Source organism: Rathayibacter sp. PhB179 (genome assembly GCF_004345345.1).
GTDB lineage: Bacteria > Actinomycetota > Actinomycetes > Actinomycetales > Microbacteriaceae > Rathayibacter > Rathayibacter festucae.
This window is the reverse complement of the sequence record NZ_SLVD01000011.1, coordinates 1-55,628: the sequence shown is the minus strand read 5'-3', so window position 1 is coordinate 55,628 and position 55,628 is coordinate 1. Positions and strand designations below refer to the sequence as shown.

Genomic DNA, 55,628 nt, shown 5'->3' with positions numbered 1-55,628 from the left:
GATCAGGCGAGGATGAACCTCATCGCCGCCGGCCACTCCCAGGGCTGGACCGATGCGTTCGCGCAGCTCATCGCCGACGCCTACGCGGCCACCCGAGGAGAGGCTCCGGAAGGCCTCCCCACGGTGCACGACGGACTGCGCTCCGTCCGCGTCGACGACGCCGTCCTCCGCTCCTCGCGCAGTGCAGCCTGGACCGCCATCGGAGCGGACGCCCCGCAGCACGAGGCGATCGCGGAGGCGCCGGTGGCGGTTCGCCCGCGGGCCTCCGGCGAGGGCACCGAGTCGGTGCAGCACACCGTCGCGTTCTCGCTCGTCCACGCCCCGGGCTCGCCCGAGGAGGATTTCTTCCTCGTCGACGCCCGCCGCATCCTCGCCGCGATCCCCGGCGTGCAGGACTTCACCGTCGCTAGGCAGGTCAGCCCGAAGAGCGACCTGACCTGGCACTTCTCGATGCTGTTCGCCGACCGCGCCGCCTATGCGGCGTACAACGAGCACCCCAACCACGTCGCCTTCGTCCGGGACCACTGGGCGACCGAGGTCGTCGACTTCCAGGAGCTTGACTTCGAGCGCCGCTATGCGCATGACGGCTAAGCATCAGCTGCCGTGCTTTCTCTCGGCCCGATCGGAGTGCAGCGCTGCGAGCCGCGCAGTATCGCTCGTTAAAGCTTAACTGACATAATCTCGATTATGGTATAATGGCACGCGTCAGCACGGCCACTCGGTCTTGTCAGCAGGCACCGAGCTCGTCACCGCGGTTGGCACCTTCGGCGTCAGCACCATCGTCAACGTGACCGCCACCGAGAACGAGAATGGGGAAGGGGTGGTCATGGATCTGACGATCGACAGCGCCGCTCTCGCGCGGGGTCGTTACGCGCCGTGACGTCTGCAGCACTCTTCGATTGAGACTGCGGGTGGATTGAGCGACGAGACGCGGCCTCTCTCGAGCGCGGAAAGCACTACTGCTTTCCATCTCAGGCGGGGTGAGAAACCTGCTCGCCATCGCGAGGGATCGGTTGCGCGCGCGTAGATCTCAGTGCTGCCACAGCGAGATCGTGGTCCTCGCGGATGGATCCGACCAGTCCCGAGACAGCGATCGCGCCGACGACGTTCCCGTCGACGACCAGGGGTATCGCTCCGCCGGCGACCGCGTACTCGAGCGGGTCGAGCCAGCCCGGCAGCTGGCCGGCCAGCTCCTGGCGCAATACGAATTCCAGACTCGGCACTTCATGCCGCAGTGCCGTGTTGATCTTGCGTCGCACCCAGTCGTCGTGCTCAGCCGTCGTCCCGGCGAAGGAGAGATGGAATACGCACTGTAGTCCGCGCGTCACTCGGACGGTGATGGCAAGACCCTCTCGCTCGGCGATCGAAGCAGCTGCTTCTCCGAGGCGTCGAGCGTCGTCGTGATCGAAGCGCGACAGGGTCCGGAGGGGCAGCTCCGATCGGATCTCGTCCAGTAGGTCAGCGGTGCTCATGATCTTCCTCATCCGTCAGTTCGCGGAGGCGGATGTTCCGCCACCGGCATGCCGCGCCGGGCCCCCACCTGTCATCGCCCAGGCCCGGGTCGTTGTCGTGCACCTCGAAGGCGATGTGCCCGGCGGGGCCCAGCAGGCCCCACACGGCGTCCGGATCGTATCCGGGATGATGCATCGTCGCGGTGTCGAGGGAGGCGACCAGATGCCCGTTAATCCAGCTCGTGACGACGGGGCGCTCGCCCACGCATCGGATGCGTAGGGTGTTCCAGTCGTCGAAGCGCCAGGACCGGAGGAAGGGCGCGATCGAGGAGGAGCGGGAGAGCAGAGCGCGCTTCTCCGGAGTAACCGGTTCCCGCGACTGCGCCGGGTCGTCCTCTCTGAGCCCGATCGGGGTACCGGCGGCGTCGCGCTCGACGTCGACCGCGAAGGGGACGCCGTGGAAGCCGCCGATACCGTTGCCGTAGAAGCCTCCGATCGAGCCGCCCGGGCGGTGGTCGACCAGCACCTGCAGCCCCTCCCAGGAGTCCCGCTGCCGTCGGATCATCACACCGGTGTCCGCGGGCCAGTCGGGTCGCATCTCGAGTTCGAGCTCGAAGTCGCCGAACGAGCTCTCGCTGACGAGGTATCCGCCCCATCCAGGAGTGGTCGGGTCTTGGCGGCCGACGATGGCGCCGTCCTCGACGCTCCACACGGCGGGATGCTCCGCCGCGCGCTCGTTGTAGTCAGCAGGGAATCCCGGGATCGCCTCGAGTACCGTCGGTCCGCCTGGACGGACAGTGCCGTAGCTGCGCGGTGCGGCGAACCAGCCGTCAAGGCTGCTCCCGTCGAACAGCGGCATCCACCCGGTCACGACGCGGCAGCCTTGCCGCGAGGGCGTGCCACCCCGGCGGCGAGGTGGATCGCGTCCATCACGCGCATGGTGGCGATGAAATCGGCCGGACCGGTGTCAGGCTCCTCGCGGGACTCGACCGCCTGCACGACGGCGTCCAGTTCGTGGTCATAGGTCTCGCGCCCACCCACGGTGAGGCGATCGGATCGGCCGTCGCGCTCGAGGCTCACACTGTGTCCGAGGTGCGGGAGCACGAGGTTGTCGACGTCCAGACGTCCCCGGGTTCCGATCACCGACAGTGGCGCGGCGAACGCGCTCCCTGCCGCCATGCTCGCGTGCAGACGCACCTCGACGCCGCCGGGCAGTTCCAGCTCGGCGTCGATGGTCTCGTCGGCCCCCAGGGGCCCCGCGATGTGCGAGGCCGAGACGACGCTCGGCTCCCCACCGCCGATCGTGCGGATCCAGTGCACGGGGTAGCAACCGAGATCCATCAACGCCCCGCCGCCGAGCTCCGGCACATGCCGGAGCGAGGACGGCGAGAACGGGTTGTCGGCGGTGAATGCTGCCCTGATCGAGACCAGGTCGCCGATCGCACCCGACTGCACGAGATCGAGCATCCGCCCGGTCAGCGGGTGGTAGTGGTCGTGGAAGGCCTCGATCACGAGGCGACCGGTGCGTGCAGCCACCGCCGCGACCTGCTCCGCCTCGTCCGCATCCATGGTGATCGGTTTCTCGCAGAGAACGTCCTTGCCTGCCTCCATCGCCGCGATCGACCAGTGCGCGTGCTCGGATGGCGGGAGCGCGATGTAGACGAGGTCGACCTCGTCGAGGTCGAGCAAGCTCTGATAGCCCTGGAGCGCGGTCGGGATGTCGTTCTCGGTCGCAAAACGCTCGGCTGACGCGCCGTTGCGAGCCGCGATCGCCTCCACCGTGACATCGTCGCGGCGTCGAGCCGGGTTCACGAGGGCCTGCGGGGCGATGCCGGCCGCGCCGAGCAGCCCGATGCGGATCATGCGTCGTCCACGGGGTAGTCGACGTAGGCGAACGCGCGACTGTCCGGTGACCAGCTGTTGACGTTCATGGTTCCCTGCCCGCCGAACACGTGCACGAGATCGGCGGCATCCTCCCCGGCCGGACCGCAGACACGGATGATGCAGTCGAGGTCGGCCGGATGTCCGAGCGTGCCCGACGGGAAGCTGATGAACGCGATCCTGCTCCCATCGGGGGCGACGTGCGGGAACCAGTTGACCCGCTCGTCGGAGGTGAGCTGCTCGGCGCCGGACCCGTCCGTCCTCATGCGGTAGAGCTGTGCGTGACCAGGACCCGTGTCGGCGCGCTCCGAATTGAAGTAGAGCCACTCCCCGTCGTTGGAGTACTCGGCGCCGTCGTCAGGGAAGCCGTCCCTCGTGATCGCCACGTCCTCACCGCCCGCCGCGGGGATCGTCCAGATGTCTCCTGCACCCCACTCTCCGTCGACCCCGCGCTCGATTCCGATGTAGGCGAGGGTCGCACCGTCGGGACTCACACCATGGAGGAAGTGAAGCCGTCCGTCGTCGTTCGTGATGCGCGTCGGTGCGCCTCCGAGAAGGGGAGCCCTGTAAATATGCCAGTCGTTCGCCGAGATGAAGACGTGCTCTCCATCAGGGTCGAGCACGTGGTCGTTGTTCAGCTCGGGCAGAGAGCCGAAATCGATCCGCTGCGGACTCGACTCCGCAGTCAGCGAGAGACGGAACAGGTGCCCGTTCCCGTTAATGATCAGAGCGGAACCGTCCAGGCTCCAGTTGGGAGCCTCGTAGAGCACCGAATCCGACTCGTGGACGATGCGGTCCTCTCCGGTGGTGATGTCGATGATGTGGATGCGGGAGCGCTGCCCTGCAGCGAGTTCGCGGGCCATGGAGTTCCTTCTCGAGGTTCGTCGTTCACTTGAGGGCGCCGGCGGAGAGGCCGCGCTCGAAAAGCTTCTGGAGGCAGAGGTAGGCGACTACCTCCGGGAGTGCGGTGATGACGGCCGAAGCGAGCACCTTCGTCTGGTCGTCGGTGAACTGGCCCTGGAAGAAGCTGGGGACCTGGGTCACCACCTGGAAGTCGGCGTCCTGCAGGAAGATCAGCGGCAGGAGGTAGGAGTTCCACGTGCTGATCAGAGTCAGCACCACGACGGCGGCAGCGATCGGCCTGGTCAGCGGAAGGATCACGTGCCAGAACGCTTGCATAGTCGTCGAGCCGTCGATGCGCGCAGCTTCGACGAGGGCATCGGGGATGCCATTGACGAAGGTGCGTGTGATCAGCACGGTGAACGGGATCTGCAGCGCAGCCAGTGGCAGGACGACGGCCCAGTAGGTGTTGTAGAGGTTGGTCGAGGTCGCCGTGACGAACAGCGGAGTGATCAGCACCACTTCGGGCAGGGTGAGGGCGGCGAGGAGCATCCAGAAGAAGAACTCCTTGCCGCGGATCTGCAGCTTCGAGAACCCGAAGGCGGCGAGCATCGTCGCGGCCCACACGATTGCGATGGTGAGAACGCAGATGATGACGCTGTTGCGGAAGAAGAGTGGCAGCTCGGGCAGCGCGAGCACGGCGAGGTAGTTGCCCCAGCCTTGCCCTGCAAGCGAGCCCTGCACCATCGCGACGAGGGGGAAGAGGAACGGGAGTGCGAGAACAGTGATCAGCAGCTGAAGGAGCAGCTTGCCGGGGAGGGTGCGCGCTTCGAGCATCAGGAGTTCCTCTCCTTCTTGTCGCCGCCGCGGGCGCTGAGGATGATCGCCATCGCGAGGGCGAGGATCAGCAGAAGGACCGAGAGGGCCGCTGCGTAGCCGACGTCGCCCAGGGGCACGGCTTGGCGGTAGATGTATGTCCCGAGGAACTCGGTCGCGTAGTTCGGTCCGCCCAGGGTGACCAGGTAGGGGATGTCGAAGAGCTTGAGGGAGGCGATGGCGGTCAGCATCGCGAGGGCGACGACAGTGCCCTTGATGCCGGGGACGATGATGCTCCAGATCACGCGGATGTTGCCGGCGCCGTCGATCCGGGCGGCTTCGATGATCTCGGTGTCGATCTGACTCATGGCGGAGTAGTAGAGGATGAACGAGATGCCGGTCGACTGCCAGACCTGCATGATCATCAGGACTCCCAGGGCCGTGCTCGACTGGGCGAGCCATGGTTGAGCGAGGAATCCCAAGCCGACCGCCTGCAGCAGTTGATTGATCGGGCCTTCGCCGGCGAACATGATCCGGAAGACCGGAGCCATGATCGCGGGAGCGAGCACGACGGGGATGAAGATGACGACCTTGTAGAGCACGGCGAATCGGATCTTCGAGTGCAAGAGAACGGCGAAGAGGATCCCCAGGACCGTCTGCACAGCGAAGGTCACGACGAAGTAGACAGCGGTGTGCTGGATCGTCCCCCAGAAGATCGGATCGGCGAAAGCTCGGGCGAAGTTGTCCAGGCCAACGCTCTGCGGGTTGGGGCTGACCCCGTTCCAGTCGAGCGTCGCGACGTAGCCGTTGTAGCCGATGCAGAAGTAGATGATCCCGCCGGAGATGACCAGCGCAGGGAGGATCCAAGGAAGTCCCGACGCCCGCATCGCGGAACGGCGTGATCCGCGCCGCGCCGAGCGCGCGGTCGGAGCGGGTGGAGTGGTACCGACGAGATCGTCTGAGACGTCGCGAGCTTGCACTGACGCGTTCGTCACGGGGTCGCCCTACTGGCCGATCTTCGCGACGAGCGTGTCGATCGCATCGTCCGGTGAGACGCTGCCCTCGAGGACGGAGACAGCGGCCGAGTTCAGGGCCTCGAGCTGCTCCGGAGTCGATTCCGCGTTCCGCGGCTCGGTGATCGCGGCGACCTGGGAGTAGAGGTCCTTGATCGCCGGGATCTGCACGTCCGGGTTCACCAGACCGAGGTCGTCCCACTGCGGCTCCACCCCGACGAGACCGGGGATGAGGTCGACGGCATTCGCGATGGTCTGCGCACCCTCCTTCGTCGAGGTCAGCCACAGAGCGAAAGTGGTGGCGGCGGCGGTGTTCTTCGAACGGGCGTTCACGGCGAGTCCGTAGTCGACTTCGCCGAAGATGCCTGGGACGTCGCCGTTTCCGGCTACATCGGGGAACGGGACGGGCAGCTGCGTGAACGGCTTGGGGTCGCTCACGCCGGCGGCCGACATCGACGCCGAGGCGCTCTCGGCGCGGCTGTACTGCGCGTACCACGTCCCCATCTGAACCATCGCGGCGTTCTGCGAGAGGAACGCGTTGTTGGCATCCGGGTACTGGGTGAGCCCCACCACGTCCGCAGGGATGATGCCATCGGTCTGCATCTTCTTTAGGATCGTGAGGCCTTCCGCGAAGGCGGGATCGTCCCAGCCGACGTCGCCGCGAATGGCCTTCATCCACACCCCCGGCTCGACACTGGCGACGATGGTGCGCCAGGTCTCGACCGTGAACCCGTTCACACCGACCGCGCCCATCGCCATGCAGTCCTTCCCCACTGACTTCAGGGCCGCGCACACGTCGACCCATTCGTCATACGTCGTGGGGGCGGCGACTCCTGCCTCGTCGAGGAGATCCTGGTCAACCCAGAGCATCCCGGCGGCGACTCCGCCCATCGGAACAGCAGCGATCGAGTCGTCGTCCCGAGTGAACGAGTCCGGGGAGAAGGTGTACTGGTCGGCCCAACTTGCGCCGAACTCCTCCTCGAGTGCGGGGCGGAGATCGAAGGCGAAGTCGCCGTAGGTCGGGAACGACCCCGTGTCACCACCGGGCGCCATGTCGAAGACATCCGGGCCGGAGTTCGAGGTGAGGCCGGGACGGAGGGCGGAGTTGTAGTCGCCGTTCTCGAAGTTCTTGTAGGTCACTTCGATGTCCGGGTACACCTTGTTGAACTCGGCGATGTAGGCATCGCCGACGCTCGCGTCGGGCGTCCAGCCCCACCAGGTGATCGAGCCGGAGGTGGCGTCGCCGGAGGGGGCCGACGACGATCCGCTGGAGCAGCCGGCGAGGCCGACGGCGAGACCGATGACGGCGGTAGCAGCCGCCGTACGGGTGATGGTGCGAGCCAGAGTGCTGTGGAACCGCATTGTTCGATGTCTCCTCGTCGTTGAGTGCAGGGCCGCGTGGGAGCGGCTGGTTCGGAAAGCTAGCACGATTCGCTCAACTTGGGTACGGTACGTAAGAAAGAAATTCCGACCACACGAAGAGGTGACCCCATGGGGGACAACTACGGAGCGCTGCTCGACCTGATCCGTTCCGGAGGGTCCATCAGCCGCGTCGAGCTGGCGCTGCGATCTGGCTTGACCGAGGCGTCGGTGTCACGAATCGTCAAGCAGCTCCTCTCCGACGGGGTGATCGCCGAGACCGGCCGGGGAGCCTCAACGGGAGGCAAACGGCCGACTCTTCTACAGCTGGACAACGCCTCCCGGCACGCGATCGGCCTGTTCATCGCAGAGACTCGCGTGGAGTGCGTGCTCACGGATCTGGCGGGACAGGTGATCGCGTCCTCGACTTCGCCCGGAATGGCTCATCAGAGCCGGCCCGCGCTCGTGGCGCGAGCTGCTGAGGCTGTCGATCAACTGCTGACCGATGCACGAGTGGAGTCGGAGACGCTTCTCGGTATCGGTGTCGCCGTCTCCGGACGGCAGGCTTTCAGCGGATACGCGACCCGAGTGCATCCGTTCGACCTGGCGGAGTGGGAGTGGTCGTCCATCGAGCGAGACCTCCGCGAGGCGACCGGCCGCTCCATCTCCGTCGAGAACGACTCCACCTGCGCGGCGATCGGTGAGTTCTGGAGTAGCCGCGCACCCGCGGCGAAGGACTTCGGCGTCGTCAACATCTCGAACGGCATCGGCTTCGGGCTGGTCACAGGAGGCGACGTCTACCGCGGCGCAACGTCGAACGTGGGTGAAATCGGCCACATGGTTCTCGACGTCGACGGCCCCGAGTGCCCGTGCGGGAACCGCGGCTGCCTGGAGCGGCTGGCCGCACCTCCGCAGATCGTCGATAACGCACTCCAGAATTCCGGTCTTGTCGAACGCTTGGGACTGTCGGGGGACGGGGAGGACACCCTCGAGGACTACGACAGGATCGCGACGGCCGCGGTCGGCGGCGACGACGAGGCTCGAGACCTGCTCACGGCTGCGGCTCGTTACATCGGTATCGCGCTCGTCTCCCTCACGAACGTTCTGGACCTCGAGCGGATCGTTCTCACCGGGCCGGCGCTGGACATCGCGGGTCAGCTCGTCGTCGATGTCGTGGCGGCAGAACTCCAGAAGCGCGCCTACGTGCGCGATATCCACCCGACCGAGGTGCGGCTGGCCGACTCCGGACGGCACTCCTCGGCGATCGGCGCTGCAGCCCTCGTCATCCACGAGCGGCTCGGCGCAGTCCGCCGACCGAGAGAACTCGCGATCGTGGGCTGATCGCCACCCTCGACGCTCGTACTGAAGAAGCACCCGACGAAGGAGTCACGATGAACAACGCAGCGACAGGAACACGGCCGGACTCGACTCCGGGTGCCCCGGATTGGCTCCGGCCTGCTGGGCGCACGGGCTTGACGGTCTCGGCGATCGGTCTCGGAGGAGCACCCCTCGCCAGCATGCCGGAGGTACTCGGCTACTCCGTACCGGCTGACAGGGCCGTCGATCTCGTCGAGGCGGTGCTGCGCAGCCCGATCGCCGTGATCGACACGTCCAACGGATACAACGACGGTGAGAGCGAGCGCCGCATCGGCACCGCTCTCGACCGCGTCGGACGCGACCAGGACACTCTCGTCGTCACCAAGGTCGACGCATCCGGGCGCGACTACTCAGGCGAGCGGGTCCGCCGATCGGTGGAGGAGAGCAAGCAGAGACTGGGCATGGACCGGCTTCCGCTCGTGCACTTGCATGACCCGGAGTTCTTCGAGTTCGAGGAGCTGGCGGCCCCAGGAGGCGCCGTCGAGGCCCTTGTCGCACTGCGCGAGGAGGGCGTCATCGGCGCCATCGGGGTCGCCGGAGGACACGCCCCGACCATGCAGCGATACGTCGATCTGGGCGTCTTCGATGCGCTGCTGGTGCACAACCGACTCACACTGGTGGACCGCAGCGCGGAGGCGGTGATGCATGACGCGTCGTCACGAGGCATGGCGGTCTTCAACGCTGCAGTCCTCGGCGGCGGCCTGCTCGCGGCTCCCCGCTCGGGCATCGTCAGCTACGCCTACCGGCCCGCTTCTCCCGCAGTGCTCGCCGCCGTCGCGGCGATGGCGGACGTCTGCGACGACTACGGCGTCGCCTTGGGCGTTGTCGCCCTCCAGTACGCGCTCCGTGAGTCGCTGGTCGACTGCACTCTGGTCGGCATGAGCCGGCCCGAGCGGGTCGAGTGGACGCTCGACGCTCTCGCCCGCCCCGTGCCGGCCGAGATCTGGGCGCGCATCGAGGCGCTGCGCCCACCCTCGGAGCACTGGCTCGACGCCCGCGGCTGAGACACGCACTCGTCCGACAACCACTCGCCGCGAGCCCGCGGCCGGGATCCACCTCTCCGAAGGAGAACAGACATGCCCCACGCCCGCATCGACCTGCACAGCGGCTATCGTGACCGACTCCCCGAACTAAGTGCGGCGATCCTCGCCGGAATGGTACGGGGCTTCGACATGCCCGCAACCGACCTCTTCCAGACCTTCCGCCTCCACGAGCCCGGTGAACTCGTCTTCGGTCGGGCTCACCCCGAGCCTCCCCGCGAGGACATCGTCTTCATCGAGATCCTCGCCGGCGTCGGCTACGCCTCCTCCGCAGGGAAGCACGACGGCTTAGTCGCGATCGCCGACGAGCTGGAGGCGATCGGGATTCCCCGCCACGATCTGCTCCTGCACGTCATCGAGGTGCCCGCGGGGGACTGGTACTCCCCGGGATTCGCCGGTGTCGCGTGACGACTGTGCCCGCCGCGTGACGCCGAGCAGGCCGTCGCGGCAGACCGCTGCGAACCGGACAAACGGCGTTCCGGCCCCTTACCGGGCCCGCTTCGCCGTCATCGGAGCAGGCTGGCGCTCGACCGTGTACCTCGATCTCGCCCGAGCGCGACCGGACCTGTTCGAGGTGACGGCACTACTCGCCCGGCGCCCCGAGGAGGTCGGCAACTCGGCAGGTCGAGACATCGCCGTCGTCTCCGATCTCGACGCCCTGCTCGCGACGCGGCCGGAGTTCGTCGTCGTGTCGGTGCCCTGGGAGGTCACGCCAGCCTTCATCCGCGAGCTGGTCGCGCGCGGAGTGCCGGTCCTGGCAGAGACGCCACCCGCCCCCGATCTCGACAGTCTCCGAGCACTGTGGCGGGACGTCGGTACGAGTGGCCTGGTCGCCGTCGCGGAGCAGTACCCGCGCTACCCGCTCACCGCCACGATCGGAGCACTGGTGGCCGAGGGGACGATCGGCGAGCCGAGCTTCGTCCACGTCAGCTCGACACATGAGTACCACGCCGTCGCACTGATAAGAGGGCTGCTCGGCGCTGGTCGGGGACCCGTGCAGGTGACCGCCCAGAGCATGGTTGTTCCTCTGCTCGATCCTCTGGACGCGGCCGGCTGGACGGGCGTCGCCGAGCCGAGACCCGTGGTGCACACGCTCGCGAGCCTCGTCTTCGAGAACGGCACGCGCGGGCTGTACGACTTCACGGATAACCAGTGGTGGAACCCGCTGCGGCCCGACAGGCTGACGGTCCGTGGGTCACTCGGTGAGATCCACGACAACGTCGTGGTCAGGATGATCGGGCCGACCGCTCCCGTGATCTCCCGCCTCGAAAGAGGCATCTCCGGCCGCGGCCTCAACCTCGAGGGCGCCGACGCGACCACCGTTGCGTTCGACGGCCGGGTCCTGCACCGCAACCGCTTCGAGGGCGGAAGATTCTCGGACGACGAGCTGGCCGTGGCCGACCTCGTCGCCGATGCAGGGGAGTGGGTACGCGGAGAGGGGCCCCCGCCTTACTCCCTCGCTGAAGCGTGCCAGGACCACGCGGTCGCGCTCGCAATTCGCCGCGCCGCCGCCGAGGGCCCACTCGTCTCAGACCACGAGGCCTGGGCATGACTCACGACATCATGAAGAAGGGTTTCAGAATGACTTCCTCCACGGCCTCGACCGGGCTCTCGACCAACCGATATGCCGGCCGCACCGACCTGCAGACCGGTCAGGTGTCGCAGCTGATCATCGCCGATCTCGACAAGGGCACCGAGAAAGTCTTGCTCGAGCTCGACCGGATGATCGAGTCGCCAAACTGGACGCCTGACGGCCGATGGCTGGTCGTCAATGGGCAGGGCAGGCTGTATCGCCTGCCAGCAGATGGATCGGGGCCGCTGCAGGAGATCCCGATCGGCGCGGTCAGCGGGGTGAACAACGATCATGTCCTCTCGCCCGACGGGGAACGCGTCTACTTCAGTGCCGAGGGTCACCTCTACTGCGTCGACGTCAACGGAGGAGACGCCCGACGCGTCTCGAACGAGCACCCGACGGAGCAGCAGTACAGCTACTGGCTCCACGGCGTCTCACCGGATGAGAGCACACTCGCCTACGTCTCGGTCGAGCCGGAAGGCGACGAGCCGCGTGCTCGCCGCAATCTCGCGCTGATCCCGGCGGCGGGTGGGCCCGACGTGCAGCTCACTGAGGGAGTGAACGACTTCGACGGGCCCGAGTTCTCGCCGGACGGAACCTGGTTGTACTACAACTCCGAAGAGGCTGCCGAGGTGAAAGGGCACTCCCAGATCTTCCGCATGCGGCTGAACGGCACAGGGCGCGAGCAGCTCACCTTCGACGAGCGCGTGAACTGGTTCCCGCACCTGTCGCCCGATGGATCCCGCTTCATCTACATCAGCTATGCATCGGGCACCATCAGTCATCCCGCTGATGTAGAGGTGCAATTGCGCATTCTCCCGGCGGGGGGCGGCGATCCGATCACGGTCACCACGCTCTTCGGCGGCCAAGGGTCTCTCAATACGAACAGCTGGGCGCCGGACGGCCGACGTTTCGCCTTCGTCGCATACCCGTCCACGACTGCTCTCGACTTCTGAGTCGGACGGACGACACTCCGGCGGAACAGAACACCTTCGGGTGAGGCTGCTCGGCCGATGAGGAACCGAGTGCCCAGCCACAGCCGCGACATTCTTCGTCCCTCCCAGCACACCACCCTCCCGCTCCACGACCAAATTGGAAGCAGAAGAACTCATGTCTCAGCGTCAGCGTGTCGTCATCGTCGGAACCGGCATGATCGGCGCCGCGCATCTGCGTGCGGCCCGGGCTGCAGGAGCCGACGTGATCGGTGTCCTCGGATCCACCGCGTCTCGTTCAGCAGCCGTTGCTGCCGAATGGGGCGTCCCGCGTGCCTACTCCGACCTCGAACAGGTCATCACCGATCAACCCGATATCGTGCACATCTGCACTCCGAACGACACCCACGTGTCATACGGAGTGCGCATCGCTCGCGCGGGAATCCATCTGATCATCGAGAAGCCGATCGCAACGTCAGTTGAAGACGCCGAACAGCTGGTCGCCGCCGTCGAGGAAGCAGGAGTCGTCGGCGCGGTGCCGTTCGTCTACCGCTACCACCCGATGATTCGAGAGATCCGAGCACGCCGGCTCTCCGGCGGCCTCGGAAGCGTGCTCCTGGTGCACGGCAGCTACCAACAGGACTGGCTCGCGTCGCCACAGGCTTCCTCGTGGCGGGTGGATGCAGCGAAGGGCGGGCCGTCCCGCGCGTTCGCAGACATCGGCTCTCACTGGGCTGACCTCGCTGCGTTCGTCTCGGGCGAAGAGCTCACCGCCACGACAGCTTCCTTCGCGATCGCCTATCCATCGCGGCCGACTGGAACGGGCGAGTCCTTCGGAGGCACCCCGACGGGAACGCCCCTTGCCGAAGTCCACACCGAAGACGTCGCGGTTGCGACATTTCGGACGGAGAGAGGGATATTAGCCAACACTGTCATCTCGCAGGTCTCTGCCGGCCGCAAGAACCGTCTCTGGCTGGAGATCGACGGGTCGAAGGGATCTGCGGTATTCGATCAGGAGCATCCTGAATCCGCATGGTTCGGAGGCACCGATGGTTCGACCGTCCTTCACCGGGGGGAGGGGACGGTGTCGGCAGACCAGGCCAGAATGAACCTGATCGCCGCCGGGCACTCCCAAGGGTGGACGGACGCGTTCGCACAGCTCATCGCCGATGCTTACGCGAAAACCCGCGGAGAGAACCCGGAAGGCCTACCGACTGTGCATGACGGCCTACGATCAGTCCGCATCGTCGACGCCGTCCTTCGCTCCTCCAGAAGCAGCGCTTGGACGAACATTCGAACAGACGCTCCGTCTCTGGCGAGCAGATGACCCGACTAAGTGCTGTGAAGGCGATACCGCGGCTCAGCGCGCATCCCTCTTTCGCCTAGTGGGGATCAGGTCGCCGTGCACGTCGAGGACAGCGTGACCACGGCGAAGCGAGAACGAGAAGGGTCGACGCTTCGGTACGTCGTTGCCGGCGGCATCATCGGGTAAGCGATGCCTAATGCGGTGACGGCCGACGAGCATCGCGATCGAATTGAGCAGGAGAAGCACAGCTCCCAGTCCGGCGATCCAGGCGCCGAGCAGGGCGATGCCGCCGTCAGCGGTCGTCGTCGCGAAGGAGTGCGCGACGACGACGGACGAGGTGCAAGCGCCGACGTACTGAGCGGTGCGGTAGAGCCCGCTCGCCGATCCGGCAACGGTTGACGGCGCGGCCGCGTGCAGGATGAGCTGGTTGCCGAGGTTGTTGAATCCGTTCGGGATGCCGAGCAGCACGGCGACCCCCACGAGCAGGGAGACTGGGCTGGAGGCGTCGACGAAGAACAGCAAGATGACCCCGGCGGCGATCATGCCCGTGGTGCCCACGGCTAGGAGCGCACGCGGTCCGACCCGGCGTCCGAGCCTGGTCGCCACCAGCGTCGAGAGCACGCCAACCCCGAAGACGGGCAGCATCAGCAGGCCTGTCGCGGCGGGGTCCAGTCCGCGTGTTGACTCGAGCCACTGCGGGAGCCCGTAGAACACGCAGTAGAACGACGTGAAGGTCGCGATCGCGCGAAGGCAGGTCAGCGCGATCTGCGGATGCCGTCCCATCAGGCGCAGATCGACGAACGGCGATCCGGCGCGGAGCTCACGCCAGATCAGTGCGCCCACGAGGGGGACGACGGCGGCGAGAGCCGGCCACAGGGGTTCACTGGTGAGCGAGAGCAGGCCGGGCATGAGTGCGACGAGCGTAGCGACGAAGAGCAGGACGCCGAGCGGGTCGAGCGAACGGACCGTCGGCACGAAACCCTTATGAGGCGTCGGCTCGTCGGCGGGGACACCGCGCAGCACCCAGATCGCGGAGTTCAGGATGATCGGCAGGTTCACCCAGAAGATCCCCTGCCAGCCCGTCGCGGCGATGATGAGACCGCCGACAGTCGGCCCGAGGGCCGCCGTGGCCTGACCGCACAGGGCGATGATCCCGATCGCGCCGACCGGGTTGAGACCGGTGGTGGCGGCTCGGCGCCGGATGATCGCCATCGCCGCGGGGAACTGGATGGACGTGCCAAGACCCAGGACGACACGGTCGATCACCAGCCACTCGACGGAGGGCATGAACGGGCCGGCGACGGAGGCCGCGAGCACGATGACGAGGCCGGCGAGGTAGACCCGGCGCGGGCCGAAGAGGTCGGCGAGTCGGCCCCCCGCGGGGGCGCCGATGGCAGCGGCGATGTACAGGCCGCTGACGAGCCAGGGGATGGAGTCGTCCGAGCCGAACTGCAGCGCAATCGGGACGAGCGCGACAGCGATGATCGCCGAGTTGAGTCCCTGCAGCACGGTGCCGGAGCCCAGTGCCCAGGCGAGACGACGCGGTAAATCGCGAGGGGTCGCCGCGGCGGGAGGCCCCTCGATGTCGGTGCGGGTCACGTGAGTGCGGCGATCTCGCTCGGGGTCGCGAGCAGCACATCGGGATGCGCGGCGAGGCGAGCGAGTATCCGCTCGGCGACGTCGGCGAAGCACGCCTGTCCGAGCACCCAGCCGAACCAGCTCAGTCCGAGGTAGCGGGGACCGACGATCTCGGCGTCTCGAATGAGCTGGTCGAAGGTGTCCTCCAGCGCCCGCTCGTAGTCGGCGAACGGCAGACCGCGCGTGTACAGCGAGAACATGTCCTCGGTCTCCAGCGGATGCGGCAGCGCGACGAGGCCGGCGGCACCGCCCGAGAGCGCGACGGGACGCTCGTCGACGGGCCAGTCGCCGAACCACGAGAAGCCCGCCTCGCGCAGCAGCGTCGTCGTCTGCGGGCTCTGGCCGCGCTCCGGCCCGAACCAGCCGCTCGTGGAGCGGCCGGTCGCCGTCTCGACGGCCAATCGCGCATCCGCGATGTATCCGCGCTCGTCCACGACACCGCTTCCCAGAATGTCGTTCGCTGCCCGCCCGCGCACGACGATCTCCTGGGCGCGCTCGGCGGCGAGCCGTGCCAGGCCCGGCATCTCCCGCACACCGGCAGCGTCGAGCGCGACCGCGACCGGCACCCCGGTCTGCTGAGCGATGTCGAGCAGGCGCCAGATGCCGACGGTCAATCCGAAGTCCCACTGCGAGAGCCGAGCGACCTGGCCGTGCCGCGGTTCCGATGTCTCGCGCCCCACTCCGCCCTGCATCGTCGTGGGCTTCAGGACGCCGAAGGGCACGTCGTCCTGGTAGCTGGGCGCGTGCAGCAGCACGCTGACAGCGAGCTTCTCGCCCCCCGGGAGGGACCTGGCTCGATCACCGCTACGCGATCACCGCCGGGGCCGTCCCCCTCCGCGTGCGCGGCGTGGGCGTCGTGGCCGTCGCCACGGCCTCCGGGCTCTCGTCGCAGGAGGACCACGACCTGATCGTCGAGGGCATCCGCGCCCAGATCGCCGAGGAGGCGTCGTGATCGAGAGTCCTCCGCTGCCGCAGCTGCAGCCCGGCCAGCGAGACCGCATCCGCATCTGGGAACGCGCCACCGGAGAGGTCCGCACCGTCGCCGAGTCCCGCGCGCATCCGTACGAAGCCCCGAACTGGACCTCGGACGGCCGCCTGCTCGTCAACGCGCACGGACGCCTCTGGCTGCTGCCGGCCGACGGCTCCGACGAGCCGGTCGCGATCGAGGCACCCGGGCTCCCACCGGTCAACAACGACCACGTGCTCGCGCCCTCGGGCGACGTCGTCTACGCATCGGCGAACGACTGGCACATCTGGTCGGTGCCGATCGCGGGTGGCGAGCCGACCCGGCTGACCGAGGACGACGGCGCCCTGCACTTCCTGCACGGCGTGACGCCGGACGGCCTCCGCCTCGCCTACGTCCGTCTCGAGCCCGAGGGCGACGACTGGTGGGCGTCGGCGCGCATCCACACGATGTCCAGTAGCGGCGGCGGAGACCGGCGCATCACCACGCACCCCGGCCCGGCCGACGGCTGCGAGTGGACCCCGGATGGCGAGTGGATCCTCTTTAACACCGAGCAGTTCAGCGAGACCCCCGGCCACGCGCAGCTCGCCAGGATCCGCGAGAACGGCAGCGGCCTCGAGCAGCTGACCTTCGACGAGCGCGTCAACTGGTTCCCGCACATCGCCCCCACCGGCGACGTCGTCGCCTACCTCAGCTACCCGCCCGGAACCACGGGCCACCCCGGCGACCTCTCCGTGGAGCTCCGCCTCGTGCGGGTCGGCGCCTGGACCGAGCCGACCACGATCGTCGCGCTGCACGGCGGGCAGGGCACCGTCAACGTGCCCAGCTGGGCGCCGGACGGCTCCGCATTCGCCTTCGTCGACTACCCCCGCGACTGATCCGCAAGAGAAGGACATGAGTCACACACCTCGCATCGTCATCGTCGGCACGGGCATGATCGGCGCCGCGCATCTGCGCGCCGCCCGTCTCGCCAGTGCCGACGTCCTCGGCGTCCTCGGCTCGACCCCGCAGCGCTCCGCGGCCGTCGCCGCCGAGTGGGGCGTCCCGCGCGGATACGAGGACCTCGAAGAGGTTCTCGCCGACCGCCCCGACGTGGTGCACGTCTGTACCCCGAACGACACGCACGTCCCCTACGGCGTGCGGATCGCCGACGCCGGGATCCACCTCGTCATAGAGAAGCCGATCGCGATGTCGGTGGGTGAGGCGGAGCGGCTCGCCGAGGCCGTCGACGCGGCGGGGATCGTCGCCGCCGTGCCGTTCGTCTACCGCTACCACCCGATGATCCGCGAGATCCGAGCGCGACGACTGGCCGGTGAGCTCGGCGACCTGCTCCTCGTTCACGGCAGCTACCAGCAGGACTGGCTCGCCTCCCCGCGAGCCTCGTCGTGGCGCGTCGACGCCGCGAAGGGCGGCCCTTCTCGCGCCTTCGCCGACATCGGCTCGCACTGGGCCGACCTCGCCGCGTTCGTGTCGGGCGAAGAGCTGCTCGCGACGAGCGCGTCGATGTCCATCGCCTACCCCTCCCGGCCGGCAGAATCGGGAGCCTCGTTCGGCGGCGAGTCCAGCGGCTCGACCCTCGCCGACGTGACCACAGAGGACATCGCCATCGCGACGTTCCGCACCACGAGCGGCATCCTGGCGAACACCGTCATCTCGCAAGTCTCGGCCGGACGCAAGAACCGGCTCTGGCTCGAGATCGACGGCTCGGCCGGCTCCGCGGTCTTCGACCAGGAGCACCCCGAGTCCGCCTGGTTCGGCGGCACCTCCGGATCGACGATCCTCCACCGCGGCGAAGGCCGAGTCTCTCCCGACCAGGCCCGGATGAACCTCATCGCCGCCGGCCACTCCCAGGGCTGGACCGACGCGTTCGCGCAGCTCATCACCGACGCCTACGCCGCCGTCGCAGGAGACACTCCGGAGGGTCTCCCGACCGTCCGCGACGGTCTGCGCTCGGTCCGGGTCGTCGACGCCGTCCTCCGCTCCGCACGCACCGGGGAATGGACCGACATCGCCGGTTCTCAGCATTGAACAGCCCCTTCGCACCGGAATCGACGCCCGCGGACACCCGTCCACCTACTGCAGACAAGGAATCTGTTCCATGGCTCTTCCTACCGCCTCCCTCCAGCTGTCCACGCCGGCGACGGAGCTTTCCGAGCATCCGAACGGATCGCTCGAAAAGCAGGCCACGATCGGCCCGACGACCGTCATCGACCCCTACGTCCTGGTCGAGCGCCGGCTGAACCAGGTCGGCGTCGCGGAGATCGCCGACCGCCTCGACACGCTCGCAGAGGTCGCCGCGACCTTCGGCCTCACCGTCGACCACCACAACCACGCACAGGAGCTCCTCGCTTCCTTCGAGGGGGGCTACCGCTTCCTCAGCACAGACGGACGCACCGCATGAACGGGAATCAGCCGATTCAGGGGGGCGACGGCCCGATGCCGCCCACCATCCAGCACACGGTCGTCTTCAGGCTCGCGCACGCGCCTGGTTCGACCGAGGAAGCAGCCTTCCTCGCCGATGCCGTACGGATCCTGACCGGAATCCCGAGGGTGCAGGACTTCACCGTGAACCGGCAGGTGAGCTCGAAGAGCCCTCTCGCCTGGCAGTTCTCCATGGTATTCGCGGATCGCTCGGCCTACGCGGAGTACGACGCGCATCCTGACCACGCCGCGTTCGTGAGCGAGCGCTGGCTGAGTGAGGTCGCCGCGTTCCAGGAGTACGACTACGAGGCGTACTGATCAGCCGAAAAGGTCCCGCCTCTCCCTGCGAGCTGTGAAGGCTTGTAGGGGTCAGAGCACGGTGGCGCCGGCCGGGCGCTCACGCGCCACCCCGGAACCACCGACGTTGCGAACGGACGCCCGACGGCGAGTGGGTACTGTCCGATGATGAGCAGCCCGGGCGTGCTGACGGTCAACGGAGGAGTCAGCTGAAGGCGAAGCCGCCGAGCGTCATCGCACTCACCAGCTAGTCGGCGGGAGTCCTTCGCAGGTGACCTGCGAAGGACTCCCGCTGGTCGTCTCAGCGCAGAGATGCTCGTTCTGCGGAGACGAGTGCTTCCACACGGGCCCGCTCGGCACGGCCATAGGTCTCGCGGGTGATCAAAATGCCGAAGAGGCCGATCACCGACGCGACCATGTAGAGCAGCGAGGCACCGGGCCAGCCGAGCCAGCCCACGAGGACAGCCGCGAGTAGCGGCGCGAACCCGCCCAGCGCGGCAGCGATCTGGTAGCCCAGAGACGCGCCGGAGGTTCGGGTCGAGGTGCCGAACTGCTCTGTCAGAAGCGATCCCTGGGTGCCGGTCAGGGAGGCGTGGATGAAGCCGATCCCGAAGACGAAGACGGCGATGACGAGTGCGGGCTGGCCGTCATTGGTCAGCAGGTACATCGGGAAGGCGAACGCGATGGCGACGACGCAGGCGACGATGTAGACCGGACGGCGTCCGACCCGGTCCGTCAACGAGCCGGCGAGGAAGGTCGTGAAGATGGCGACGAGGCTCGCTGCGGTGATCGCGCCGAGGGCGGTCGGCCGGATGTCCGGGTATCGCTCGGTGAGGTAGTTCAGGAGATAGGTCGCCGTGGAGTAGTAGGCGAAGGACTCGACGATACGCAGGGCGATGACGCGCAGGATGCTCCGCCAGTCCCGCCGGAGGGTGGTGAGGAACGGATTCTTCTCGATCCGGCCGTCGGCCTTCGCATCCTCGAACTCGGGCGACTCGGAGAGCTTCGAGCGGACGACCAGGGCGACGACGACGAGGACAGCGCTGAGCAGGAAGGGGATGCGCCAGCGGAGGTCTCCCTCGAGATTGGCGCAGACGAGGAACATGCCGCTGGCCAGAGCGATGCCGAGCGGGTTGCCGGCCTGGGGGATGGCGGCGTACATGCCGCGGCGGTTCCACGGCGCGTGCTCGTAGGCCATGGTGATCGCACCGCCCCACTCGGCGCCGAACGCGAGACCCTGGATCATGCGGATGATTACCAGGAGGACGGGAGCGAGGACGCCGATCTGCGCGTACGTGGGGAGCAGGCCGATCAGGAACGTGGCGCCGCCCATCACGAGCATCGCGCCGACGAGCACGGGCTTCCGTCCGAAGCGGTCGGCGAGATAGCCCCCGACCGCTCCGCCGAGAGGTCGCATCAGGAATCCGACCGCGAGAGTGGCGAAGGAGAGCAGCGTGCCGATGAAGCGGTCGCTCTCGGGGAAGAACACCGCGCTGAAGTAGAGCGCTGAAGCGGTGCCGTAGGAGATGAAGTCGTAGTTCTCGACGCTCGTGCCGAGGGCGGCGGCGAGGGCCGTCTTGTTGCGGTCCTTCGAGCCGAGCACGGAGACGCGCGGGCTGGAGTCAGTGGTGGTCACAGAGGATCTCCTTTGATCGGTGGGAGTCAGACGGATGGGGAAGGGGAGGGGAGGAGCTCGTCGAGGGCGTTGAGCTTGCGCACGCGTCGACGCGTGTCCTCGTCGTCGTCGAAGGTCGCCGTGAGGAACGAGGCGACGATCTCGTCGATGAAGGCGGGCGGAACGAGCCACGCACCGAGGGCGATCACGTTGGCGTCGTCGTGCTCGACCGCTTGATGGGCGGAGTAGGACTCGTTGGCGAGTCCGCAGCGGATGCCCGGGATCTTGTTGGCGGCCATGATCGCGCCGGCACCGGTGCCGCAGACGAGCACGGCGCGGTCGGCGCTGCCGTCGAGCACCGGGGCGCACGTGGCCTGGGTGATGTCGGGGAAGTCGACCGGGCTCGTGCTGTCCGTTCCACGGTCGATCACGGTGTGGCCGAGTGCCTCGATGGCGGCGATGACCCGCGCTTTCACGGGGAAGCCTGCGTGGTCGGCTCCTACGGCGACTCTCATGCGTCGGTCCTTTCGGTGGTGGTGGCGAGCAGCTGCTCGACCTTGCGGAGGGCGGGGATGGAGGAGGACGCGCCGGCGCGCGTGACAGTGACGGCTCCAGCCGCAGCGGCCAGGAGCAGGCGCTCCTCGAGCGGAGCGGTCTGCGAGGCCGCGAGGTAGCCGACGACGGTGTCGCCGGCGGCGGTCGTGTCGACCGCGCGGACGCGAGGCGCCCGCACCCGGCCGGAGGCGTCAGCCGCGACGAAGACGGCGCCGTCCGAGCCGAGGGTGCACACCCCGGTCAGCCGGCCGCTCGGAGAGAGGGCGACAGCAGTCCGCCGGAGCAGCTCGAGAGGCGGATCGGGAAAGGAGGCAGTGTCGCGGTCGACGTCGAGTAGGGCGGCGATGCGGTCCAGCTCGTGGGCGTTGACGACGAGGACGTCGGCCTCGAGGACGAGCTCGTCGAGCGTAATCGGCGCAGGCGCGGCGTTCCAGATGACGGTGGCGCCGACCTCTCGGCCGCGGCGGGCGGCCGCGTGATTCGCTCCAGCGGGGACCTCGTTCTGCAGGACGAGCGCGTCGCCGGCGGAGAGCGCGGAGAGTCCGGCCACCACGGCGGTCTCCTCGACCAGCGCGTTCGCGCCGGAGAGGACGAGGATCGAGTTCTCGCCCTCGTCGTCCACCGCGATCACCGCACGTCCGGTCGTCGCCCCCGCCACGCGCCCGACATCGTCGGTGTCGACTCCGCGCTCGCGGAGAGATCGGAGAGCGGCGTCCGCGTCTGCATCGGCGCCGACCAGTCCCACCATGCGGGTCCGCGCTCCCGCCGCTGCCGCAGCGATGGCCTGGTTCGCTCCCTTGCCGCCGGCGGAGACCGAGGCGGATCGCACGATCGCCGTCTCGCCGGGCCTCGGCAGAGCGGCCAGACGGTACGTCGTGTCCGCGTTGATGCTGCCGACGACGACGACCTCAGCGGTGTCTCCTGCGCGCACTGTGCACTCCTTCGTGAAACGTTTCCATGGAAACGATTCCACGGATACGACGACACTTTTGCACGGATACAGGTGACTCCGCAAGCGCCGGTGGATCAGGCGCCGGAGCGGTCGAGGAGCTCGGGCTCGAAGAATCTCGACACAACGGGCTCGCCCGCGATGAGCGCGAGGACTCCCGCGGCCCCCCAGCGGCCGATCTGCTCGGCGCCGGTGCTGACCGCGCTGATGCGCGGGGAGGCGTATTCGAACCAGTCCAGGTCGCCGAAGGAGATCATCTCCACTCGCGATGCGTACTCATGGCCGAGCGCGCGGTGCAGTCCGCGCATCGCCCCGAGCGTGGTCGGTCCGTTGACGCCGAAGACCGCGGTGGGGCGCACGCCCCTGGCCAAGATACGCATCATCGCGGCTTCAGCTCCGTCGGCGAGGAAGTCGCCCTCTTCGAGGAGGGCGTCGTCTGTTGAGACGCCGTGCGCTGCTCTACCTCGCAGGTACGCACTCCTGCGCTCGGCACCGGTCGAGAACGCGGTCGGCCCGCCGATGAAAGCCACGTCGGAGTGGCCACGCCGCTGCAGCCAGTCGAGGATCAATGCCACGCCCTGGGTGTTGTCGGTAGCGAAGAGGGGAACGTCGACGCCGTCGAGGGCGCGGTTCAGCAGGACGACGGGCAAGCCGGAGCCGATCAGAGCGGTCAAACGCGGAGTGACCGGCCCCTGCGGTGCGAGCAGCAGGCCGTCCACGCGCTGAGAGGCGAAGATTCGGAGCGAGTCCTCGGCCTGGGCCGCGTTCTCGTTGGCGTTCGCCAGCAGGACGGTGTACCCGTGCTTCGTCGCCTCCCGCTCCGCCGCATGGGCGAGCTCCGAGAAGAAGGGGTTCCGAATGTCCGACACGAGCAGACCCAGCACATCGGTCCGGGACCTTCTAAGCGCCCGCGCCGGCCCATGTGTCACGTAGTCGAGGGCCGCGGCGGCCTCGAGGACACGCGCGCGGGACTCGGGTGACGTCTGCGTGCTGCCGTTCAGCACCCGGGACGCCGTGCCGAGAGCGACGCCTGCACGCACCGCGACGTCCTTAATCGTCGCCATCGCTCTCTCCTCGGTCGCCTCCGCCTGGACGGGACTAAGACTGTACCGCTCGCAAGCGGACCGCCCGGTCGAGGAAGACAGCATCGGAGCGACCAGAGCACCACTCCTCCGGATGACCGCGCGATAAACTGACATAAGATACATTATCGGATAAATGCTCATGTAACGTGTAGCAGCTGGCTGGTCGCTGGCGGGCGCCAACTGCTGCCCGGTCCGGCCCGGCCCGTCGACCCGGCCACACCCAGCGGGCAACGCTCTGTCCACATCCCGGACGCGGGGCGAGCGGGCGCTTTACGTAGCTCGTCGAGCTGAGATGAGATCAGGCGAGCGGGTCAGCTTCGCTAACCAACTCCACAGGCGCACTCTGCCCACCGCCACCGCGCCTCCGACCTGATGACATAATCTCGCTTATGAGAAGCGGCAGTGGGAAGCGCCCGGGGAGCGCGCAAGCCCTGTACCGCCCTCGACGGGCTTGCGTACCGTCGCTGACGACCCGCACCACTCCTCGAGGCACCGGACCGGTGCAGAACAGGTAACAGCACATGACTCGCGAGCAGAACATCGCCTCCCAGCAGGCCTTCGGTGAGGCGGTCAACGCCGGCGACTTTGCCGCGTTCGACGCACTCGTCGCGCCCGACTCTGTCGATCACGACCCGGCGCCCGGCCAGGCACCCGGTCCGGAGGGATACGCCGCGTTCTTCGGCGACCTGCGGACCGCGTTCCCCGACATGGCGCTCGAGGTCGAGAAGCTCGTCGCGGACGACGACAGCGTCGCTTTCGCCTACACGCTGACCGGCACGCAGACCGGTGTGTTCCAGGGCCACGCGCCGACGGGCAAGTCCGTGAAGATCCGCGGCATGCAGATCAGCACCTTCGTCGACGGCAAGCTCGCCGAGCGCTGGGGAAGCAGCGACGAGCTCGGCATCCTCACGCAGCTCGGCCTCGCACCCGGCGCCTAGCCGGCGTGACTCCGGCGGGTTTCGAGGCTCGTGTGCAACCACACCTCGGAGCCCGTCGGGCGGAGTGTGTGCGAACAAACTGACATAACGTCGATTATCGGAGATATATCGCTCGATCGGGCAGGACTGATCAGGTCATCGTCACCGGGCCGGCACCTCGGCGGCTGTTCAACCTAGCCACCCGTGTCGGTGTCGTCGAGCGTTCACTACCGAGGCGGGCCCCCGAAGTGTCAGCCATTTCGACGGGGAACAGAGCCTGAGGCTCTCGGTCCCACAGCCCGGGTCGACGTCTGCGCTCCTCAGCCTGCTACTCAACCTCGGGACTTGCTGCATCTCTGGTGAACGCGTCGACGATGGAGGCCTCGTCGGGCAGCGCTGCTTGGGCTTCCTCGGAGAGCTCGTAGCGGCTGACGGCGACGGGCTGGGTGGTGGAGGCCAGGGCGTAGCGGACAACGGCGTCGTTCTTGTCAGTGACGACGAGGATCCCGACCGTCGGTTCGTGCTTGCCGAGGACGCGCAGCTTGTCGTCAACGAGGGCGACGTAGAAGCCGAGCTGTCCCGCATCTCGCGGATCGAACTTCGTGGTCTTCAGCTCGACGACGATGTAGCGGAGCTGGTCGACATGGAAGAACAGGAGGTCGACGAAGAAGTCGTCGCCGTCGACCTCGAAGTGCACCTGTCGGCCGACGAACGCGAACCCTGGTCCGAGCTCGCGGAGGGTGTCCGCGATGCGGACGACCATGCGCTCTTCCAGCTCACGCTCCGTGGCGTCGCTGTCGATCGCGAGGAAGTCCAGCGCGTACGGATCACGAGTGATCTGCTGAGCGAGATCGGAGTCGACCGGCGCGAGAGTGCCGGCGTAGTTGCTCGGTGCTGCAGCTTCTCGCTCGTGCAGCCGGGTCTTGATCTGGTGCCCGAGCACCGGTCGGCTCCAGCCATGAGCGACGTCCTTCGCGGCATACCACTCACGCAACTCCTTGTCGTCGAGCTTGTCGAGCAGCTCGGTGATGTGGCCCCACGGCAATTGTCCAACGGGTCGTTGGACAATTGCGTCCTCATCCGGCCACGCCGCCGCGAAGCGACGCATGTAGAAGATGTTCGCGCGGGAGAACCCCTTCATCGAAGGGAACTCCGCCCGCAGATCCTCAGCGAGACGCTCGAGGACACTGCTCCCCCACGGCTCCCGCTGCTGACGCTCGAGGATCGTCGACCCGATCTGCCACCACAGCCGCAGAAGCTCCGTGTTCACCTTCCGCTGCGCCTGGAACCGAGCAGCATGCACATGCCGCTTCAGCTCATCCAGAGTCGCCCGGTACTCACTCGGAATCACTGCGGTCATGCGAACCACGCTCTCACATCCCGCAGCGACGCCGCGGCCCACGGTTCACCCATCTACACCGCGGCCGCTACTACGCCGGATCTGCGGACCATCGGCACGCCCGTCGACTGTGCAGGGTCGAACCAAACCGCCCCATCGACCTCTCCGAACACGACTCGGACACCGAGGTCTCGCGAGAGACGGTGCCTCACCCGAAGAAGCACCGCCTCTCGGTCCCTGCCCCTACAGACCGCAGCGACAGTGCACCTGCAGCATAAACTGACATAGTCTCGATTATCGGCTATTGAAACTATGCATCGGGAGGACACGAGCTGCGCCTAGGTTGCGTCATCCCGTTCGGGGAAGCTCGCGGCTGATCCAGCGTTGACCACTTCATTAACGGCCGATGCCTTCCAGACGTAGCCCAGATTTTAACCGTCCCACGCTCGACCGGAGTAGATACCGAGAAAGATGGCGGTGGGTGGCCAACCCATCGATGTCCTACCGACGCCCTGATGCCAAATCGTCCGCTCGTCTGTTGCAACGTATACAGGAGCACCGGACAGCCCCTGATGGGTAGTGCTGTCGATGAAGAAGGTCGGGTAGTCACCAAGGACGTTGAGATCAGGCTCCGAAGCGATGACGCCTTGTGTCCACACAGCCGCCGCCGGGAGCCCTCCGGAATGGCCTCGAGGGTAACCGACGACGAATACCGTGTTGGTCACATTGATGGACGGTGACGAGCTGTCCGACGCGGACAACATGCGCGCCGTGTCGACCGGTCGCGCCATGTGGAGGTCACTGACTCCTTCTGCACCGAGCGGCACTGCCACGATGTCGGCAGCGGCGCCGAACTGCGGATGCTCGTTCCATCGCGGTTCAAAGTCGGCGTCGTAGAGCTCCAATTGGTGGTGGTGAGCGCGACCGGTCGTCCCTTGGACGGTCCAGGTGAGGGATGTTGGGCGTCGACGACTTGAAACCAAGCTTTGCCGGGTGATATTGTCCAGGCCGGTCACGACGTGCCGGTTGGTAACTAGGTAGTCGACCCCGTCAGCACGTGCCACAAAGCCTGTTGCGGTGCCGATGGGGCCTTGACCATCCTCCGGAATCACCGGAACACTTGAAGTTGTGATCGTGTTCAGCGGAATGTCCATGTTCTAGTTTGACATTCGTCCCGCCACATACGGGCGCCGCTCGGTTGCAGGGAAGCATCGGTCGGAGGACTGTCGCCGTGTCGCCGCGTTGAAAGCTCTGCTAAACGGGCTGGTGATTGGCCGTTCGACCGCACCGGTCGGCCTCCTCGGTCCACTTCTAAGGTGATGCTTTTTACGCTGTCAGCTGAAGTGGCGGCGGGCAAGTTCAGCGGCAGCTCGAAACTGCGCATGGGTTTGCAGCGCGTCGGCTAGGCGCTTCTCGGGAACGCCCACCTCGTGCAGTAGATTCATGACTACAACAGCCGCGGTTACCTCGACAACTGCATGGAGCTGTTCGAAGTCTTCCCCAGCGTCGCCGTGGTGAGCGAGGTCATTGCGGGAACGACCCGCCACTCGCGCCCACGTTAGGACGTCGGGGACAAGAACTCTCATGAACGCGCCCGGGCGCTCAGCAAGATCAACTAGTCGCTGTTTTAGTGATGGCTCGTTCCACTGCACGCGATCATTAACCCAGTTGCGTTGCTCCTTCGGGACCGCAGAAAGCAGTGTCCTTCTCAGTGCCGCGAACTCGTCTGCGGGGACCGGCGCAGGTAAGTCCAAGCCTCGATGGAATGCCTCAGCAGCGGCCACGGCGGATACGACTCGTGAGCCGAGGTATCCCTTCGTGATGTACCGCAGACCAAGGATCAAGCTTCGAGCGGCAGCGAACTGGTCGCGTACCTTTAGCCAGGCGGGCAGGAGCTCGTCCCATGGCAGGTCTGCCTCGGTCAGGACGAAATCATTGAAGAAAATTGCCTCTCGACCCGCGTCAGGCTTCACAATGTGTTCCTGATAAACATTAACGATTTTGAAATCGTTCCTGCAGCCATCGAGGGCCTCACCGGCGTTCGCGGGCAACTGAAGTTGCATCGTCAAAGCCGCACACGCGGACATCGTAGATATCGAGACCATATCAGCAATGCCTGCGACTAGGGATAGCCACGACTCCATAGGACGCTTCTCGGCTGACGAGAAGGTAACGGAGGCTTCGGTATGTCGCGTCTCGAAGCGGCCGTCTGCACGATTCTGTAGCGATCTGAAACCTGAGTAAGTAGTAAGCGTGGCATCGATGTCACCGACCCGTGCTAGGGCACTTTTCACATTGTTCTTGGCTGTCTGGGCGGGAACTCGTGGGCTGTGAAGATTACGTTCGACGGCTCCACGATGTGCCCAGCCCGTCAGATTCTCAACGGTGATACCCGCGCCCGTGAAGGCGATCGAGTCGGGCGTGTCAAGGTGACAGCCTTCAAGGAGCGTAAATGCGCGGAGAGTTTGGTCGTGCGGGTCGTCTCCGTAGTTACCCCTAGATGATTCAGAGAACGGGTCGATAAGCGTTAGACGAGTGTTTTCACTGAGCCCGTGGACCACTGGCCATCGCTCGATTTCCTGGTGCACGGCAAGAACTCCGGTAACGATCTCGGTCGATAGCCGAGTTTGCCACCCCCCAATAAGACGAAGACGGATGCCAGTGGCGGGATCGAAGGTCAGAACACCCGAAGCCACTTTCTCCGGCTGGTCCGGGCGCCACCAGCGACCTATCCATTCGTGAGGCTCATCTAGTCGCGCACTGGCCATGACTCCATCATGACGTTATGCGGCTCGTGGGCGCGCTCCCGCCACGCGGTTCCGCAGTGTCTTCGTGCAACGCAGTCGAAGACCGTGACCGTCGTTCTCGAGATCGTCCTCCAACGTCGTAACGGGTCGACGGCCGAGCGGAAATTTGCGGGCGCGAGCGCCGATTCGGCTCAGAGAGAAGAGCCCCCCCCCGCCCGGCCCCCTGACCGCGGCCGCTGGTGCGGCGCGTCACCCTCGAATCGAGGAACGTGCACCTCGACCAGTCACCGCCGACCGCGCGTCTTCCCGCGGGAACGACTCGCTCCCTACATGGGGTGCTTGCGGGCGCTTCTAGTCGCTCAGCTTGCTCTCGCGCTCGTATAGCTCCACCTGTCGCGCCGTAGGCGTGCGCACCATCGCGTAGGGCCGTCGTGCGGAAAGATCCTGATTGACTACCTTGAAAAACCACCTGTTCTGCTCACCGTCAAGCGGCATCAATATGCGGTGGTCGCCAAGCCGAATCAACATCGGCGTCGCGGGCGGCCCTACTTCGTAGCCGTGTCGCTGATAGAAGGCGTCGATCTCGGCATCGCCGTTGGCCACGCCATAGATCAGCTGCACGCCTTCGTCCATGACCCGCCGCTCACCCTCAGCGAGTAGGGCGCTTGCAACGCCGTTACGGCGCAGTTCCGGTCTCACGGCAATTGAGTTCACCATGCGTGTGTCTGCGATGAGAAGCTCCGCCAGGTCTTCGCGACCCGCCTTCAAGAACCATGATGCGTCCTCGAAGGGTGGACCGATGTGGACTACCGCCGCGATGCCCGAGTCATCGGCTGTTCGTAGGACGAGGGAACTCGGTCCACCGCTACTGCGCTCCAAGGAGACCGAGAAGACGGTTGCTAGATTTCCGGAGATATGGTCAGCGAGGAACGCTTCAGCGCCCTTCCGTTCCAGGTCGTCGACCACCTCGATTATGGGTGTTGTCATCGCCCCATTTTGCCCGTGCGGGGCCACTCCGTCGCAGGGGCGGTCAGCGGTCAGCGGTCTGGCAGCGGCTGCAGGGGTGCACTGGAACGAGGCGCTCGCGCCTACACCTGGTTCATCGCTGTTGCGGTGAGAGCGTCGGTAGGCTCGCGGCATGCGTTCGGAGCAGGATCACGCGGTCGCGTCGTCAATCCCGATGTTCAGGCCACTTTGGAGACGATGAATGACGACACCTACTAGTGCCTCAGGCTCTGTCTTCGATGGTGATGGTTTCACCGACGCGGATCTGCGTGCCTTGTACGATCGCTCGGCCGGCGCTGTTGTGTACATCGATGAGAGCTACCGCACCGCCGGCCAGGCCCATGGGGATGGCTTTTACATCCTCACGGCCGTCGTGATACCCCGGGATCGCATCGTGCGCATTCGTGCGAAGCTCACGGACATCGCGGATTCAACCCGGTGGCACACCTCCCAGGCGGCTCGTGACGAGGACGGCCGCGAGAAGACTTTGAAGATGTCCCGGTACCTCGCGCGCGCAGCGACAACCGTGGTCGCCGTGCAGACGCCAGTCACTGCCGCGGATGCGGATGCCGAAGGTGCGCGTGCGGCCTGTTTCGGGGCTCTCCTCGGCGCGTTGTGCAACAACGGAATGCTCGAGCCCACCGGGCTCGTCGTTTTGGAGCGCCGACGGGACACGCATCAGCAGAACTTCGACGGACGCACAATCAACGCGCTGCGAGCTGCTGGAACTATCCACGAGACCCTACTCGTGTACCAGGGCTCACCGGCGACAGAATCACTGCTCTGGGCACCTGACGTCGTCTCGTGGGCGACTCGGCAGTGGATCGCACGCAGTGACGACTCGTACATCGAGCCCTTGCGTGCCACGAAACGCTTCTTCCAGGTGACAGTGACTTAAACAGCAAACCCCCTGCTGCCGCGGCTACACAGAGGGTCCCTGCACCAATCGGACCTAAGCCGGACGAGCGCAAGTTTGCAACTGAAAGACTACACCGGGGTTGACGGATGTCAACCACGCTAGGGCCGCTGACGCGCAAAGAGGGGCGCTGAGTGGGAAGCTGACCACCCTGATGACAGTGAAGCGACGGGTGCCGTCGGCGCAGGACCCGCTGCAGTCCAGGTCGACCTCGATTTCGACGTCGTCTTCGCCAACGTCGCTTCCGCGCTCACGATCTGTGGTCATGGATTTGGATCGACACTGCGTTGGCTCGATGGCTTGGGCACATGCCCACCCGCAGAGGAGGGCCCCCTGACACCAAGCGGTGTCGAGGGGACCCTCCTCTGCTGGTGGGTCAGCGGCCCGGTTCGGATCGTTCGATCTGCGCAATCTGGCCGCGCGCGCCTCGGGTCGAGGGGACGCGAGTGCGCTTCGTGGCCTCCGCGCCGCGCGCAGGAGTCGCGAAGGAGGCGTCAACGGTCATCCGCGCGTTGACCTGCTTCTCCGGAACGTTCTGAGCCTGCATCGATGCTGCGGTGCGCGCCCGACGCTCGGCACTGTCGTACGCAAGCGCTCCTTCGGAGCGTGCCGCGGCCGCACGCCCCTCCTGGGCGGGCGCGGGAGCGCCGTCAGAGGTGCTCTGCTGGCCGCTGTCGTCTCGATAGAGCGCGACCTGGGCACGAGCGTCCTCAGCGAGGCTGCGCAGCTCCTCGGAGCTCTGCGCGGGGGTCCCGCCGGCCTCCGCTTCGCGGTCGTACTGAGCGGCTCGCTGCTCGAGCTCATCGGCACGTCGTGCGGAGTCGATCGGGATCTCTGACGAAGTGGCCGGGAAGGAGGCGTCGCTGGCGCGGTCTAGGCGGTCAGCTTCCGCGATCATCACCTGGGCCTCAGTGATGTCGCGCTGAGACTGAGCCCGCTCGGCGTCCGCTGCGGCGACGGTGAGCCCGCCGGCCTGGTCGGTGCGCCACTCCTGCACGAGAGCCGCGCGCGCGGCTTCAGCCACCGCCGGATCCGCCGACTGCGCGCGGCCATGGTCATCGAAGGCGATGGCTGTCTCAACGCGGTAGTCCTGGTAGCCGACTGGATCGTTGGCGCGCTTCCACTCCTCCGCGACGCTCAGCTCGAGTGCGGGGACGTCGCCGGCGACCGCCGCGCGGTAGTCCGCGATAAGCGCACGCTCCGCCGAAGGGTCGGGCTCGCGGATGTCGCCGACGGGCATGGTGAGCCGGTCATCGTCGTGTCGGTGGTATCCATCGGGCGCGGCAGTGGAGGCCCACTGCTTCGCGAGGTTCAGCTCGGTCGGGGTGTCGCGTGCGATGCCCTGCAGCGTGGCGACGTCGACGCCGTAGCGCTCTTTCGCCTCTGCCGCGATCAGTGCGCTGGCGGACGCGAGCTGCGGGTCCGCGTCCTTCCACGCGGTCGCCGTCTCCGCGACGCGGGCGACGTCGCGCACGCTCGCCTGATCCCACCACTGGGGATCGTTCACGACTGTCACCGCCTGCCGTGCGGACGCCCGCTCGCCCTCGTAGCGGGCTGCGAGCTCGCGCGCCTCGATGGCGCTGCGCTGCTCCGCTTCGCGCATCGCGTCCTGGTATGCGCGGGCCAGCTTCTCGCCGAGCTGGATCGCGATGGTGAGCGCGATCCGCGCGGACGAGTTGATGGACTCTTCCACGCCTCCGTCGTCGTCAGCCATAGTGATTCCTCCCCTTCACTGGTGTCGGTCTAGCGGTCGTGTCCGTCGCGCTCGCGCGGCTCGGTGCCGTGCTGCGGCGCAGCGATCGTGGTGACGTTCGGCTCGGCCTTGGTGAGCTTCGTCGGGACGGGAGTCCCGGTCGCGAAGCTCGCCTGCACTGTCTCGCGCGCTCGGCGGGTGTCCTCGGGTAGCGCATCCCAGGCGTTCTTCTGGATCTGCGCGCTGTAGCCCTCGTGGACCGTCTTCAACTGGTTCCGGATCGTCCCTGCAAGCTCACGGGTACGGCGGGCGTCACCGGCGGCCTTGTGGGCGTCCATGATCGCTCGCGTGGTGCGCACGATCTGGCGCAGCAGCATGGCCTCCTCGGCGGCCTTGTTCCGCTTCCCGGCGGTCGCGAGGATAAGCATCGTCGTGCCGGCCATCGACGGCATCGCCGCCGGCCGCGGCGTCGACTCGTGCGTACGCAGATGCGCGGAGCGGGCGAGGGTCCGTGACGCTTCGGCCAGCGGCCCGGGTGTCGGCTCGAGGCGCCTCGACCAGGCGGCGTAGGCGCCGGATGCTTCGCGGGCTGCGTGCGCCCAGGTCGCGCGATCGGAGGGGTCCACTCGACTCAGGTAGTCGTGCAGCCGCCCCATGTCCTCCGCGTAGGAGGAGTAGAGGTCGCTGGAGAGTTCGGTCGCTTCGCGGCCAGGTGCGACGGGCTCGTAGCGCCACGGGTTCTTCGCTGTCGCGCGCCACTCATCGACTGCTGTCTGCGCGGACTGTGGTGAGTCCGGCCAACCTTTCCGCAGCTCCGGAAGAGTGAGGTCCCGGGCGAGCTTCCCGCCGCCGTGCCACACCACCGGCGCGCCCTTCTCGGGACGCAAGGCGACTGAGTAGCCGGCGACGACGTCGTCGCGGCCTGCCGCGTAGCGCGGGCGGATGAGCACGCCGGCCTGACGCATCCGACGAACGAACTCCGCCTCATCCGCTGACGCGGATGCCGACGAGCGCACCGCGCGCTCGAGCCGGCGAGCGTCGACCTCGACAGCCCCGCGGCGCTGCGCGGACTCGCGCGCGCCCGGCCGCACGCCGCGCTCCCCCAGCTCACGCTCCGGCGCGTGCAACGGTTCGAGCCCGTACTCCTTCTCCAGCTGCCGGCTGACCCGCTGCGAGAGCGCCTTGTCGTACGCGAAGTGCGCCTTCGTCCCGTCGGCGCGCACCGCAGAGACAGCGATGTGGATGTGATCGTTGCCGTTCTTCGACAGGCCGTGCCGCACCGCGATCCACCGGCAGTCCGCCTTCCCGGAGGACTCACCGGCGAACCCCATCCGGTCCACGAAATCGGTCGCGATCCGTCCCCACTGCTCATCGGTGAGCTGCCCCTCCTCCGCACGCAGCGAGAGGGAGCAGTGCCAGACACCAGCGGCGACGCGCTTGCTGCCGATCTGCTCGCCGGAGTCCTTGTCGAACACCTTCTCCTGGCGGGTCACGTCGACGCCGAAAAAGTTCTTGTACTCGTTCAACTCCGCCGCGATCGCGGCGGCCTCGGCCTGGTCGAGGACGCTCTCACCGTGCATCGCCATGATCGCCGGGTCCCCCGCGATCAAGTGCTGCTCAGTGTGCTCGTTCGCGCGCCCCTCCCCCGCGAGGTAGCGCACCAGACCGCCCATGTCCCCGCCGTACGTGACGTTCGGGATCACTGGCCGGCCAGTCGTCGCAGCGTCTCATTCACGCGCGACACCAGCGCCCGGTACTCCGCCGCCACCTGCACAGCTTCCTCCGGGAAACGGCCCTCCGTGTTCGCGAACCGAGCGAGCTGATTCATGTTGCTCGAAAGCCGCCCCATCAACGTCCGAAGCTGCATCAGCTCCGAACCGACCGACTTCCACTCCACATCCGAACGCACCTGCGGATCGATCGCCGCTTCGAACATCAACCGCGGAACCGTCACATCCAAAACCTCAGCACGAGCACGCAACATCGCGTCCTCATCCGGGGACACCCGCACGACGTACTTCTTCTCCCGACGCTGCTCCGGCGGAACGTTCGGACGACGCTTCCGACCGAACAACCGGCTCGACTCCGTCATCTACATCCCCGTCCTTCGGCCCAGCGCAGCGAACCCGCCAACCAGCGGGGACCATACGACCAGTATGCGCACCGGCCCAGCGCAGCGCCAGGCCGGCAAGCAACTTAGGGCACCTAAGTTGACAGCTTGCTCCAAAAAAGTTGTTCTCGCCCGAAGCCTAAATCGGGTGCACTCGTGGTGCGAAGGACACCTGAGCGTCTCGGCTGGCAAAGCCGAAGCCGAGACGCTCAGTCCGCGCCTTCCGGATGACGCTGGTGGCGGCTAGCCTTTCCGCATGAGCGACCACACGAGGAACCCTGACGACGCCGCCGACGCCGCCCGCCGACTGCTCGAACAGAGCGTCGAGAAGCGCGTCGAGGCGGTCCGCACGATCGTCTCCGCAGCCAACGACACCGACACCGCACGCGCCGCCCTCAGCGACGCGCAGAACCGGCACAGCAAGGCGTGGGCGGACGCCCTCGCCGCCGGCTGGTCGGAGAAGGAACTCCGCGCAGCAGGAGTGCCGCGACCCGAGCAGCCTCGCGCTCGCGTCACCCGCTCACGGCGCACGACGTCGGCGGAGGGAACCACCGCTGAGTCGACCGAGAGCGACAGCTCCGAGTCGATCGAGAACGCTGCATGATCGACGACGACTCCGCCGCGCTCCACGGTCAGGTCCGCGCCTGGGCGGAGGGGTCTAACCCGCTCGCGGCCGCCGTCGAACTGCTGATCCGATCGGGCCTCGTGTACGCCGGTGCACCGTGGGTGAAGACCGACCATGCCTGGCAGACGAGCGCCGTCGACTTCGACCGGCTCGGCTACGAAAACGGAGCGCTCAGCGGAGGCGAACAGCGCGTCGCGCGGATCGCATCGTCCCTCGGACAAGGCGTCCCCGTCGACCTCCGCGAGGACGTCGCCGGCCTCGACCTCGAACACACGCGCCTGGTCCTCGCAGCGGTCGCACACGCCGCCGGACTCGGAGAACCCGGCACGACGATCCAGACCATCGACGGAGTACCGACGATCGTCCCTCGCGACGCCCTGGCGTCGTGGCCGAACGAGTAGGTTGATCGCGCACGACGATCCCCCTCGTCGCTGTGGAGGACCCCGCTCGAGCATTCATGCTCGCGGGGGTCTTTCCGTTCCCCCGACGTGCGCGCCGGCTGCGGTCCGGCCGTCCATCCGACGCTTCACTCTTGCCTACGCCGGCCGACCGTCAATAGCGCTGCGCGTCCCTCCGGGATGCCCCTCCGGGGCACTCTTGACGGCCACCCGCCTCCGGCGTCGCGCCGCTTATCGGATGGATGGCCTCAGAAGATGCTCACCGCGGGAAGAGTTCCGATCAGCCGACCCCTACCGAACGCTCACCGGAGCGCTACATCGCGTAGGTGATGACGACAGATGGGAGAGCTAGTGTCAGCAGGGCCAGCCCGGACCCCGCTGGCGGAGGCAGGCCGTTGGCACTCCGCTGGCGGCCTGTCGTCAGTCGATCAGGTTGCAGGCGAGGCTGAAGGCAGTCGAGAACGCCAGACAGGACGCAGCACGGGCGGTTCGCCCTCTCGGTCTCGTCGCACTTCAAACGCTGCTCACCGCGGATGAAAGCGGGCTACAAAAATCGGTGAATGCAGCAGATGACTCATGCTTCCGCGACGTTCACCACGACCGACGATGTGTGCGCGGCCCTCCTCGCCTTCGTCGGTTCGATCGCCGCCGGCGATCACTCGGAATCGGTCGCTATTCCCGCGCTGCGTGTGGATGGGCAGGTCATGGAGGTTCGGATGACGGTGAACGCCCATAGTGCGTTCGTCGTCGTTCCCGTCGATGCCGACGCGCAAGACGAGCGCGCCCTTTTGGCAGCCTCAAAGTCGGTCGTCAGCGAGCTGCGCAGGCGAGGCGCGGCCAGCCGTCAGGATGCCGAGCGGCGCTGACAGGAGTTGCTCGACTCGCTCCCCTGACACTCACCGTCTCGGCATTTCGTGTCTAAAGTGGCGGTGCGGTTGAGAAGTGGGGACCTTGACGCCGCATGCGGCAGACCGACGCGGGGTCGTCGGTGTCGCTCTGCTCTCGGCCGCGTCACACAGCGCGGCCGAGAGCACCATCCGCCGACTACTGCTCAGGGCCGTCAACCCTCCTCCCGCAGGCGCAGGCGGCGCCTACGGTGGAGCACGTACGGAGTGCCGTTCGCTCCGGCCCCAGTGCTCCCAGCTCGGATGCGGCTCGGCCCCCGAGCCGGGAGTAGCGGCCCGGCCCGCGTCGGGGGATGCTGCGTCGGGCCGCTTCCCAGGGGAAGAAGCCGCACTCGAGCGAAACGACAGCAGGCGTAACGTGCGGTGGTTATGCTCCGCGCATGAACGACTTCAGCTCCGCCGAGACGGCGACGGTCGAGTACGTCGGGGACCAGTGGCGCCTCACGATCCTTGACGGGACCGACACCACGTTCGCCGAGACCGGGCTCCCGCTTTTCGGCCCCGAGAACTTCTTCGTTCGCGCCAACTCAGACCAGCCGGCAGGCCTGGACTACGTGGGGCCGTTCCTGAACAAGCGCGGCCTGTACTACACCCAGTGGACAGGTCGCGCCCGAGACGGATGGAGCACACAGCTCCACTACTGACGCGCACACGTTGCGCGGGCAGGCGTCCGGGATGATGAGCACATGTCGCGCAACACTGAGCCGTTGGCCGGTCAGATGGTCTGGCTCGTGCGCTGGATCCAATCGCGCGACGGCTGGTCTCACGAAACCATCGGCGGCGCTTTCCAGGAGCGCACCAACACGTGCTGGCGGGTCTGGGTGAACAAGGAGCTGCGCGAACTGCCCTCACAAGAGTGGTCCCCCTACAAGCCGTGACGCTGACGGTCGTCCACGCTCACCCGCCCGGAGTGGGAGGCTGTGACCTTGGCTCAATGTTCGTAGGGTGAGCGCATGTGGGTTGACCGCTTCCGCCGGCGCGAACCGCGCCGCCGCGTCTTCGCGCAGACCATGGCTCGGCCGCTGCAGGAGCTTGCGACGCTGGACGGGTGTTGGGTGTCGGCCCGGGTGGTTGATGACGGTTTACCGGTCGGTCTGATGCGGCGCACGCTGACGAGCATTGCGGACGCGGACATGGGGTGGCAATTCTTCTCCGGCGACGAGTCGGAGGACTACCTCAACGACTGGAGCAACCTGTTCGTGCACTCGGTCAACCTCGTCGCGAACTGCGACCCCGCGATCCTGCCGTACCTGCACTTCCCGCGCGGCTCGGAGCTGGCGCGCTCTGGCGATATATTCGCTCCGACACCGGCGAGCATGCACATCGAGCGGGACGATCTCGCGTGATTCCTGCGCTCATCGCGCCTCCGGGTCGCGCGACACGCTAGAGGTGCGGTAAGCGGCCTAGGGTGTGGGAGTGAGAGCACAAGGCCCGCGCGAGCTCCTGGGCGTATGGGTCGAAATCCTCGCCGACGATGTGGCGGTGATGTTCGAGCTCGGTGAGCGGCTGCCGATGCAGCAACCCAATGGCTGGTTCTCCTACGGACTCCGCGTCAGCAACGAACGCGGCACCTTCGTGCAGTACTTCATCGCCCGGATCTCCGCCCATGAGACCACCGCCTACACGTTCGAGTTCGCGACCGGCACCCACGTCTACTACGACCCCACCCGCATCAAAGACCGCAACTCAACGCTCCTCGCCCACTTCCCCGGAGCAGCCCTCGATCTTGCCCAAGGTGGGACGATCACGGGATTTGCTGTCATCGACGGGAACGACGTGGCCGAGAACATTCGCACGCACCTCCTCCCGTGAGGCGAGACCGCACCGCAGCGTGCCGTCAGAGACGGTGCTGCGACGTGTGCTCGAGTGGCAGGCTGTGGAGATGGACCTGTATCCCACACACGAGGGCCGGTGGGTGGTGCGTGACACGCACTCCGCTCCCGCTCGCGCCGTGATCACTCGGCTCACGCAGGACGGCGCCGATCTGTTCCGAGCGACCGAGTTCCATGTCGTCCCCGCATCCGCTCCCCTCATCGGCGACTTCACCACCCTGTCGGACGCGTTCGACGCGGTGCGGACACACACCTCCGCCTCGTCTCGTTCTTCACGTCACAGTCCGCCCCCTGAGTAGGACCCCGCGTCAGCGCGTCATCTGCGCAACCACGCCAGCGCCTTCCGCGGGCATCTGCAAGGCTTTTCACGCTCCTCCTCCTCCTTGAACGGTTCGAGTGCAGAACGGGGCATGAGGGGAATCACTGATGAGCATCGACAACTCCGCCTCGCAGTCGGGCCCGAGCCGTCGGCAGGTCGTGCAGCACGTCGCCTGGTCCGCGCCCGTCGTCGCCGCAGCCCTCGCCACCCCCGCCCTCGCCGCCTCCACAGGCGGGACAATCGCATTCTCACCAACTCAGTACGTCAACCCGACCGGACTCGGCTACATCTCCCTCACCGGCGCCATCTCTTCCACCTCGGCCGGCGTGTACCCCGCTTTTGTGCTGATCAGCTACAGCGACGGCTTTAGCGGCCCCGATTCAGTTCTCGTCAACGAGGACGGCACCTTCGTGGTGTCCGAAGTTACCTGCCCCTCCGCCGTGCGCACGGGCACCGTCATCGCCACCGCCGACGGCTACGCCGTCGGCACCGCCAGTATCAGCGTCACCGACCCGCAGCCGCGCTCCGGATCCATTAACTGGAACCCCCGCCAATACCGCGGCACCCGCACCGGCACCCGAGTCAATTTCCCCACCCTCACCGGCACCGTCGCCGTCACAGGAGGCCCCCTCCCCGACACCGTGGTCCTGAGCTTCTCCGAACCCTCCCCCGGACGAGTGGACCTCCGCCGCGACGCCGGCCTGACCGTCCCCATCGACCCCGACACCGGCACATTCACCGTCACCGGCGTCTACAACTCCATCGTCGGCGGCGAGAACCCCTTCGGCTTCATCTACGCCGGGGTCGATCACCCCGAAGTCGACTACGGACTCGCCACCGCCGAACTCGACGGCTAACCACCCGCAGCCAGACCCGCGCTGCTCTGCGCGGACCGCGCCACACTCACACCACCCCATCCGACGCACTCTCCTCGTGCCCCCGACCACGACAAGAGGCACGGTGCCCACCCTCCGACTCGTCATCTACCTCCGCGACGAACCCGCCTCCTCCAACCACATCTGCACCTTCCACGGCGACCGCCACAAACTCGCCAACGACCTCGAAACCCGCCACTTCCTCCCCGTCGAACGCGGCACGGGATCCTTCGCCATGATCGCCACCCAGCAGATCCTGCGCCTTGAATTCGACCGCGTCGAAGACGAATCCGCCGATGAACTCCGCCGACTCTCCCTCCACCTCACCCCCGAACCCGACCCCACCACTGCAGGAAACCTTCGACGTCCCGACCGAGCGGAGGCGCCGCCCCGGCCCCCGGACAGCGGACCGACGTGCACGCAGAACCCAGAGGAGGGAACAAAGACCCACTCGTTCCCCTCCATCACCGCTCACGGAACAAGTACCAGCGCTCGCGTCACTAGCACGAGCAAACGCCGCGGCTAACCGTGACCTGCCCGACCGCCGTTCGTAACGTCGACACTCCATCCTGAACACACAGGGCGAGCGCAGGAAGGGACGCGGGATGCTGTTACGGAGGACGCACGAGAACCGGTGGATCGCGCGCCACTACCGTCATGCCCCCGCGGTTGGACGCATCACTCGCATGAACGCGGCTGGTCAATCAGCGTGCTTTCGCACCGAAGCGTGGCTGGCGGGCCACGATGAGCGGATCCTGCTCAGGGATACAGATGCCCTCGAAATCGCCTTCGCCCTACTCCTCGCCTCCACCACCAGAGCCCTCTATCGCGCATCGTCCGAGTTGACTGAATCAATGCCCCTCCGCCAACCGGCACCATCGAAGACCCTGCGCGCAACCGCCGGATCGGTGCACCGCTGACATGCGCGAGTGAAACAGCCCCGTCCGCGCCCACCGAAGCGGACGTCGACAGCTTGAAGCGCTCGAAGAGCACGTACACGATACGAAACGTCGTCGAAGCGGTAGGGCTGACGAGAGTGACGGTCGACGACGTGGTTCGAAATCCACGGTTGAGGATGTGTCGAAAGCCGACCTAGTGGGCAGATTTGATGCCTCCGTGGAGGAAGGCGGAGTGTGGATCTCCTGCCCGTGCCAGCGCGTAGATGAGTGGCAGCTCGGGCCTTCTGATGGAGGTGCGGCCGGATCAGCGCACGGATATCCTCTGCTTACGCCGTAAAGCTACGGCCTCGAACGGCAGGGAGACACGCGGAGCATGGGCCACCTTCACTACGGCAGCGAAACGTTCCCGCTGGAGGACCGGACCCTGTTCCACCTTCAAGTCGTCACCGGGCTGAAGCTGCGCCGTCGTGAGCCGTTCTTCGTCTTCTGGCGCCCCGGACATGAGACCGGCGAGGGCCGGCACGCGCTCTGGATCGACAACGGCGTTCCCATCCACTTCGAGTACGCCGGCGGCCGCACACCGAGCGTCAATCGAGAGTGGATCGAGCACCTGGTGTCCGCGGCGAACAGCTCGGGCGGCCTGAACCTGGCCGACGACCGGAATGCAGAACTAGCACGGCCGTAACCCCTCTCGCACGCGTCCCCCTCCCCCGGCAAGGCCCTGCTCCTCGGCAACTGAATGCACCTACCGTGAGAGCACGCAGCAGAACGGGGGACTCGTGCGACTACTCGACCTCACGATCGGCACCAGGCACTTCTATCTCCCTGAGCAAACAGACCTCGCGGAGTTCGAACGCCGCATCGAGCACGCCGCTCGCACGGGCGGCGCAATGATCGACATCCCCGGCACGCACGGACACGCCACATCCGCGCTGATCACCCCGAGCATGCCGGTGTTCATCGAACCCGTCGACGTCACCGAGGACGGCGATCACGACGACGCAGACTTCACCTCGGCCCTGGACTTCGACCTCACCAGCGGCTTCTCCGACTGGAACGCGTGACCTCTCTCGCTACTGCTCGCCGTACCCCGACAAGCGCTACTGCGACAGCTCCCGATCCAGACGGTCGAGGAGCGTCTCGAGGGAGGTCTCGAACTCTTCGGCGCTGCGGTCCTCGCTGAGCAAGACGCGCAACCGGCGAACCTCGGGAGCAGAGTCGAGCGAGACGCTGCCATCGCCTTGAGAGATTGCAGCATCGCCTTCGTCAAGGGGCTCCTCCACCGGACTCGTTTCAGCCCCGTGAACCGCTGACTGCAGAAGCAGCTGGCCGAGCAGGAAGCTACTGAACGAGCGGTAGGCGCCGACGGCCTGTTCTCCGGCGAACCCTTCTCCCCCACCCCAGAGTCCTGGCAGAGCCCCGGCGACCGCCTCATCTCCTGCCTCGTCGTCGACCCCAACACACAAACCATCGGCACCCTCTCCGGCGCCAACCGATAACCACCGATCCAACTCCTCACCTCAACCCGGCCAGTGCCGGCGGGGTCGACGCGGCGGCACGCAACTTTGCGTCTAGCCATCGCGGGCTTGGCCCTCTCCCTTTTGAGGTCGTTACGGGTCGCGATGTTCACGCCGAGCCCGCCTTCGCTCGCAGCTCACACCGCGGCTCGCCTGCGGGGGCGGGAGAGCCATTCCGACGGGGTGGCGAGGCTCCATTGCTTAGAGGGTGGCGAAAGCAAGAGTGATATTGGGGTAGAGCCCCGTTGGGATTACGGCGGTGAAGTATCGGTCGTCGACACGGGCGCCGACGGCGACGACGTGCGGGACGATGTCGACGCGGTACGCCCTGCACGCTTCACCGTCGATGAGGAGCGGGACACCGCGGTGCACGTCGTAGTTCGCCAGCGGTGCTGAGCGCGGGCTACGGGAGCGCTCAGGTCGAGGCTGTCCCGGGAACATGGCTTGCAGAACATCGACGATGTGCGCTTCCAGGCGAGACTCCAGCGGGTGAGCACGTTCGGCTGGAATCGGGAGCGAGGTGCGGACGGCCTCGAAAAGAGTCGGAAAACGAGCTCGACGAATCTGATCACGTAACTCCTCGGGCAGGGACGATCCTTCGGCGCGGGCGATGGCCGTCTTCTGCGCGGGCGTCAGGGGCACGAAGTTGCGGGGATCCTCTTGACGTTCGGGGAAGCGGAAGTAGGAGTACGACAGGCACATCTTCACGACCCGTCCCGATGCTCGACCGGGAGATGCCGCGAACGCTTCCACTCGAGGTTGCGGAGCGAAGGTGTAGACCGGGCCCGCCAGCTCCGCCGCTGCCTCCCGCAAGCTGGGCATCGATAGCGCTCGCGCAGGCGCTTTCTCGTACATGACGCGACCCTAAACCACCCTGCAGTCCTTCACGTAACAGATGCGCCACTGGTTCCTGCGTGGCAGTCGCCTACCGCTCGTGGTCAAGGTGTGCGAGCGGGGGTCGCGAGTTCTGAGCATCGCGCTCTACAGTGGCACACCCCCTGCAGTGAGGCCGGCAACCCGAAACCGTCGACATCCTGCTCCCCTGACCCACCCTGGAAGCCCCATGCCCGCCGACTCGACCCCAGTACCTCCGGACGAAACGAACGACGCCGTCCACGAACTGCTAGCCGCGCTCCGCGAACCCGGCGCCATCGACCCCGGCCTCGCCGATCTCCTCAGTCAACAGCTGCACGCCTTCCTCCATCAGGACACGTCCGACCCCGCGCAAGAACTGTGAACGATGGCGTTCCACGGTCGTCATCGTCAGCGCGACTGAAGCTCGGTGATGGTGTGCACACGAGAGGAGGTTCTCTGAGGCCGCTGGCAGTGTTGGTGCGGCTGGCGGCTCAGGGGCGCCTTTTGGGCGACGTCAAGTCGCTGGCGACGGCTGTTGAGCATGCGGGATGGGTGCGCGCGGTACAGGGTGGACGGTGGGTGTCCCCAGAAGACGCGGGGTGGGATCTACGGGCGTCGGGGTTTCCTTTGCGGGCGTCGTTTTCATCTCGGGGACCGGAAGAATCGGTCTTTCCTCGGGCTCAGGCGCTAGTGCGTCTCCTCGAAAGCGTGGGGCTGCGGCGTCAGGGCGTCGACCCTGATTGGGTGAAGTGGCCGCAGGAGCCGACGTCTCCACCCGAACGGTTCGGGTTTCACACGGAGTGGGTGCTCTGGCATGGCTCTTCGGCGACGTTCTCGTTGAACGCACAGCCGGCGATGAAGAAGGCAGGTTCGCTGGCGTATCTCGAGTTCGTGGTGGAGCGGGCTGATGCGATTGCTGAAGAGCCGAGCGTCGGCGCTGCTCGAGCTCGGTGGATCGCGCGTGCTGGGTCCGATGTGGAACGGTGGTTCTTGGCGGGAGATCGAAAATTACCGACCGTCCTCGTAAATCTTCTGCGCCGAGATTCTGAGCGCGTGGTCGCGGCCGCCGCATACGCACGCCCCAACCGCTAGAGCTCTTCATCATGTCCCTCGAGAGGCTCAGCGACGATGGCGCGGCGGCTGCAGCGCCACCCCGATCTCGACGGCGTCGTCGCCTCCTCCGACCTCACGGTCAACCGCGCGATGCGCGCGCTACACGCATCCGGCCAAAGCGTCCCTGCCGACATCTCCGTGGTCGGCTTCGACGACGTCGTCATCAAGACCACGTCCGACCCGACGCTGACCACGATCCGTCAGCCACTCGAGGACGTGGGCCGCGTCGCCGCCGAGACCGTCGTCGCCGTGGTCACGGGTCACGAGGTCGAGCGCCAGCCGATCCTTCCGGCAAGGCTCGTGCAGCGGGAATCCGCTTAGACAGGCGCAGCGCACCCGAAATCTCACCGTCAAACCAATCCGCAGCCGGGCGGGACCAGCATCGAACCAATCGGTCGAGGTGAGGCCACTTAACGACTGAACCGCTGCCGCCAGCGGACAACAGACCGCGCAGCAGCAGCGATCCCAATCCGTGGGCACCGCAGACACTAGTCCGCCAGCCGCACGGGAAGATTATCTAGCCAATGGTGACGCGCCCAATCGATCGAAACTCTCTCTTCTTCTGCAGGCTTTCAACGGCCGATAACGGGTGCCGATCTCGGGGATCGACACCCACGTCTTCACCGCCTACGCCAGCAGCGCGAGCCCGGCGACGACCAGGGAGTAGTAGATCAGAGAGTGCTCACCATCAGTGAGTATGGCAGTCCAAGGAGCGGTGGCAGAGGGAAGCATGGGGGCCTCTCGGATCGATGCGAGCTCACCGATTCGACGTCCCGTCACCGGTATTCAGCCGGTACGACGGGTGCGCGTGAAGGGGATTGCGTCATCCGCCAGCAGTCATCCGGCACGCGGTCGAACCGATCACCACGGAAACCACCGCGCGCGAAACGGTGAGAAGCAGCTCAGGCGCAAAGGGGTCTCGAATCGTCGTCGGCGCAGTTCACTCACTGCATGGATGGTCTGCCCTTCGTCGTTCTCGTCGTCATCTTCCTCGCCGCCGCCGCAGTGGTGTGGATCGCCGGCATCCAGTTGTCGAAGGCCACGGACGTTCTGGATGCGCGTCTGCACCTGGGGAGTGCGCTGGGCGGTCTGATCGTTCTCGCGGTCGCGACGAATCTGCCGGAGATCGCGATCATAGTGTCCGCCGCGCTCTCCGGGAACCTGGACGTCGCGGTCGGCAACATCCTCGGCGGCATCGAACTGCAGACCGTGGTCCTCGTCGTCCTCGACCTGTTCGGCAAACGCGGAAAGGGTGCGAAGCCGCTCACCTACCGTGCCGCGTCCCTCACACTCGTGCTCGAGGGGCTCGTGGTCGTCGCGGTGCTCGCCGTCGTCATCGCCGGCAGCCAGCTGCCCTCCGGACTGGAAGTGCTGCGCCTCACCCCCGACGTCGTCCTCATCGCCGGCCTCTGGGTCGTAGGGCTGCTGCTCGTACAACGCTCCGGCAAGCACCTCCCCTGGCACGAGGACGGGCGGGCCCCCGACGCGACAGCATCCCCCGCGAAGAAGAAAACGCACCCGATGAGCACACGCAAGGCAACCATCGTGTTCACGACCTCCGCAGCGGCGACCCTCCTCGCCGGTGTCGCACTCGAGCGCGCCGGTGACGCAGCATCCTCGCAGCTCGGTCTCTCAGGGGTCCTGTTCGGAGCCACCGTGCTCGCTCTCGCCACCTCCCTCCCCGAGATCTCAACCGGGCGGCAAGCCATCAAGCAGGGCGACGACAACTCCGCCATCAGCGACATCTTCGGCGGCAACGCCTTCCTCCCCGTCCTGTTCCTCGTCGCCACCGTCCTCTCCGGCACCGCAGTCCTCCCGCAAGCGAACTCGTCCGACATCTACCTCACCGCTCTCGCCGCCCTGCTCACCCTCGTCTACATCGTCGGACTGATCTTCCGACCCACCGCCGCATCGCCGGCATGGGAATCGACTCGTTGATCGTCCTCGCGCTCTACACCGTCGGCATCGGCGGACTCTTCGCCATCACCGCGAAATAACACCCACGCCGCCGAGTGCAGGGGCAGCCGACCCCCTTAACTCCGCAAACTCTGACGGGGGGACATCGGAACCGGCCATCGGTGACGCGTGGCTGGCATGCTTCACCATGGGTCTCTTCTTTACGAGAGCTGTTGGCTTCCGCTCACAGCCTTTCTCCGACCACGAAGCACCCAACCGGCGTTGGCGACTTCGTCCCGGATGCGCTCCACTTCGGTAGGACGCGATCGCCAGAAAGCACGCCGCACCCCACCTCGACCGTTCGAAAAGGACACTCCCGATCATGCCCACCTCCTCTTTCCTCACTCGCCGCTCGGTCGCAACCGCCGTTCTGTGGAGTGCGCCCGTGATCGTCGCCGCGACCTCGGCACCTGCCGCCGTCGCGTCTACGACGACCGCCGCACTCGGCTTCGACTTCGCCAGCTTCACGAACGGAACGACAGTCGGGTACGGCGGAACCTTCACCCCGCTTCTTGCGCGCTCGGCACCCGGTCAGCTCGTCACCGACATCACCGCCTTCGTCACCCTGATTCCTGCCGAGAACACCACCTACTCCGCCTTCTCCGTGCAGCTCTCACCCGGTTGGACCCTGGTTCAGGCTTTGGGAGACGGCGCGCCGGGAACGATCATCTTCACCTGGCACGGCGAGCCCGGCCTGAGCTCCGGTGAATCGGCGGGACGGGTCAGCTTCGAATTCGCCATCATCAGCGGTCCCCCGACCGACACCTTCACCGTCACCGTCACCAGCCCCACTGCCGACAGCGCTACGGTCATCGCCGACGCGGGAAGCCTCTGAGGATCGACCGGCTCTGCCCCGTCGGCACTGTTCTAGCCACGGGCGTAACGTTCTTTTCTTTCTCTGCCCCCCCCTTCGGTGGTGACATTGCGGAGGGAGTACGTGTGGCGAGTACGCACTGTCAGCATCAGGTGATGCGTCTCCTGGGCTGGCTAGGAGTCAGGAACAAGGGATCGCACTATGTCTTCCTCGTCAGAGAACATCTCGGCACCGACCCGTCGACAGGTCGTCCAAAGCGCCGCGTGGTCCGCGCCGGTGATCGCCGTCGCGATCGCCACTCCCGCAGCCGCAGCGTCCGTGGGGGCCGTCATCACTTTCTCCCCCGCGCAATACACGAACCCGTCGGGGCTGGGCTACATCTCCCTGACCGGTTCCGTGACCGCGGACGCATCCGGCGGATACCCGGCGCTCGTGCTGCTTAGCTACTCTCCCGGCTTCGCCGGCCCCGGGTCCGTCCCCGTCGCCTCGGACGGATCCTTCGTCGTGGACAGGGTGACCAGCCCCTCGGATGTGCGCACCGGCGTCGTGACCGCGACCGCCGACGGCTCTACGGCTGGCACCGCGACCATCAGCGTGACCGACCCCGAACCCAAAACCGGCTCCATCAACTTCAACCCGGAGCAGTACCGTGGCGTGCGTGACGGATCACGCGTGAACTTCCCCGCGATCACCGGCGTCGTCACCGTCAACGGCGGCCCCCTCCCCGAAACAGTCGTCTTGAGCTTCTCCGACCCATCCGCCGGACGCGTCGACCTCCGCCGCGACGAAGGCCTCTACGTCCCCATCGACCCAGTCACCGGCGCCTTCACCATCACCGGCGTCTACAACGCCATCGTCGACGGCGACAACCCGTTCGGCTTCATCTACGCCGGGATCCTCAACCCCGACCGAACCTTCGGCCTCGCTGACGCCGAACTCGACGGCTAACACGCTCCACCAGCAACCGGCAGAGCCGGTCATAAGCCGCAGATCCGAGCGCGATGAGCATCGGAAACTGCGCTGCTCATCGCGTACGGTCACGAGGCTGACGGCGATGAAGGCAGTACCGCTGTTCGGTCCTCCCCTTGCGGCGGAAGTTACACCGGATCGCGCGCGCGATTCCAGGATGAGGCGACTGATCGTGCTCGATGCCGAGAACGCGCGGAGCTCGCCGCGTTCTACCGCGCCCTACTAGGTGGTGAGTACCGACCCGGAGACGAGCCCACCGCCGAAGGCTCAACGACCCCGAGTGGGTCGCGATCCGCACCTCCGAAGGAATCGGCATCACGGTGCAACGGGTGGACAAGCTACCGCGGGTAACCTGGCCCAACGGGCCGGTTCCCCAGCATCTGCACCACACTTCAGCGTCACGGACGCGAACGAGCTCGAGCAGCAGCGAGCGCGAGCGGTCGCACTGTCATTGACGATCAAAGCGCACCACCAGCAGGACCACGGGGTGGGCGAGACCGCTGCGGTGTAGCCGATTCGCGAGATGCGACACGAAGCGATGGCAGAACACCGGCGCGGAGCGATCCAATCCACAGCGCGTAGCAGTAGGGTCACTTTCCCGCCTTTCGCTACACGTCTGTGCCAAGGTCTAGGAGTGACGCAACGAACGCAGACCGTCGGCTACGTCCGAGTCAGTACGATCGACCAGAACCTCGATCGACAGATCGAGGCGATCGGCGCCGTCGACCGGATCTTCGAAGAGAAGGTTTTGGGCGCTACCCGCACCGACCGGCCCGCTCTTGCCGACTGCATCCGCTACGTCCGAGATGGCGACCTCGTCCGAGTCGCGTCGATGGATCGCCTCGCGCGCTCGTTGAGAGATCTTCGCGACGTCGTCGACGAGATCGTCGCGAAGGGCGCCTCCGTCGAGTTCATCAAGGAACAGCAGACCTACGGACCCGGCGGCGACGACGCGCTTGGACAGCTGATGCTGCACCTGCTCGGCGCGTTCGCGGAGTTCGAGCGCTCCCTGATCCGCGAGCGGCAAGCCGAGGGCATTCGCATTGCGAAGGCCACGGGCAAGTATACAGGCCGGCAACGCCGGCTCAACGCCGACCAGGTCGCTGCAGCTCGAGCGGACATCGCCGCCGGCATCCCGAAGGCAGCAGTGGCACGCAAGCTCGGCATCGACCGCACGACTCTCTACCGAGCGCTGGCACTCCCCCAACCCGACGAGCTCGCCGCGACCGAGATCTAGAGCGCCGTCAGAACGCCTGCTTGTCGAACCCCTCCGGAGCTGTGTGCATCGGATCTGCCCACTGCAGGCCGGCGGCAACCGCGCGGGCCAAGCTCTCGAGGCCGGTGCCGAAGTAGCAGTACCCGTGCGTCGTCTCTATCTGCTGATGCGGCGGCATCACCACGAGGCGCCAGTTGAACAGCATCTTCCAGACCTCGACCGTGAAGGTGTCCGTCTCCTGCAGCCGGAAGCCGTTCTCCGTCCGCACGATCCGCTCCCCCGCGACGTCGGGCTCCGAGCGCAGCTGCTGCTCGAGGTCGTCGAGCGCCTCGGCTCGGGTGCGCAGCATCGCCTTCTGATCCACAGTGCCAGTGTCCCGATAGCCGCCCCGTCACCGGGCATTTCATCGGGCGGGTCCTACGGGACACTGCCGCCCGCGCCGAAGCGCGGCGCATCCCGCTTGGCGAACTGGTGCGGTGAGCGACCCCTCAACGGACGCCAAGCCGACCCGGTGACCTACCTGTCGCTCGTCAAGCACGACGGACGCCTGGTCTCGGTCGGGATGCTGGAGCCGATCCACGAGGGGGGCATCGACTTCTCGACGATCTCGCTCCAGCGCATCTCGATCGCCGGCTCGATGATCGGCAGCATCGCCGAGACCCAGGACGTCCTCGACTTCTGCGCCGAGCACGGCATCAGCGCCGACGTCGAGGTCATCCCGATCGACCGCATCAACGAGGCGTTCGACGCGATCGTGGCCAAGGACATCGAGTTCCGCTACGTCATCGACATCAGCACGCTCGACCACCCCGAGTGAGGCGCTGACGGCCCCTCTCCAGCGAGGGGCCGTGCCGCGCCGGCGAGCAGAGGATGCAGGGGAGGGCGGAGGCATGTTCTCGGTCGCGGCTAGCAGCAACCGGGCGCCGCGTCGAGGGCCCCGACGCCCGACCCGTGCCGGGGTCACGATGGGAGGGCGCCCACAGGAGTAAGCACAGAGGAATACGCCTAGAGGAGCGCGCCCCACCATCGCAGAGGAGGTTCCGCCATGACGGACCGCACCGCCTACCTGAGCTACGGACCCGAGGTCGAGCAGCAGCAGCCGCACGAGGACGAGGACGTCCAGGCGCTCCGCGAGACGTTCGCGAAGATCCGGACCACGGCGTTCGAGAAGACCCGTCACGCCGTCCGCGATGCGCACGCGAAGAGCCACGGGATCCTCGCGGGCACTCTCCGCGTGCACGACGGCCTGCCGGTCGAGCTCGCGCAGGGGCTCTTCGCGCGGCCCGCGGACCACCCCGTCATCGTCCGGTTCTCGACGGCTCCCGGCGACATCGTCTCCGACGGCATCGGCTCGGCCTTCGGCATGGCGATCAAGGTGCTGGAGGTGGACGGCGAGAAGGTCCTGCCCGGCGACCCGCAGCCGCGCACGCAGGACTTCCTACTGGTGAACCATCCGACGATCTCCTCCGGCGACGTGCACACGTACCGGCGCGACCAGGCGGTGCTGCTGCAGACGTCGAAGGCGCCCGAGGGCGTCCAGGTCGCGGCGACGACGGTGCTGCGCGGAGCGGCGGACGTGCTGCGCAGCGTCGGCATCGACCGCACCGGCGGCCCCGCCGGGCAGGCGAAGCCGCACGTGCACCTGCTCGGCGAGACCTACTGGTCGCAGGGCGCGCTCCGCCACGGCGATCACGTCGCCAAGGTGTCGGCGGCTCCGGTCTCGGAGAACCTCACGGCGCTGACCGGCGAGCACGTGTCGATCCGGGAGCCCTCCGCCTACCGCGACCTCACCTCGGCCTTCTTCGCCGAGGGCCGCGGAGTGTGGGAGCTGCGCGTGCAGCTGGCGACCGACCTGGAGACCACGCCCGTCGAGGACGCGTCCGTGCGCTGGCCGGAGGACGTCACGCCGTACCGGACGGTGGCGACGCTCACCCTCGAGCCGCAGGACTCCTTCTCGCCGGCCCGCCGCGTCTACGGCGACGACGAGCTGTCGTTCAACCCCTGGCACTGCCTCGTCGAGCACCGGCCGCTCGGCTCCATCCAGCGCGTGCGGCGCCCGGTCTACGATGACTCGACGTCCTACCGCTCCGACACGAACGCCCGCGCCCTGAACGAGCCCGAGACCCTCGACGACCTCCCGGACTGACGCCCCGACGCTCCCGCTGCGCGTCTCGCGCGCGCGGACAAACGAGCGACGGGCGCCCGCAGGCACCCGTCGCTCGTCCGATCACCTCTAGGGGAGCCTCAGTGGGCGGGGTGCAGGACGACCTTGGTCCAGCCGTCGACGCGCTTGTCGAACTGGTCGAAGCCGCGCACCGCGTCGTCCAGCGGCAGCTCGTGCGAGACGATGTCGCCCGGAGTGGCGCGGCCGTGGATGATCAGGTCGCGCAGGTGCCGGTTGTACGCCTTCACCGGGCACTGCCCCGTGCCGATGCTGATGCCCTTCGTGAACGCGGTGCCGAAGTCGAAGGCGATGCGCCCCTCCTTCGCCTCCTCGGTCGCGGCGTCGGGGTCCGACGGGTTGTACACGCCGACCACGCCGATCGCGCCCGTCGCGCGGACGACCTGCACGAGGTTGTCCAGCACCAGCGAGGGGTGCTCGTTCCCGGCGGAGTCGTGCGCCTGGTAGCCGACCGCCTCCACCCCGGAGTCGACGCCGAAGCCGTCGGTGCCGTCCATGATCGCCTCGACGACGTCCACGTCCGCCGCGTTCACCGCGGTCGCGCCGTACTTCTCGGCCAGCGCGAGCCGGTCGGCCTGGTGGTCGACGACGAAGACCTGCGACGCCCCGCGCAGGAACGCGCTGTGCGCCGCCATCAGCCCCACCGGGCCGGCGCCGAAGATCGCGACGCTCTTGCCCGGGGTCACCTTCGCCAGCTCCGTGCCGTGGTAGCCGGTCGGGAAGATGTCGGAGAGCATCGTGTAGTCGAGCTCGTGCTCTGTGCCGGCCGGCAGCTCGAGCAGGTTGAAGTCCGCCCACGGCACCCGGAGCAGCTCGGCCTGACCGCCCCAGTACGGCCCCATCGCCGGATAGCCGTAGCCCGCGCCCGGCTGGCCCGACGGGTTCGCCCGCAGACAGGCCGACGTGAAGCCGTCGTTGCAGTTGCGGCAGGTTCCGCAGGCGAGGTTGAACGGCACCGACACCCGGTCGCCGACCTTGATCCGGTTCACTCCGGGGCCGACCTCCTCGACGATCCCCATGTTCTCGTGGCCGAAGACCATGCCCGACTCGAACTCGACCCGGCCCTCGTAGGGGTGCAGATCGGACCCGCAGATGTTCGCCGAGGTGATGCGGATGATCGCATCCAGCGGCTCCTGGATGGTGGGATCCGGCACGGTCTCCACCGCGACGTCGAACGGTCCCTTGTACACGACAGCCTTCACGGCGTCCTCCTTCGTGGCTCACCGCCCCAAGTCGAAGCGGCTCCTGGAACCCATCCAAGATCCGCTCTCCCAAGGGGGCAAGGGACCTGACCCCTGACGGAGGGGGATGGCGGATTCGCGAACCATCGGATACCGGCGTCGTAGACGGCTCCTCAGACGGGCGGGGTCCGGTCGAGCTCGGCCTCGGACAGGATGACCAGGCCGCGGTCGCTGTGCGAGGTCTCCAGCATCGCGAGGACCCAGGCCTTGTTGATGGTCGGCGGCCGACTGCCGGCGAACTGGAACTGCAGCGGGATCGACGGGGCGATCCACAGCGAAGCCTCGCGCACGGGCAGCCGGCTGTCTTCGCCAGCGGCCGTCCCGCCGAGTTCGACTTCGCCGATCACCGCCAGAACCTCATGCACTTCGACGGCGCCTTCCTCAAATGCGTCGCCGCTGAGCACGAGGGTGCCACCGGCGCGCTGCTCTTCGACACCCGCGCCCAACCGACCGGCGACGCACTGCAGAAGTGGGCGAGCACTGTCGCCGGCGTCGCGCGCGTCATCTACAACGACGACAGCCCCGCCCTGCTGCGCAGCGAGGCCAAGCGCACCGCCGCCGTCTCCCTGCTCGACACCTTCCCCCACATCCCCCTCGCCGTTTCTACCCCGATCGCCATGCCCTCCGGCGCCACCCTCCGCGCCGCGATCGAGCACCTCCACGCCCACGCCCACCTCCCCATCGCCATCGACGACGTCGCGACCGCCGCCGGCGTCAGCGTCCGTGGGCTTCAAGCGCTCTTCCGTCGCGAACTCGACGTCACTCCGCTCGACTACCTTCGCCGCATCCGCCTCGACCGCGTCCACGCCGAGCTCCGCACCCTCGAACCCGGCACCACCACCGTCGGCGAGATCGCCGGCCGCTGGGGCTTCACCCACCTCGGCCGCTTCTCCGCCCACTACGCACGCCGCTTCGGCGAATACCCCAGGAACACCCTCAACACCGACTGATGCCAGCGCCGCGCGCGCGCCGACTCCTCACTGACGAAATCGGTGACCGGTAGACCATCCCCATACGGGACGGCTTCCGGAGTGTGTGACGACTTCATCGGCGGCCCCTGAGTGGGGGTATCGCGCACGACCTCCACGAGGAAATCGGAACAGGTCGCTCTGTCACCATGACGGCGTGCTCATTCGCTGGTCGGATCAGCGGTGACCGACGACGACGCCGCTGAGCTCTGCGCTCTCATCTCACGCGTCGCGGAAGGCGACCATCGCGCTTTCGCGCATCTCTACGACCTCACCATCAGAGATGTGTTCGCGGTCACCACATCCATCCTTCGAAACCGCTCGCTCGCCCAGGAGGTGACTCAGGAGGTCTACCTCGAAGTGTGGCGTCAAGCGCGCCGCCTCGATCCTGATCGAGCGCCGCACAACCTGCTGCGGCAGATGGCGAAGCGGCGCGCGATCGACCGCGCGCGTTCCGTGCAATCCGATCGCGCACGTGATCATGAGTACTCCCTACGCAGCCAGGAGGCGCCCTACGATCAGCCGGCGGAGTACGGCGAGATCCGCCTGTCGTACGCTCCGATCGCGGACGCGATCCGGCGACTCCCTCGCATTCATCACGACGTCCTCTTCCTCGCCTTCGTCCGCGGCTACAGCCACAGCCAGATCGCCGAGGAACTACAGATCCCCCTCGGCACGGTCAAGTCGCGCCTGCGCGACAGTCTCCACCGGTTACGCCGCCAGAATCCGGGCGAAGCAGGCGTGGCCTAGACCACGCTGCGAAGCGGCGCGTGGAGGTAGCCGGTGCAGTGCGCGGGACCTTGTCGATCCAGGTCACCGGCGCCGCGGGCGAACACTGCGACTGCTCTCGTCTTGGTGAGTCGGCGACGATCAACCGCTCCAGCCGCGCGGCAGAGTTCGCATCAAGGACCCTCAAGCGCGGCGGCGCCACCCGGAGGTATCCGCATCGTGCCGAGCATTCCGGCCACCGAGCCCCTCGGGGGCGCGGCTGCTCAGAGCGCTGCGGGGGGAACGGGTGGCGGGTCCGGCTCGTCGAATGCTGCTGCGCGCCGATCCATGAGAGTCGGCATCCGCCGTCGACTCGGATCGATCGAGCCGGAGGCGGACTCTCCGAGGATTTCGGCGGCGTTCGCTAAGACGAGGGTGGCGAGGCCGGGGTTCACCTCGCCGGGGGGCGAGAAGGCTGCGATCACCTCGTGCACCACTGCGCGGCGGTGGGCGGTGATGTCGTCCGCTCGGGACATGTCAGCTCGGATCGTCTAGGAGAAGCCCTCGCGTCCGACAGCATGGCCCAGGTCGTCCGGCAGAAGGTTCGTACACCCTCGCGAAGCGAAACGGCGCCCCACCGTACGCCTGGCTGCGGCGTCCCGAAAGAGGCGTCCGCGAAGGTCGCGGCCACTCACGCCAGCACACGAAACGCTCGTGACGCGGATACCCGCTGCCGCAGTGGGAGCAGGCCTTTCGTCAGCGCGATGTGATGAGCGCCTGCTGCTTCGTGCCGAGACGGGATGGCCTGTCTGTTCCGCCGCCCGCTCCGAAGAAGGACTGCACGTCCTGGTGCCGACAGGGCGGTGTTCGACCCGATCGGACGCCGCTCTGCACAGACGCAAGGAGGGCTCGTGCGGCCGGCTCCTTCCGAGGAGGATGAGCTCATGTCGACGAAGGACGCACCGGCCTCCCGCGCGGACTCGGATCCTCTCGGCGTGGCCGTGGAGACCCGGCCCGCCCTCGACGATGCGCTGACCGAGGCCGAGTTCCGCCGCTGGTACTGGCTCCGCGACGAGCTCGCCGCATTCGCCCGCGCCCGGGGCGTGAGCGCCTCGGGGTCGAAGATCGCGCTGACCGAGCGCCTCGCCGACTCGCTCGCAGACCGGACAACGGCCCGGCCCCCGCGGCGAGCCGCGACGCAGCAGCTCGCCGGCCCGCTGACTGCGGACACCGTCATCCCCGCCGGCCAGCGGGCCAGCCAACACCTCCGCACCTGGTTCCTCGGACAGATCGGACCGTCGTTCCTCTTCGACGCCGCGATGCGCGAGTACCTCGCAGCAGGAGGCGGGACGCTCGGCGACGCGGTGGCCTTCTGGCATGCCTCGCGCTCAAACGAACCACGGTCGATCGCCCCGCAGTTCGAGCTCAACCGCTTCACCCGCGCCTGGTACGCCGAGCACCCGGACGGCCACCGCACCGACCTCCTCGCCGCCTGGCGCCAGTACCGGGCGCTACCCGCCGACCAACGCGCCCGCGCCTGACCCCTGCCGTCAAGCGGAGACCACCGGACAGCCACTCGATGGCGCGCCTCAGGAAGCTCCCGCTTCGGCGCGCCCAGACCGTCCCGCTGAACCATCCCCTTACGGGACGGTCGGCCGATAATCTTCTCGTTCGTCTACCTTGCGGTGATCACGTAACCGCGCATCCCGAGCGCCTGGAGGTCGACACCCGTCGAGGAGACGATGGCCTCTCCGGTATTGCCGTCGTAGACGACGGTGTAGACGTCCCACTTCTTGGCCGGAATCCCGTAGGGTGCGTCGTTCACGACAGGGGCGTGCACGCTCAGAGCCCACATCGGCGCTTCCGGTGAGATTCGAGTGTCGCCGCCGAGTCCCGAGGCGCAGGAGGACAGCTCCGCATATGTCGCCCGCACCGCGTAGATCGGGTACTGCTTCTTCTCCTCCGCGCTGAGCGTGGAGAGGCGACTTTCGGCGCCGTTGGCCAGGTCGAGCGCCGGGTGCGTCAGCTGCTGAACGTCGATCATCGGCCCGTACGCGGTGTCAGCAGACGGGGGGCACGTCGGGACTGAGGATGGCTGGGGGTCCCGAGTCGACGCCGGTGCTGCCTGCGTCTCAGCCAACGTGGGCGTCGTATTCGCGGTGGCGTCGATGGTGACGGGGCCGGAGCGGATGCGCATCGTGGTCGTGGTCAGTGTGAGGCTCACGTCCTCGGCGCCCAGCACGTCCACCAGCCACTGCTCGCCGTCATTGCAGGCGACGATCGTCGTCGCAGGGCCCGCGGCGATGACCCAGACGGAAGGCTGCAGGCCGGCCGCTTGCAGCTCGTAGGTGAGCCCGTTGCAAGGCTCGTTCACGCTGAGCTTCGACTGGCCGTCGA

General features: G+C 67.0%; 62 protein-coding genes and 1 pseudogene (1 of these 63 running past the window's edge). 37 read left to right on the top strand and 26 right to left on the bottom strand.

Going from position 1 to position 55,628, the window contains the following annotated elements:
- Both EDF43_RS18970 and EDF43_RS22020 read left to right on the top strand, forming a co-directional pair.
- On the top strand, nt 1-591 hold the 3' end of the coding sequence (locus EDF43_RS18970; RefSeq protein ID WP_132962530.1) for a Gfo/Idh/MocA family oxidoreductase. 912 nt of this gene lie to the left of the window's left edge; the window shows 591 of its 1,503 coding nt (coding positions 913-1,503); the start codon falls outside the window, past its left edge; the stop codon is at nt 589-591.
- Nucleotides 592-724: 133 nt separating this feature from the next.
- Nucleotides 725-880: a hypothetical protein gene (locus tag EDF43_RS22020; RefSeq protein WP_165909195.1), complete on the top strand. Its 156-nt coding sequence runs from the start codon at nt 725-727 to the stop codon at nt 878-880.
- Nucleotides 881-971: 91 nt separating this feature from the next.
- Here EDF43_RS22020 and EDF43_RS18965 read toward each other — a convergent pair whose 3' ends face one another.
- From EDF43_RS18965 to EDF43_RS18935, 7 genes are all read right to left on the bottom strand, one after another.
- Nucleotides 972-1,472, bottom strand: coding sequence for a heme-binding protein (locus EDF43_RS18965; RefSeq protein WP_165909196.1), 501 nt, complete (start codon nt 1,470-1,472; stop codon nt 972-974).
- Nucleotides 1,459-2,310, bottom strand: coding sequence for a DUF1080 domain-containing protein (locus EDF43_RS18960; RefSeq protein ID WP_132438224.1), 852 nt, complete (start codon nt 2,308-2,310; stop codon nt 1,459-1,461). Before EDF43_RS18960 ends, EDF43_RS18965 begins: the two co-directional genes overlap by 14 nt.
- An 8-nt stretch (nt 2,311-2,318) precedes the next feature.
- Nucleotides 2,319-3,314, bottom strand: coding sequence for a Gfo/Idh/MocA family oxidoreductase (locus EDF43_RS18955; RefSeq protein ID WP_132438170.1), 996 nt, complete (start codon nt 3,312-3,314; stop codon nt 2,319-2,321).
- On the bottom strand, nt 3,311-4,195 hold the full coding sequence (locus EDF43_RS18950; protein WP_132438171.1) for a PD40 domain-containing protein: 885 nt from the start codon (nt 4,193-4,195) through the stop codon (nt 3,311-3,313). The genes EDF43_RS18955 and EDF43_RS18950 overlap by 4 nt, the downstream gene beginning before the upstream one ends.
- A gap of 25 nt (nt 4,196-4,220) precedes the next feature.
- Nucleotides 4,221-5,009 (bottom strand): carbohydrate ABC transporter permease, encoded by a 789-nt coding sequence (locus EDF43_RS18945; RefSeq protein ID WP_132438172.1) that lies wholly within the window; start codon nt 5,007-5,009, stop codon nt 4,221-4,223.
- On the bottom strand, nt 5,009-5,875 hold the full coding sequence (locus tag EDF43_RS18940) for a sugar ABC transporter permease (protein ID WP_132438173.1): 867 nt from the start codon (nt 5,873-5,875) through the stop codon (nt 5,009-5,011). The genes EDF43_RS18945 and EDF43_RS18940 overlap by 1 nt, the downstream gene beginning before the upstream one ends.
- A gap of 117 nt (nt 5,876-5,992) precedes the next feature.
- Nucleotides 5,993-7,363, bottom strand: a complete 1,371-nt coding sequence (locus EDF43_RS18935; RefSeq protein WP_132438174.1) for an extracellular solute-binding protein — start codon at nt 7,361-7,363, stop codon at nt 5,993-5,995.
- A gap of 129 nt (nt 7,364-7,492) precedes the next feature.
- Between EDF43_RS18935 and EDF43_RS18930 the strand changes: the two genes are divergently transcribed.
- From EDF43_RS18930 to EDF43_RS18905, 6 genes are all read left to right on the top strand, one after another.
- Entirely contained in the window at nt 7,493-8,701 is a 1,209-nt protein-coding gene (locus EDF43_RS18930) for an ROK family transcriptional regulator (RefSeq protein ID WP_132438175.1), read from the top strand.
- Nucleotides 8,702-8,751: 50 nt separating this feature from the next.
- Nucleotides 8,752-9,741, top strand: a complete 990-nt coding sequence (locus EDF43_RS18925; protein WP_132438176.1) for an aldo/keto reductase — start codon at nt 8,752-8,754, stop codon at nt 9,739-9,741.
- A gap of 168 nt (nt 9,742-9,909) precedes the next feature.
- Nucleotides 9,910-10,185: a tautomerase family protein gene (locus EDF43_RS18920; RefSeq protein ID WP_165932482.1), complete on the top strand. Its 276-nt coding sequence runs from the start codon at nt 9,910-9,912 to the stop codon at nt 10,183-10,185.
- A 100-nt stretch (nt 10,186-10,285) separates the two neighbouring features.
- Nucleotides 10,286-11,329: a Gfo/Idh/MocA family oxidoreductase gene (locus tag EDF43_RS18915; RefSeq protein WP_279389013.1), complete on the top strand. Its 1,044-nt coding sequence runs from the start codon at nt 10,286-10,288 to the stop codon at nt 11,327-11,329.
- Complete coding sequence (locus tag EDF43_RS18910) at nt 11,326-12,306, top strand: PD40 domain-containing protein (RefSeq protein ID WP_207901853.1); 981 nt, start codon at nt 11,326-11,328, stop codon at nt 12,304-12,306. The genes EDF43_RS18915 and EDF43_RS18910 overlap by 4 nt, the downstream gene beginning before the upstream one ends.
- 154 nt (nt 12,307-12,460) lie before the next feature.
- Complete coding sequence (locus EDF43_RS18905; RefSeq protein WP_132962528.1) at nt 12,461-13,609, top strand: Gfo/Idh/MocA family oxidoreductase; 1,149 nt, start codon at nt 12,461-12,463, stop codon at nt 13,607-13,609.
- Between the two features lie 33 nt (nt 13,610-13,642).
- On the opposite strand, the gene EDF43_RS18900 is transcribed toward EDF43_RS18905, so the two are convergent.
- On the bottom strand, nt 13,643-15,097 hold the full coding sequence (locus tag EDF43_RS18900; RefSeq protein WP_243646376.1) for an MFS transporter: 1,455 nt from the start codon (nt 15,095-15,097) through the stop codon (nt 13,643-13,645).
- Between the two features lie 86 nt (nt 15,098-15,183).
- Nucleotides 15,184-15,981, bottom strand: coding sequence for a hypothetical protein (locus EDF43_RS22015; RefSeq protein ID WP_165909198.1), 798 nt, complete (start codon nt 15,979-15,981; stop codon nt 15,184-15,186).
- A gap of 50 nt (nt 15,982-16,031) precedes the next feature.
- Here EDF43_RS22015 and EDF43_RS18895 point away from each other — a divergent pair.
- From EDF43_RS18895 to EDF43_RS18875, 5 genes and pseudogenes are all read left to right on the top strand, one after another.
- Nucleotides 16,032-16,178 (top strand): annotated as a pseudogene (locus EDF43_RS18895) (heme-binding protein); the annotation flags it as partial.
- Nucleotides 16,175-17,068 carry a PD40 domain-containing protein gene (locus EDF43_RS18890; protein WP_132438182.1) on the top strand — a complete coding sequence of 298 codons (894 nt, stop codon included), beginning with the start codon at nt 16,175-16,177 and terminating at the stop codon, nt 17,066-17,068. The pseudogene EDF43_RS18895 and the gene EDF43_RS18890, both read left to right, overlap by 4 nt.
- Nucleotides 17,069-17,084: 16 nt before the next feature.
- Nucleotides 17,085-18,218, top strand: coding sequence for a Gfo/Idh/MocA family oxidoreductase (locus EDF43_RS18885; RefSeq protein ID WP_132438183.1), 1,134 nt, complete (start codon nt 17,085-17,087; stop codon nt 18,216-18,218).
- 70 nt (nt 18,219-18,288) lie between these two features.
- Nucleotides 18,289-18,591 carry a hypothetical protein gene (locus EDF43_RS18880; protein WP_132438184.1) on the top strand — a complete coding sequence of 101 codons (303 nt, stop codon included), beginning with the start codon at nt 18,289-18,291 and terminating at the stop codon, nt 18,589-18,591.
- On the top strand, nt 18,588-18,929 hold the full coding sequence (locus EDF43_RS18875; RefSeq protein WP_243646371.1) for a Dabb family protein: 342 nt from the start codon (nt 18,588-18,590) through the stop codon (nt 18,927-18,929). The genes EDF43_RS18880 and EDF43_RS18875 overlap by 4 nt, the downstream gene beginning before the upstream one ends.
- A gap of 280 nt (nt 18,930-19,209) precedes the next feature.
- Here the strand turns inward: EDF43_RS18875 and EDF43_RS18870 are convergent, their stop codons facing one another.
- The 4 genes from EDF43_RS18870 to EDF43_RS18855 form a co-directional block, all read right to left on the bottom strand.
- Nucleotides 19,210-20,544: an MFS transporter gene (locus EDF43_RS18870; protein WP_132438185.1), complete on the bottom strand. Its 1,335-nt coding sequence runs from the start codon at nt 20,542-20,544 to the stop codon at nt 19,210-19,212.
- 26 nt (nt 20,545-20,570) lie between these two features.
- Nucleotides 20,571-21,038 (bottom strand): RpiB/LacA/LacB family sugar-phosphate isomerase, encoded by a 468-nt coding sequence (locus EDF43_RS18865; RefSeq protein ID WP_132438186.1) that lies wholly within the window; start codon nt 21,036-21,038, stop codon nt 20,571-20,573.
- Nucleotides 21,035-22,009, bottom strand: a complete 975-nt coding sequence (locus EDF43_RS18860) for a ribokinase (protein WP_165909199.1) — start codon at nt 22,007-22,009, stop codon at nt 21,035-21,037. Before EDF43_RS18860 ends, EDF43_RS18865 begins: the two co-directional genes overlap by 4 nt.
- A 95-nt stretch (nt 22,010-22,104) precedes the next feature.
- Complete coding sequence (locus EDF43_RS18855) at nt 22,105-23,253, bottom strand: LacI family DNA-binding transcriptional regulator (RefSeq protein ID WP_132962526.1); 1,149 nt, start codon at nt 23,251-23,253, stop codon at nt 22,105-22,107.
- A 380-nt stretch (nt 23,254-23,633) separates the two neighbouring features.
- Between EDF43_RS18855 and EDF43_RS18850 the strand changes: the two genes are divergently transcribed.
- Complete coding sequence (locus EDF43_RS18850; protein WP_056045707.1) at nt 23,634-24,050, top strand: ester cyclase; 417 nt, start codon at nt 23,634-23,636, stop codon at nt 24,048-24,050.
- Between the two features lie 307 nt (nt 24,051-24,357).
- Here the strand turns inward: EDF43_RS18850 and EDF43_RS18845 are convergent, their stop codons facing one another.
- The 4 genes from EDF43_RS18845 to EDF43_RS18830 all read right to left on the bottom strand — a co-directional run bounded on the left by EDF43_RS18845 (nt 24,358) and on the right by EDF43_RS18830 (nt 29,102).
- Entirely contained in the window at nt 24,358-25,389 is a 1,032-nt protein-coding gene (locus tag EDF43_RS18845; protein WP_132438189.1) for a PDDEXK nuclease domain-containing protein, read from the bottom strand.
- Between the two features lie 410 nt (nt 25,390-25,799).
- Nucleotides 25,800-26,522 carry a trypsin-like peptidase domain-containing protein gene (locus tag EDF43_RS18840; protein ID WP_132438190.1) on the bottom strand — a complete coding sequence of 241 codons (723 nt, stop codon included), beginning with the start codon at nt 26,520-26,522 and terminating at the stop codon, nt 25,800-25,802.
- Between the two features lie 180 nt (nt 26,523-26,702).
- Nucleotides 26,703-28,136, bottom strand: a complete 1,434-nt coding sequence (locus tag EDF43_RS18835; protein WP_165909200.1) for a HEPN domain-containing protein — start codon at nt 28,134-28,136, stop codon at nt 26,703-26,705.
- Between the two features lie 330 nt (nt 28,137-28,466).
- Complete coding sequence (locus tag EDF43_RS18830; protein WP_165909201.1) at nt 28,467-29,102, bottom strand: GNAT family N-acetyltransferase; 636 nt, start codon at nt 29,100-29,102, stop codon at nt 28,467-28,469.
- 220 nt (nt 29,103-29,322) lie between these two features.
- On the opposite strand from EDF43_RS18830, the gene EDF43_RS18825 reads away from it, so the two are divergent.
- On the top strand, nt 29,323-30,018 hold the full coding sequence (locus EDF43_RS18825) for a hypothetical protein (RefSeq protein ID WP_132438193.1): 696 nt from the start codon (nt 29,323-29,325) through the stop codon (nt 30,016-30,018).
- Nucleotides 30,019-30,412: 394 nt separating this feature from the next.
- Here EDF43_RS18825 and EDF43_RS18820 read toward each other — a convergent pair whose 3' ends face one another.
- From EDF43_RS18820 to EDF43_RS18810, 3 genes are read right to left on the bottom strand one after another with little or no spacing between them, the layout of a single operon-like run.
- On the bottom strand, nt 30,413-31,750 hold the full coding sequence (locus EDF43_RS18820) for a hypothetical protein (RefSeq protein WP_132438194.1): 1,338 nt from the start codon (nt 31,748-31,750) through the stop codon (nt 30,413-30,415).
- A 29-nt stretch (nt 31,751-31,779) separates the two neighbouring features.
- Entirely contained in the window at nt 31,780-33,390 is a 1,611-nt protein-coding gene (locus tag EDF43_RS18815) for a relaxase/mobilization nuclease domain-containing protein (protein ID WP_165932481.1), read from the bottom strand.
- 38 nt (nt 33,391-33,428) lie between these two features.
- Complete coding sequence (locus tag EDF43_RS18810; protein WP_132438196.1) at nt 33,429-33,821, bottom strand: plasmid mobilization relaxosome protein MobC; 393 nt, start codon at nt 33,819-33,821, stop codon at nt 33,429-33,431.
- 274 nt (nt 33,822-34,095) lie between these two features.
- Between EDF43_RS18810 and EDF43_RS18805 the strand changes: the two genes are divergently transcribed.
- From EDF43_RS18805 to EDF43_RS18755, 11 genes are all read left to right on the top strand, one after another.
- On the top strand, nt 34,096-34,443 hold the full coding sequence (locus EDF43_RS18805; protein ID WP_132438197.1) for a hypothetical protein: 348 nt from the start codon (nt 34,096-34,098) through the stop codon (nt 34,441-34,443).
- Nucleotides 34,440-34,865: a hypothetical protein gene (locus EDF43_RS18800; RefSeq protein WP_132438198.1), complete on the top strand. Its 426-nt coding sequence runs from the start codon at nt 34,440-34,442 to the stop codon at nt 34,863-34,865. The genes EDF43_RS18805 and EDF43_RS18800 overlap by 4 nt, the downstream gene beginning before the upstream one ends.
- A gap of 557 nt (nt 34,866-35,422) precedes the next feature.
- Nucleotides 35,423-35,728, top strand: coding sequence for a hypothetical protein (locus tag EDF43_RS18795; RefSeq protein ID WP_132438199.1), 306 nt, complete (start codon nt 35,423-35,425; stop codon nt 35,726-35,728).
- Nucleotides 35,729-36,147: 419 nt separating this feature from the next.
- On the top strand, nt 36,148-36,411 hold the full coding sequence (locus EDF43_RS18790; RefSeq protein WP_132438200.1) for a hypothetical protein: 264 nt from the start codon (nt 36,148-36,150) through the stop codon (nt 36,409-36,411).
- 42 nt (nt 36,412-36,453) lie between these two features.
- Nucleotides 36,454-36,645: a hypothetical protein gene (locus EDF43_RS18785; RefSeq protein ID WP_132438201.1), complete on the top strand. Its 192-nt coding sequence runs from the start codon at nt 36,454-36,456 to the stop codon at nt 36,643-36,645.
- Nucleotides 36,646-36,720: 75 nt separating this feature from the next.
- Nucleotides 36,721-37,113 (top strand): DUF2185 domain-containing protein, encoded by a 393-nt coding sequence (locus EDF43_RS18780; RefSeq protein WP_207901851.1) that lies wholly within the window; start codon nt 36,721-36,723, stop codon nt 37,111-37,113.
- Between the two features lie 70 nt (nt 37,114-37,183).
- Nucleotides 37,184-37,579, top strand: coding sequence for a hypothetical protein (locus tag EDF43_RS18775; RefSeq protein ID WP_132438202.1), 396 nt, complete (start codon nt 37,184-37,186; stop codon nt 37,577-37,579).
- Between the two features lie 446 nt (nt 37,580-38,025).
- Nucleotides 38,026-38,775: a hypothetical protein gene (locus EDF43_RS18770; protein WP_132438203.1), complete on the top strand. Its 750-nt coding sequence runs from the start codon at nt 38,026-38,028 to the stop codon at nt 38,773-38,775.
- A 103-nt stretch (nt 38,776-38,878) separates the two neighbouring features.
- On the top strand, nt 38,879-39,319 hold the full coding sequence (locus EDF43_RS18765; protein ID WP_132438204.1) for a hypothetical protein: 441 nt from the start codon (nt 38,879-38,881) through the stop codon (nt 39,317-39,319).
- A 746-nt stretch (nt 39,320-40,065) separates the two neighbouring features.
- Nucleotides 40,066-40,377 (top strand): hypothetical protein, encoded by a 312-nt coding sequence (locus EDF43_RS18760; protein ID WP_132438205.1) that lies wholly within the window; start codon nt 40,066-40,068, stop codon nt 40,375-40,377.
- 94 nt (nt 40,378-40,471) lie between these two features.
- Nucleotides 40,472-40,756 (top strand): hypothetical protein, encoded by a 285-nt coding sequence (locus EDF43_RS18755; RefSeq protein WP_132438206.1) that lies wholly within the window; start codon nt 40,472-40,474, stop codon nt 40,754-40,756.
- Between the two features lie 36 nt (nt 40,757-40,792).
- Here the strand turns inward: EDF43_RS18755 and EDF43_RS22200 are convergent, their stop codons facing one another.
- Together EDF43_RS22200 and EDF43_RS18745 are read right to left on the bottom strand one after the other, a co-directional pair.
- Nucleotides 40,793-40,975 carry a hypothetical protein gene (locus EDF43_RS22200; protein ID WP_207901849.1) on the bottom strand — a complete coding sequence of 61 codons (183 nt, stop codon included), beginning with the start codon at nt 40,973-40,975 and terminating at the stop codon, nt 40,793-40,795.
- A gap of 435 nt (nt 40,976-41,410) precedes the next feature.
- Complete coding sequence (locus tag EDF43_RS18745) at nt 41,411-42,064, bottom strand: hypothetical protein (RefSeq protein WP_132438207.1); 654 nt, start codon at nt 42,062-42,064, stop codon at nt 41,411-41,413.
- Between the two features lie 208 nt (nt 42,065-42,272).
- On the opposite strand from EDF43_RS18745, the gene EDF43_RS22010 reads away from it, so the two are divergent.
- From EDF43_RS22010 to EDF43_RS18715, 6 genes are all read left to right on the top strand, one after another.
- Complete coding sequence (locus EDF43_RS22010) at nt 42,273-42,446, top strand: hypothetical protein (RefSeq protein ID WP_165909203.1); 174 nt, start codon at nt 42,273-42,275, stop codon at nt 42,444-42,446.
- A gap of 746 nt (nt 42,447-43,192) precedes the next feature.
- Complete coding sequence (locus EDF43_RS18735) at nt 43,193-43,498, top strand: substrate-binding domain-containing protein (protein ID WP_132438209.1); 306 nt, start codon at nt 43,193-43,195, stop codon at nt 43,496-43,498.
- A 630-nt stretch (nt 43,499-44,128) separates the two neighbouring features.
- Nucleotides 44,129-45,115, top strand: a complete 987-nt coding sequence (locus EDF43_RS18730) for a sodium:calcium antiporter (protein WP_243646372.1) — start codon at nt 44,129-44,131, stop codon at nt 45,113-45,115.
- Between the two features lie 403 nt (nt 45,116-45,518).
- Nucleotides 45,519-45,968, top strand: coding sequence for a hypothetical protein (locus EDF43_RS18725; RefSeq protein ID WP_165909204.1), 450 nt, complete (start codon nt 45,519-45,521; stop codon nt 45,966-45,968).
- A gap of 297 nt (nt 45,969-46,265) precedes the next feature.
- Nucleotides 46,266-46,895 carry a hypothetical protein gene (locus tag EDF43_RS18720; protein WP_165909205.1) on the top strand — a complete coding sequence of 210 codons (630 nt, stop codon included), beginning with the start codon at nt 46,266-46,268 and terminating at the stop codon, nt 46,893-46,895.
- A 544-nt stretch (nt 46,896-47,439) separates the two neighbouring features.
- Entirely contained in the window at nt 47,440-48,153 is a 714-nt protein-coding gene (locus EDF43_RS18715) for a recombinase family protein (RefSeq protein WP_132438212.1), read from the top strand.
- Between the two features lie 7 nt (nt 48,154-48,160).
- Here EDF43_RS18715 and EDF43_RS18710 read toward each other — a convergent pair whose 3' ends face one another.
- The gene (locus EDF43_RS18710) at nt 48,161-48,481 is read right to left on the bottom strand and encodes a DUF406 family protein (RefSeq protein ID WP_165909206.1); all 321 of its coding nucleotides are present in this window, start codon (nt 48,479-48,481) and stop codon (nt 48,161-48,163) included.
- 162 nt (nt 48,482-48,643) lie between these two features.
- Between EDF43_RS18710 and EDF43_RS18705 the strand changes: the two genes are divergently transcribed.
- Both EDF43_RS18705 and EDF43_RS18700 read left to right on the top strand, forming a co-directional pair.
- The gene (locus tag EDF43_RS18705) at nt 48,644-48,949 is read left to right on the top strand and encodes a hypothetical protein (RefSeq protein WP_132438214.1); all 306 of its coding nucleotides are present in this window, start codon (nt 48,644-48,646) and stop codon (nt 48,947-48,949) included.
- A 228-nt stretch (nt 48,950-49,177) separates the two neighbouring features.
- The gene (locus tag EDF43_RS18700; RefSeq protein WP_132438215.1) at nt 49,178-50,278 is read left to right on the top strand and encodes a catalase family protein; all 1,101 of its coding nucleotides are present in this window, start codon (nt 49,178-49,180) and stop codon (nt 50,276-50,278) included.
- Between the two features lie 98 nt (nt 50,279-50,376).
- Here EDF43_RS18700 and EDF43_RS18695 read toward each other — a convergent pair whose 3' ends face one another.
- Nucleotides 50,377-51,516, bottom strand: a complete 1,140-nt coding sequence (locus EDF43_RS18695) for a glutathione-independent formaldehyde dehydrogenase (protein ID WP_132438216.1) — start codon at nt 51,514-51,516, stop codon at nt 50,377-50,379.
- A 152-nt stretch (nt 51,517-51,668) separates the two neighbouring features.
- Nucleotides 51,669-51,920: a hypothetical protein gene (locus EDF43_RS18690; protein WP_132438217.1), complete on the bottom strand. Its 252-nt coding sequence runs from the start codon at nt 51,918-51,920 to the stop codon at nt 51,669-51,671.
- Here EDF43_RS18690 and EDF43_RS18685 point away from each other — a divergent pair.
- From EDF43_RS18685 to EDF43_RS18675, 3 genes are all read left to right on the top strand, one after another.
- Nucleotides 51,915-52,505 (top strand): helix-turn-helix transcriptional regulator, encoded by a 591-nt coding sequence (locus EDF43_RS18685; protein ID WP_132438218.1) that lies wholly within the window; start codon nt 51,915-51,917, stop codon nt 52,503-52,505. The two genes, EDF43_RS18690 and EDF43_RS18685, sit on opposite strands and share 6 nt — an antisense overlap.
- A gap of 201 nt (nt 52,506-52,706) precedes the next feature.
- Complete coding sequence (locus EDF43_RS18680) at nt 52,707-53,273, top strand: sigma-70 family RNA polymerase sigma factor (protein WP_165909207.1); 567 nt, start codon at nt 52,707-52,709, stop codon at nt 53,271-53,273.
- Nucleotides 53,274-54,175: 902 nt separating this feature from the next.
- Nucleotides 54,176-54,772: a DUF6434 domain-containing protein gene (locus tag EDF43_RS18675; RefSeq protein ID WP_243646373.1), complete on the top strand. Its 597-nt coding sequence runs from the start codon at nt 54,176-54,178 to the stop codon at nt 54,770-54,772.
- Nucleotides 54,773-54,906: 134 nt separating this feature from the next.
- On the opposite strand, the gene EDF43_RS22005 is transcribed toward EDF43_RS18675, so the two are convergent.
- The coding region (locus EDF43_RS22005; protein WP_165909208.1) for a hypothetical protein at nt 54,907-55,628 on the bottom strand (722 nt) is incomplete at its 5' end.

Bases quoted from the DNA above. Each gene is read 5' to 3' on its own strand.
- EDF43_RS18760 (WP_132438205.1), top strand. From the start codon at position 40,066: ATGGGCCACCTTCACTACGGCAGCGAAACGTTCCCGCTGGAGGACCGG.
- EDF43_RS18905 (WP_132962528.1), top strand. From the start codon at position 12,461: ATGTCTCAGCGTCAGCGTGTCGTCATCGTCGGAACCGGCATGATCGGC.
- EDF43_RS18875 (WP_243646371.1), top strand. From the start codon at position 18,588: ATGAACGGGAATCAGCCGATTCAGGGGGGCGACGGCCCGATGCCGCCC.
- EDF43_RS18780 (WP_207901851.1), top strand. From the start codon at position 36,721: ATGTGGGTTGACCGCTTCCGCCGGCGCGAACCGCGCCGCCGCGTCTTC.
- EDF43_RS22010 (WP_165909203.1), top strand. From the start codon at position 42,273: ATGCCCGCCGACTCGACCCCAGTACCTCCGGACGAAACGAACGACGCC.
- EDF43_RS18920 (WP_165932482.1), top strand. From the start codon at position 9,910: ATGCCCGCAACCGACCTCTTCCAGACCTTCCGCCTCCACGAGCCCGGT.
- EDF43_RS18790 (WP_132438200.1), top strand. From the start codon at position 36,148: ATGAACGACTTCAGCTCCGCCGAGACGGCGACGGTCGAGTACGTCGGG.
- EDF43_RS18825 (WP_132438193.1), top strand. From the start codon at position 29,323: ATGACGACACCTACTAGTGCCTCAGGCTCTGTCTTCGATGGTGATGGT.
- EDF43_RS18885 (WP_132438183.1), top strand. From the start codon at position 17,085: ATGAGTCACACACCTCGCATCGTCATCGTCGGCACGGGCATGATCGGC.
- EDF43_RS18865 (WP_132438186.1), bottom strand. From the start codon at position 21,038: ATGAGAGTCGCCGTAGGAGCCGACCACGCAGGCTTCCCCGTGAAAGCG.
- EDF43_RS18735 (WP_132438209.1), top strand. From the start codon at position 43,193: ATGGCGCGGCGGCTGCAGCGCCACCCCGATCTCGACGGCGTCGTCGCC.
- EDF43_RS18965 (WP_165909196.1), bottom strand. From the start codon at position 1,472: ATGAGCACCGCTGACCTACTGGACGAGATCCGATCGGAGCTGCCCCTC.
- EDF43_RS18805 (WP_132438197.1), top strand. From the start codon at position 34,096: ATGAGCGACCACACGAGGAACCCTGACGACGCCGCCGACGCCGCCCGC.
- EDF43_RS18910 (WP_207901853.1), top strand. From the start codon at position 11,326: ATGACTCACGACATCATGAAGAAGGGTTTCAGAATGACTTCCTCCACG.
- EDF43_RS18700 (WP_132438215.1), top strand. From the start codon at position 49,178: ATGACGGACCGCACCGCCTACCTGAGCTACGGACCCGAGGTCGAGCAG.
- EDF43_RS18730 (WP_243646372.1), top strand. From the start codon at position 44,129: ATGGATGGTCTGCCCTTCGTCGTTCTCGTCGTCATCTTCCTCGCCGCC.
- EDF43_RS18835 (WP_165909200.1), bottom strand. From the start codon at position 28,136: ATGGCCAGTGCGCGACTAGATGAGCCTCACGAATGGATAGGTCGCTGG.
- EDF43_RS18800 (WP_132438198.1), top strand. From the start codon at position 34,440: ATGATCGACGACGACTCCGCCGCGCTCCACGGTCAGGTCCGCGCCTGG.
- EDF43_RS18840 (WP_132438190.1), bottom strand. From the start codon at position 26,522: ATGGACATTCCGCTGAACACGATCACAACTTCAAGTGTTCCGGTGATT.
- EDF43_RS18745 (WP_132438207.1), bottom strand. From the start codon at position 42,064: ATGTACGAGAAAGCGCCTGCGCGAGCGCTATCGATGCCCAGCTTGCGG.
- EDF43_RS18960 (WP_132438224.1), bottom strand. From the start codon at position 2,310: ATGCCGCTGTTCGACGGGAGCAGCCTTGACGGCTGGTTCGCCGCACCG.
- EDF43_RS18820 (WP_132438194.1), bottom strand. From the start codon at position 31,750: ATGGCTGACGACGACGGAGGCGTGGAAGAGTCCATCAACTCGTCCGCG.
- EDF43_RS18785 (WP_132438201.1), top strand. From the start codon at position 36,454: ATGTCGCGCAACACTGAGCCGTTGGCCGGTCAGATGGTCTGGCTCGTG.
- EDF43_RS18855 (WP_132962526.1), bottom strand. From the start codon at position 23,253: ATGAGCATTTATCCGATAATGTATCTTATGTCAGTTTATCGCGCGGTC.
- EDF43_RS18830 (WP_165909201.1), bottom strand. From the start codon at position 29,102: ATGACAACACCCATAATCGAGGTGGTCGACGACCTGGAACGGAAGGGC.
- EDF43_RS18950 (WP_132438171.1), bottom strand. From the start codon at position 4,195: ATGGCCCGCGAACTCGCTGCAGGGCAGCGCTCCCGCATCCACATCATC.
- EDF43_RS18930 (WP_132438175.1), top strand. From the start codon at position 7,493: ATGGGGGACAACTACGGAGCGCTGCTCGACCTGATCCGTTCCGGAGGG.
- EDF43_RS18925 (WP_132438176.1), top strand. From the start codon at position 8,752: ATGAACAACGCAGCGACAGGAACACGGCCGGACTCGACTCCGGGTGCC.
- EDF43_RS18940 (WP_132438173.1), bottom strand. From the start codon at position 5,875: ATGCGGGCGTCGGGACTTCCTTGGATCCTCCCTGCGCTGGTCATCTCC.
- EDF43_RS18845 (WP_132438189.1), bottom strand. From the start codon at position 25,389: ATGACCGCAGTGATTCCGAGTGAGTACCGGGCGACTCTGGATGAGCTG.
- EDF43_RS18880 (WP_132438184.1), top strand. From the start codon at position 18,289: ATGGCTCTTCCTACCGCCTCCCTCCAGCTGTCCACGCCGGCGACGGAG.
- EDF43_RS18955 (WP_132438170.1), bottom strand. From the start codon at position 3,314: ATGATCCGCATCGGGCTGCTCGGCGCGGCCGGCATCGCCCCGCAGGCC.
- EDF43_RS18710 (WP_165909206.1), bottom strand. From the start codon at position 48,481: ATGCTGCGCACCCGAGCCGAGGCGCTCGACGACCTCGAGCAGCAGCTG.
- EDF43_RS18935 (WP_132438174.1), bottom strand. From the start codon at position 7,363: ATGCGGTTCCACAGCACTCTGGCTCGCACCATCACCCGTACGGCGGCT.
- EDF43_RS18715 (WP_132438212.1), top strand. From the start codon at position 47,440: ATGCGACACGAAGCGATGGCAGAACACCGGCGCGGAGCGATCCAATCC.
- EDF43_RS18795 (WP_132438199.1), top strand. From the start codon at position 35,423: ATGCAGCAGATGACTCATGCTTCCGCGACGTTCACCACGACCGACGAT.
- EDF43_RS18685 (WP_132438218.1), top strand. From the start codon at position 51,915: ATGCACTTCGACGGCGCCTTCCTCAAATGCGTCGCCGCTGAGCACGAG.
- EDF43_RS18810 (WP_132438196.1), bottom strand. From the start codon at position 33,821: ATGACGGAGTCGAGCCGGTTGTTCGGTCGGAAGCGTCGTCCGAACGTT.
- EDF43_RS18945 (WP_132438172.1), bottom strand. From the start codon at position 5,009: ATGCTCGAAGCGCGCACCCTCCCCGGCAAGCTGCTCCTTCAGCTGCTG.
- EDF43_RS18770 (WP_132438203.1), top strand. From the start codon at position 38,026: ATGAGCATCGACAACTCCGCCTCGCAGTCGGGCCCGAGCCGTCGGCAG.
- EDF43_RS18675 (WP_243646373.1), top strand. From the start codon at position 54,176: ATGTCGACGAAGGACGCACCGGCCTCCCGCGCGGACTCGGATCCTCTC.
- EDF43_RS18850 (WP_056045707.1), top strand. From the start codon at position 23,634: ATGACTCGCGAGCAGAACATCGCCTCCCAGCAGGCCTTCGGTGAGGCG.